This window comes from Sphingomonas faeni, assembly GCF_030817315.1.
In the GTDB taxonomy this organism is placed as follows: Bacteria; Pseudomonadota; Alphaproteobacteria; order Sphingomonadales; family Sphingomonadaceae; genus Sphingomonas; species Sphingomonas faeni_C.
The window spans coordinates 2,854,931-2,909,256 of sequence record NZ_JAUSZF010000001.1 but is presented as its reverse complement, the minus strand read 5'-3'; the positions used below and the strand labels follow the sequence as shown (position 1 = coordinate 2,909,256).

Here is a 54,326-nt window from a genome sequence, read left to right as displayed (position 1 = left end):
TCAAACCCGCCGACATCCGCACGCTCGAGAAATTCACCAAGGCCGCGTTCGACATCGACAAGATCGTCCAGGAGGCCGGCAGCCTCAAGACGCAGTCGCTGATCCGCCTCGAACTGGAGAAGGAGTTCGCCGAACCCTCCGACGAGTTCGTCCGGATGATGGCGCAACGCGTCCACGGCGGGCGCCTGACCCCCGCGATCAAGGACGGTTTCGCCAAGCTTCTCGCGCCCGCGATCGCCGCCCTGATCCGCGATTTCGTAAACGAGCGCCTGTCGTCCGCGCTGAAGGCTTCGAGCCCGGTCGAGGACCTGCCGCTAGGCGCCGACGACGACCCCTCCGACGGCGACGGCATCGTCACCACGCAGGAGGAGATTTCCGGCTTCCACATCATCCAGGCGATCGCTTCGCGGCTGGTCGACCCGAAACGGGTGATCGTCCGCGACGCGAAGTCCTATTGCGCGATCCTGCTCGACGACAACAACCGCAAGACCATCGCGCGGATGCACTTCAACGGCATCACCACCAAATATCTAGGCATGTTCGCCGGCAAGACGAGACGCGGCATCTGCTATCCGACCTGACGCACATCTACCAATATTCGGCGGCGATCGAGGCACGGTTGCGCGAACTGGACCCGTCGATCCCAGCGTAAGACCTTCTCCTGTTCCCTCGCGAACGCGGGGGTCCAGGGCCAAGCAGCGTATCGTCTGTGATTCCTGGACCCCCGCGTTCGCGAGGGAACACAAGGGTTCGGTAAGACAGGTGTTATGGACCGGAAATAGGACTGCAGAACTCAAGCAGACCGCCACCCCGGCGAAGGCCGGGGCCCAGTTGAGGGACGTCGATAACGAAAGGCAGCGCCCCGTTACTGTAACCTCTCCAACTGGGCCCCGGCCTTCGCCGGGGTGACGCAAGACAGTACGAACCCCGCGACCCTACTCCGCCGCCAACGCCCCATCATGATCCCCAGCCCGCTCCTGCGCCTGCCGGTTCCACATCTCCGCATACACGCCGCCCTGCCGCAACAAGTCGCCATGCGTGCCCTTCTCGACGATCCGCCCCGCCTCGAGCACGACGATCTGGTCCGCATGCACCACGGTCGAAAGCCGGTGCGCGATCACGATCGTCGTCCGCCCGCGCTCGATCGCCTCCAGCGTATCCAAGATCTCCGCCTCAGTCCGGCTATCCAGCGCCGAAGTAGCTTCGTCCAAAATTAGGATCGGCGGGTTTTTCAGCAACGTCCGCGCGATCGCCACGCGCTGTTTCTCGCCGCCCGACAACTTCAACCCACGCTCGCCCACGCGCGTCGCATACCCCAAAGGCTGGCGCTCGATGAACCCCGAGATCGCCGCCCCCTTCGCCGCCATCTCGACCTCGGGCATCTCGGCCCCCTCGCGCCCGTAAGCGATATTATACCCGATCGTGTCGTTGAACAGCACCGTATCCTGCGGCACGATCCCGATCGCAGCGCGCAACGAAGCCTGCCGCACCTGCGCGATATCCTGCCCATCGACGGTGATCCGGCCGCCCGTCAGGTCGTAAAACCGGTACAGCAACCGCGCGAGCGTCGACTTGCCCGCCCCCGACGGCCCGACCACAGCGAGCGTCGATCCCGCCGGTACGTCCAGCTCCAGGTCGCGCAAAATCGGCCGCCCCGCATCATAGCCGAACGACACCCCCTCGAACCGCACATGCCCCGCGCTCACCGCCAGCGCAGGCGCGTCCGGCGCATCGATAACGCTCGCGGGCGTATCGATCAGGTCGAACATTGCCGCCATGTCGAGCGCCCCCTGCCGGATCGTGCGATACACCATCCCCAGCAGGTCGAGCGGCCGGAACAGCTGCGCCAGCAGCGTCGACACGAACACCACGTCGCCTGCCGATGCCTCGGCCCGGCTCCACCGCCACACGACGAACCCCATGCCGCCCGCCAACATCACATTGGTGATCAGCGCCTGCCCAAGGTTCAGCCACGCGAGCGAATTCTCGCTCTTAACCGCCGCCTCCGAATACGCCGTAATTGCCTGGTCGTACCGCCGCGCCTCGCGCTCCTCCGCGCCGAAATACTTGACCGTCTCGAAGTTCAGTAGCGAATCCACCGCATGCGCGACCGCCCCGGTATCGAGGTCGTTCATCCGCGCGCGCAGAGCATTGCGCCAGTCGGTCACCATCCGCGTGAACGCGATATAACCGACCACCATCACCACCGTCGCAACGACCAGCGGCCAGCCGAATTTGGTCCAGAACAGCCCGAGCACCAGCACCAGTTCGAACACGGTGGGAGCGATGTTGAACAGCAGGAAATACAGCATCGTATCGATGCTCTTGGTACCGCGCTCGACCACCTTGGTGACCGCACCCGTGCGCCGTGACAGATGAAAATCGAGGCTCAGCGCATGCAGATGCCGAAACACCTGCGCCGCCAGCCGCCGCGACGCATCCTGCCCGACGCGCTCGAACACCGCGTTGCGCAGGTTGTCGAACAACGTCGTCCCGAATCGCGACGCAGCGTACCCGACCACCAGCAACACGACCAAGGTCAGTGCCCCACGATCGTTCCCCGCCATCCGGTCGACCGCGTATTTCAGCGTGAATGCCGCGCCGAACACCTGGATCAGCTTTGACGCGATCACGAGCAACATCGCGACGACGATCCGCGCCTTCAGCTTCGGCTGCCCCGCCGGCCACAGGAACGGCAGGAAGCGGCGGAGCGTCGGCAGCAAAGGCTGGTCCGCGCGGGTGGAGGTGTACGTGTCGGGTGGCATGGATCGATGCGATGTAGGCGCAGTCAAGCCCCGGCGAAAGCAGTTGGGGGAACAATCCTGCCACTTCGTCGCTTTAATTACCGTGTCCGACGCCGGGCGCAACGCCTGCCACCGCGATCCACTGGAGAATGAAATGGAACCGCTGTTCTACGTCATGGCTATCATGGGCTGCGGTGACGGCAATGCGAACTGCACCGAGGCGCGGGTCATCCCGGCACGCTACGAGACGATGGCGCAATGCCGTGCGGCGCTCCCCAACCAGTTGGCGCAGAACACCGATGTTCCGTACCCGATGATCGGCGCGAACTGCCGTGCTCAAGGCCAGTTGATGGCTAAGGCCGGAAAGGGAAAGCCGCAGGGCTGACCCTTACCGGTTCCTGCAACATGCAGGCAGCATACTCCCGTTCGTGCTGAGCGAAGTCGAAGCATCTGAGTCTCATGTCCTTCGACTTCGCTCAGGACGAACGGATAGGAGCGAATAATCAAACCCTAGGCCGTGTCCACAGTCGCGGATCCCTCGGAGCCCGCGGATACAGCGTCTCCCGCCGTGCCGCTTCCCGCGCTGCCGTCACGATAAACCCGAGCTTCTGCATCCCCGATGTCGTCACCCGGTGGTCCCAGGCATACTCCCCCCGAGCAGCAACGGTCCGCCCGATCGCGCCGTAAATCCCCGCCGCCGACAGCACCGCCCAGGCCGATCGGAACGACAACGCCGGCGTCCCCTCCCGCGCGCTGGCCTCGAACGCCGCAGCCCGATCCGCCATCCGCTTCGTCAACACCGCCAGCCGAGACCGGAATGGCGGCTTCATGTGCTGCCCCGGCGGAAAGTCCATCTCGACCAGCCATTCCTCGGGCAGATAGCACCGCCCGACCCGGTCATCCTCCTCGACATCGCGCGCGATATTGGCGAGCTGGAACGCCATCCCCAGGTCGCACGCTCGGTCGAGCGTGTCCTCGTCCTCGGGATCGACGCCCATCGCGATTGCCATCATGCACCCGACGACGCCCGCGACATGGTAGCAATATTTGTAGAGGTCGGCCTCAGATCGCGGCCGCCATTCACGCGCATCCAGCGCGAACCCCTCGATAAGATCGCGCGCAAACCGCTTCGGCAGCCGGGTCTCTGCCGCGAAGATCCGCAATGCATCGAACGCCGGCTCGCCGACGACTTCGCCCGCAAGTGCCTGCTCGGTCATCGCCGACAGCGCGACCAGTCGGGCAGGCGCGTCCTCGACCACGGTCATCCCGTGGCCGTGATCCTGCCCATCCGCGATATCGTCGCACCGCCGACACCACGCATACAGCAACCAAGCCCGCTCGCGTGTCGGCTTGTCGAACAACAGGCTCGCCGCCGCAAAACTCTTCGACCCGCGCGCGATCGACTCCTTCGCCGCCGCGACTGTTTCGGCTCGGGTAAGGGGAGTGGAACTCATCCCCTTAGCCCCACCCCGGCGAAGGCCGGGGCCCAATTGGCAAGGTTGGAGTAACGGCGCGCAACGCAAACCAATTCATGGTTCCCAATTGGGCCCCGGCCTCCGCCGGGGTGGAGCAGGGTGTCAGGTAGAGGTTCGAAGCTCACAAATCCGACGCGTTCATCCGCACGATCGGCTGCGTCGGCACATGTTCCCCCATCCGGTCGAGCAGCACGTCCAGCGTATCCGCCACGATCAGCAGATCGCGGTGCTGCGGCCGCAAAAACCCGACCTCGCCCATCTTCTCCCAGAACGCGATCAGGTGGTCGTAATAGCCCGCGGTATTCAGCAACCCGACCGGATCCGCATGATAGCCAAGCTGCGCCCAGCTCAACGCCTCCCACAGCTCGTCCATAGTCCCGGTCCCGCCCGGAATCGTCACGAACCCGTCGCTCAAGTCAGTAAACATCTGCTTCCGCTGATGCATGCCCTGCACGACGTGCAACTCGGTAAGCCCCCGATGCGCGACCTCCGCATCGACCAGCGCCTGCGGAATGACGCCGATAACCTCGCCGCCGCCCTCGAGCGCGCCATCCGCGATCGCGCCCATCAGCCCGGTCCGCCCGCCGCCATAAACGAGGCCAATCCCCCGCTCGGCAAAGGTAAGCCCCAGCGCCCGAGCGCCCTCGATATAGGTAGGATCAGCCGGCGTCGCCGACCCGCAATACACAGCAAGACGTTTCATGCCGCACCGCTACGAGATGCGGGCGCACGCCACAAGCCGTGGAAACGAGACCGACCGCGCGAACGCGATCGGTCCCGCGCTTCAATTGCTTAGCACTGATCGCGGCAGTAGCTGCCGGCCTCCTTCGCGATCGCGATGCATATGCTTCGGCCGAACGGAAGCTTCTTGCATTCGCTGATCGCAGCGGACTGCGCGACGTCGCAGGCGATCTCGCATACGCTTCCGACTTGTACGATCGCAGTGCCACCCTCGGCTGGCTCGATGGTCTGTCCCGCGAAATTCGTATCGATGATACCAGCGATCTGAGTTTGCTGTTCAGCACTCAGCGCCATCCATTCGTTCTTGCTCACCTTGATCGGCATATCGACATCCTTTTTCCGCCGAGCGGGTCGGATAGGCGAACCATTGGATGTCGCTCGATCCGTTGCTCGAAAAGGACGCTAACGGTTCGCGTAACGACGCATATCGGGGATCCGTCCGTTTCGGCGTCGTATCAGCCCATGGACCGAGTTTCCGTTCTACCGATACGGTCGATTGCCCCCATTTCGGACGCAGCACTCGCGCCTTTTACTCTCGTGCCGGAACATGACGGACTGCGACGCCTCGTGAGCCGCCGCAGTCCGCCCCTGCTCGAACAAACCTTACTTCTCGCCTTCCAACATCAACCGAGCGGTCGCCTTTGCACTTCCCACGACCCCCGGAATCCCCGCACCCGGATGAGTCCCAGCCCCCACGAAGTACAAATTCGGAATATGCTTGTCGCGATTGTGCACCCGGAAATACGCGCTCTGCGTCAACACCGGTTCCAGCGAGAACGCCGACCCCAGATGCGCATTCAGATCCTGCGCGAAATCCTTCGGCGCGTACGAGAATTTCGTCACGATCCGCTCATGGATGTCCGGGATCAACCGCCGCCCGATCTCGTCGAGGATGCGCTTCTCCAGGATCGGCGCGATCTCGTCCCAGTCGACCGGAAACTTCCCCATGTGCGGCACCGGCGCCAACGCATAGAACGTCGAATGCCCCTCCGGTGCCAGCGAAGGATCGGTCACTGTCGGATGGTGCAGATACAGCGAGAAATCTTCCGACAGGACGCCGTGATCGTAAATGTCCTCGAGCAACCCCTTATAGCGCGGCCCGAACAGGATCATGTGGTGCGGGATGCCCGGCCAGGTGCCCTTGATCCCGAAATGCACCACGAACAGCGACGGCGAATATTTCTTCCGCTCCAGCGAGCCCGTCTTGCGCTTCGCACTCCGCGACGTCGCCAACAGGTCGCGATACGTGTGCATGATGTCGCTGTTCGCCGCGATCGCGTCCGCCTGACCCGACCAGCCGCTCGCGCACGTAACCCCGGTTGCGCGATCGCCGAGAGTCTCGATCGACGTCACCGGATCGTCGAGCCGCAACACGCCGCCCAGCCGCTCGAACTGAGTCACCAGCGCCGCCACCAGACGGTTGGTCCCGCCGCGCGCGAACCACACCCCGCCGTCACGCTCCAGCTTGTGGATCAGCGCATAGATCGCGCTCGTCGTCATCGGATTGCCGCCGACCAGCAGCGTGTGGAACGACAACGCCTCGCGCAGCTTCTCCGATTTCACGAAGCTCGACACGATCGAATAGACCGACCGCCACGCCTGGTATTTCGCCAGCGCCGGCGCCGCCTTGATCATCGACCCGAAGTCGAGAAACGCGACATGGCCGAGCTTCTCATAGCCCTCGTGAAACACACCCGCCGAATATTGCAGGAACTTCTCGTATCCCGCCCAGTCGCCCGGATGCAGCTTCTCGATCTCGGCGCGCATCTGCACGTCGTCGTTGGTGTAATCGAAATTCGTCCCATCGGGCCAGTTCAGCCGATAGAACGGCAGCACCGGGTCGAGCGTCACGTCCTCGCTCATGTCGCGCCCGCTCAGCGCCCACAATTCGCGTAGGCAATCGGGATCGGTGATGACGGTCGGGCCCGCATCGAAGGTGAAGCCGTCGCGTTCCCAATAATAGCCGCGCCCACCCGGCTTGTCGCGGCTTTCGACGATCGTCGTCTGCACGCCCGCGGATTGCAGCCGGATCGCGAGCGCCAGCCCGCCGAAACCTGCGCCGATGACTATTGCGGTCTTCATGATGACATACTGCCTGCGATGGCGCGGACGGCGCGCACGATGGGAACGGGGGGCTTGCCGGTCAGGACCCGCGCCTTGTCGGTGAGGGTCGAGCGTCCGGCGTAGAAACGGCCTATCAGCGATGGTGACAGGCGGTAGAAGCGCTCGAGGATACGGTAGCGTTCCTCCGGCTCGGCCGCGCGGAACAACATCGTGTCGAGCATCCGGTAGAAGCCGCGGCTTTTCCACGTCGCCCGCGCCATGGCGTGGGTCGCATCGTGGAGTTTCGCGCCCGAGAAATCGTTCAAGTCCGCCAGCATCGACGCGGTTCGCACCGCATCGGGCAGCGAATAGCCGGTCGTCGGGTGGAACATCCCCGCGCGCATCCCGGCCTTGGCGACATGCGCGCCACCCGACCGCCAATAGGCCTCGAAATCACCGCCCATCGCGACCGGCAGTACCCCCGATTCCTCACGCTCGACGCTCGCCACGGACCAACCACGCCCGGCAACATATTCGTCGATCCGCGCGCCCAGCACGGGAATATCGAGATCGGGCGTGTCGCTATAATAGGTGTCCTCGACGAACATCCGCTCCGCGCCGAACGGCAGACAGTAGACGAACCGATACCCGTCGATCTGCGGAATGGTGGCATCCATCACCATCGGCCGCGGGCTTGCGTGCGGCACGCTCAACGCCAGCTCGCGCCCGAGAAACTTCTGCCACGCGAGATCGAGCAACGACAGGTCGCCGGGCCCGCGCGCGTCGATCACGCCGGTCGCCTCGATCCGGTCGCCATCCGCCAGCACCACCGCCGTCGCGCTCGCGCCAGACACCTTCCGCCCGAGCATCAGCGCATGCGGCGGCAGCACGCGGCGCACCTCGCGGTCGAGATTGCTGCTTTCGATCGAAAAATAGGTCGCGTCGATCGTCCGCTCATGCGCTGGAAAGCGCACGTCGTACCCCTGCCACGCATGCACCACGAGCGGCGCGACGATCCACCGATCGCCTTGCGCAACGTCGCTGCCGAAGAACGACCAGAGATGATTGCCGCCGACCACCGTCGCGGCGTCGATCAGCCGCACGTCCAGCGCCGGGTGCCTGGCCTTGAGCGCCAGCGCGATCATCCCGCCGGCCAAACCCGCGCCAACGATCGCAACGTCGCAGGAGATCGTCGATGCCATGCCTCGGACTAGCGCAAACCGAGAGCCTCGAAAACAACCTTTGCAAAGCAATCGCCTGAGAAGACAACCTGCGTTGCCGGGGAACGAGGGCAGGGCACGCCTACCGATCCTCCGTAAGGGAGAGGTGGCGGGTCCTCGCCCAACGGAGGGGGAGGAAAGCGGTAACGCCTGCTCTGTGTCCGCCTCTCCGTCACCGTCTGCAACACCTCTCCCTGATGGGTGGATTGCAACCTCAGCGTCTGCTCCGTCCGAAGGAGGAAGGTCGAACCTGCTCCCCTCCCTGGAAGGGAGGGGCTGGGGTGGGTCGGCTTCCGCACATTCGAACGCAAGTGGCTCAAGCTGGCCAACCCACCCCGACCCCTCCCTTCCAGGGAGGGGAGAAACTCCGCACCGGATACCCGTCCACCAGAATCGCCCGTAGACAGTGAGACTATGCCCCAGCCGACATCCGCCCCCACCCTGACCACCACACGCCTGACGCTCACCGGCCACGTCGCCACCGACCTCGACGACTGCGCGGCAATGTGGTCGGACCCGCGCGTCTACACGATGATCGGCGGCCAGCCGCGATCGCGCGAGGACGTGTGGATCCGCCTGCTGCGATCGATCGGCCAATGGACGCTGTTCGGCTATGGCAGCTGGATCGCGCGCGACACCGCCACCGGTCACCTGATCGGCGAACTCGGCCTGATTGAGGCTCGCAGAGCCATCATGCCATCGATCGACGCGACACCCGAAGTCGGCTGGACCCTGACCGGCGACTCGCAGGGCCACGGCTACGCCAGCGAAGCCCTCGCCACGATCCTCGCCTGGACCGATGCGCGGATTCCCAGGACGACTTGCATCATAGATCCTGCGAACGCCCCCTCGATCCGTCTCGCGGACCGACTCGGCTATCGCCTGCGCACCACGGGTACCTACCGCAACGCGCCGACTCTGATCTTCGACCGAGTCGCGGCCGTCGCTATTTCTGCGCGGTGACGACCGGTTTCTGCAACGACGCGGTCGGTCCGGGATCGCCCGCCCGGTCGTAGAACGCCATCAACAACAGTCCCACGGCCAGGATACCGCCGGTGATCGCGTAGATCAGCCCCTTATGGTCCCCGCTCGTACCAGTATTTCCGCGCGCGGCGCTGTGGTCAGCCATGCATCACTCTCCGAATGGCAGGTCATCCTGCTCTGGAAGGGAGGCTATCATGTTTCGCCGCACTGCATAGAGGGTATTGCAACCGCACGGAATTCGCCGCGAATACGCAGGTTGGCCGACCGGCTCAGGTCGAAGCCGGCGCGATCGGCCAGTATGTCGCATACCGCTCATGCGCGACCCGGAAATACGGCACCATCCGCACCGGCTGCCGGTCCGCCGCGAGGATCGTGAACTCCAGCGGACGGTCTCCCTTGCGCATCCCCTGCGCGATCGTCTCGGGGTCGCCCGCCAGCGTCGGCGGCGTGAACGGCGCTGCGTTATACTCGCCATATTTGCGCTCGTTGACGATGATGTCCGATCCCGGCGCCAGGCCGTCGCGCCCGAAGCTGCCCGCCATCACCAGCGGCCCATAGGTAAAGGCGACGATATCCGGCGCGGCCGGCGATCGCTCGACCCCGGCGCGCATATCCAGCCGCAGTTCCACCGCGTCGCCGTCGCGCCACCCGCGCACCAGCTCCAGATACCGCCCCGGATTGGTCGACCGCATCGTCTCGACCCCGTTCACCAGTACCACCGCGGTCCGGCTCCACCCCGGATGGCGCAGCTTCAGCGTCAGCTCGGTCGGCCGCTTCAACGTCCATCGCATCGTCGTCGTCGCGGTATCGGGAAACGCCGTCACCTGCGTGAGCACCGCATCCTTGTCCTTCCAGCGCACCGCCGAAGGCACGAACAGGTTCACGTACAACGCGCGGTCGTCATGGAAATAGATCGAGTCGCGATATTTGACGTGGTTCTCCATCCCCGTGCCGGTGCAGCACCAGAACGAGTTCTCCGGCGTGTGATACAGCTTCATGTATCCCGGCCGCGCACCCTGGAAGTACGTCGCCATCCCGCTGTCCGGGTCCTGCGACGCGAGGATCCCGTTATACAGCGTCCGCTCGTAGTAATCGGCATAGCCCGCCTCCGGATCGTGCAGGAACAGCGCGCGCGTCAGCTTCAGCATGTTGTGTTGGCAACACGTCTCCGATCCCTTCGGCGACAGGACGTGCTCGGCGAAATCGGCGACCGGAAAGAAATGCTCGTTGTCGCCGTGCCCGCCGGTCGCGAACGACCGCGTCAGCGCCACCGTCTTCCAGAAGAATTCGGACGCATCGCGGTATTCCGGCTTGCCCGTCACCTCCCAGACCCGCTGGAAGCCGATGATCTTCGGCACCTGCGTATTGGCATGCAGCCCGTCGAGATGGTCGCGGTTCTTGGCGAGCGGCGCGAGGATCGCCTTGTGCGAGAACCGCTCCGCCATCGTGCGATAGTCGGCGGTCCCAGTCATCGTATAGAGGTCGGCGAACACCTCGTTCATGCCGCCATGCTCGGTATCCAACATGGTCTCGAACTGCGCATCGCTCAGCGGCCGGCTCGCGACCACCGCCCAGTCGGCCAGCCGCAGCAGCACTGCGCGTGACGTGTCGCTGTCCGCCAGCAATGTCGCATCGCGCAGGCCAGCATACACCTTGTGCAACGTGTACCAGGGTACGCCGGTGATCTTGTCGCCGCGCAGATGCGCCGCCACCAGTGCCGGCCCGTTCGGGAACGCACAGACCAGCCCGCTCCCCGACGCTGCCTGGCACGCCGCCAGTTCGCGCGCGATATGATCGATCCGTGCCTTGAACCGCCGGTCCCCGGTCGATCGATACGCCAGCGCACACGCCGACAGGTAATGCCCCAGCGTATGGCCGTGGCAGTTGATGTCCGCCCACAAGGGATCTGATTCCCAGCCGCCGTAAGCCGGCGCCTTCGCAGGCAGTCCGGCATTGACGCGGAAATTGTGGAGCATCCGGTCGGGTTTCAGCGCGAGCAGATACGCCTCCGTCTTGCGCTGCGCGTGCAGGAATGGCCCCTCGCCCAGCGTGACGTCCGCCAGGTCGAACGCCCGCAACCTTGCGGTCGGCAAGCTCGTCGGCTGCGGCGCCTGCGGACCTTGCGGCACGAACGCAAATGCCGCGTGCGGGCCCATCGCGAACGAACTCGCAAGCAGCGCGCCGGTCCCCACGCCGGTCAGGAAACGCCTGCGGGAGGGGCAGGTGCAGCATGGTTCGGACATTGTGCATCCTCTACTTCATATTTTATTTGTCTGAGTAGCAGAAGGATTCAGCAGACGAAAGCGCCGCGACGAACGCCGTACCTAGTCGCGGCATTCTAGCCGCGGCATTATCGCCCCGTTCCCCATTACCCCGCGCTGCAAACGTCTGTATAAGCGCCTCTATGTGGCTCGCCATTCTACTCTCAGCCACCGCGATGACCGTGATCGTCGGGGTGCGCTATCTGATCGTCTCGGGGGCGTTCGCCGCTGCGACGCGCGCCCGCCATCCGGGCCTCTACACCGGTCTCGATACGCAGATGCGGCGCGAGATCCTGTGGAGCGTCGCATCGGCCGCGATCTACGGCGTCCCGGCGGGGATCGTCGCCTGGGGCTGGGACAATCGCGGCTGGACCCTGGTCTATACCGACGTCCACGCCTATCCGCTCTGGTACCTGCCCGTGTCGGTGCTGCTGTTCCTGTTCGCGCACGACACCTGGTTCTACTGGACGCATCGCTGGATGCATCGGCCCAAGCCGTTCAAGCTCGCGCACGCGCTCCATCACGCCAGCCGCCCGCCGACCGCATGGGCGGCGATGGCGTTTCATCCAATCGAGGCGATCACCGGCGCTGTGGTAATTCCGCTACTGGTGTTCCTGATTCCGATCCATGTCGGCGCACTGGGTTTGGTCCTGACGATCATGACGGTTATGGGAGTGACCAACCACATGGGGTGGGAGATTTTCCCTAGGTTCATGTGGCGGGGAGCATTGGGGGGATGGCTGATAACGGCCAGCCATCATCAACGTCATCATGAACAATACGGATGCAATTATGGGCTATATTTCCGCGTCTGGGATCGGCTCTGCGGCACCGACAACGGGCTTGGCGACTTCGCCAAGGCACACGCGAAAGCGCATGCCCGGCATGGCGCGAAAATCGCGTCTGGTGACGGCCGGCGTCATGGTATGGGCGATGCTGGCGGCGGCGGCGCCGGTCACGCGGCTTGACGTAGAGGTCGGCAACGTCCGGTCGGCAAAGGGCATGATCCGGATCTGCCTGACCGCGGATCCCGCCAACTTCCCCGCCTGCGTCGACGACGCCAACGCGCTCACCCGATCGATCCCCGCGAGCGTACGCACGACCAGCTTTCCCGGCCTGCCGCAGCGCGGCTATGCGCTCGCAATCATCCACGACGAGAACAGCAATGCAAAGCTCGATACGTTCGCGGGTATCCCGCGCGAGGGCTATGGCTTTTCGCGCGATGCGGCCGTCCGGTTCGGCCCGCCGCGCTTTTCGGCGGCCCGGTTCATGCTCGCCGGTGATGCCGAAATACAACAAGTGAAAATGCGTTACATCTTCTGACCAATCGTAACGGACCGAAAAGGGTCGTACTGCGTTGCGCGATGGAACCTTTTCTCCGGAGCATTTCCTTGCGCGCATTCACTCTCTTCACGTCTGCCGCAATCGCGGTGCTCGCGACCGCCACGCCCGCGATCGCCCAGACGGATCCGAACCCGTCGCCGCCGATCACCGATCCGCGTGACAACAACCGCGTCACGGTTGCGCTCGGCGTGGTGTCGATGCCCGATTACGAAGGCGCCGACAGCAATTCCTTCACCCCCGCCGGCGCCTTTGTCGGCACGGTCCGCGGCCACGACTTCTTCCTCCGCGGCACGCAGCTCTATTTCAACCTGATCCCGAACACGGGCGGAGTCGGCATCAACTACGAAGTTGGCGTCATCGGCGGCGTCCGTCGCGATCGCACCGGCGATATCGACAACCGCCAGGTCCGTGCGCTCGGCAAGATCGACACCGCGTTCGAACTCGGTGGCTATGTCGGCGTCGCCCGGACCGGCGTCATCACCAGCGACTACGACACGCTCACCGCGCGCGTCGCTTATGTCCATGACGTGTCGGGCACCTACGACAGCTACGTCGTCACGCCGCAGGTGAACTATACCACACCGCTGTCGGTCCGTACGCTCGTCTCGCTCGGCGTGTCGGCGGATTACGTCGGCAAGGGCTTCGGCCGCACCTATTCTGCGGTGACCCCGATCGGTACGCTCGCCAGCGGCCTGCGCACCTACGACGTCAACGACAGCGGTTTCCGCCGCGTCAACGCGTCGCTGTTCGTGGTGCAGAGCCTGTCCGGCGATCTCCGTCACGGCTTCGGCGTCGGCGCAGGCGTGCTCTACGGGCGCATGCTCGGCAAGTACAAGGACAGCCCGATCGTCGCCGACGTCGGCGATGCCGACCAGTGGCTCGGCGCGGTAGGCCTGACCTACACCTTCTGATCCAGGCCCGGCCTGTCCGGTCCGGGGGGAAACTAAGCCAAACCCCAGACCCATCGATCCTCCCCCGGAAGGGGGAGGATCATGAGGTCGAATTCCCGAGCATGGCGGCCCCAAGGCCTCCAACAGACGCAACCAAAAGTCCCTCCCCTTCAGGGGAGAGGTTGGGGTGGGGCAGTCCCACGAGAACGCGATCCGTGCGGCAAAGGCCTACCCGACGCCGCCGCCCCACCAGACCTTCCCCGCACCCCTAAAAATATATTTCGCACGCCCCCGTTAATCCTGCGTCCATCTCCCTATGACGTCCGTTACTCGCTTTGGACGGCAGGTTTCTGCCCGCAATAGAGCGCGTTACGAGCCGGGCCTTGGCGACAGGGTGTTGCTCTGATCGGTCCAGACTGTTCGATTGTTTCAATAACTCCGACGTCTGCAACAACAAGGGGAGGACCCTGATATGACCGAGAGCGTGCACCTGATCGAAGCCCTCGATGCGCGAGTGGAACGGCGCAGCGAACGACGTGAATTCTTCAAGACCGCGCTCGGCGCCGCTGCGATGACCGCAGCCGGTGCGACCGCATTGTCCCTGTCCACGTCGGCGTCGGCACAGACCATTACCGATGCGGACGTGCTGAACTTCGCGCTCAACCTCGAATATCTCGAGGCGCAGTTCTACTCCTACGCCGCCTATGGGACCGGCCTCGACAACAGCCTGCTCGGTGGCACCGGCACCCAGGGTGCTGTCCGCGGCGGTCGCCAGGTCAATTTCACCGACCCGATCGTGTCGCAATACGCCCGCGAGATCGCGCAGGACGAGATCGCCCACGTCAGGTTCCTCCGCACCGCGCTCGGCACCGCCGCCGTCGCGCAGCCGGTGATCGACGTCAGCGTCTCGCCGACCAGCGCGTTTTCGCTCGCCGCCCAGGCTGCCGGGCTCGTCCCCGCCGGTACCGCGTTCGACCCGTACGCAAACGACGAAGCGTTCCTCCTCGGCGCGTTCATCTTCGAAGACGTCGGCGTGACCGCGTACAAGGGCGCCGCGCCGTTGCTGACCAGCAAGGCGTATCTCGAAGCCGCCGCCGGCCTGCTCGCGGTCGAGGCGTATCACGCCGCGATCGTCCGCACGACGCTGTACGGCAAGGGCATCGACACGCCCTCGCTGCGTACCTCTGCCGATGCGATTTCACGTGCGCGAGACAGCCTCGACGGCGGTGGTGCCAACACGACGATCTTCGGTGCGAACGACATCGACCAGGGTATCTCGTCGTACAGCGCGACTCCGATCAACCTCGCCACCACGCAGGCCGCGGTGACCGTGTCGAACATCGTCCCGCTCGACAACAACGGCGTCGCGTACAGCCGCTCGGCCAGCCAAGTGCTCAACATCGTCTATCTCAACAGCGGTGCGGCATCGGCAGGCGGGTTCTACCCGAACGGCATGAACGGCAACATCAAGACGAGCACCGCGGCAGCCTGATCGATCGGCCGGATCACATCGGCCCGATCGCATCCTCGCCCAACGCTCATCTTCGCTTTTCAGGGATTACCCCAATGACCGATCTCAATACCAAGCTGGAACTCTTCGACGCAATCGCCGGCCGTCGCAACGAACGCCGCAACTTCCTCCGTTTCGCCGGTGGATCCGCGCTCGCCATCGGTGGCGCGACGTTGCTCTCGGCATGCGGCAGCGACGATTCCGATCTCGCGCCTGGACCTACCCCCACGCCGACGCCGGCCCCCGCCGCGACGTTAAACGATGCCGACATCCTGAACTTCGCGCTCAACCTCGAATATCTCGAAGCGCAGTTCTACGCGTTCGCGGCATTCGGCGTCGGCCTGAACGCCAGCCTGCTTACCGGTACCGGTACGCAGGGTGCGGTCACCGGCGGTGCGCAGGTCCCGTTCCAGGATACCGTCGTGCGTGAATACGCCCGTGAAATCGCGATCGACGAAGTCGCGCACGTCGCCTTCCTGCGCACCGCGCTCGGCACCGCCGCCGTCGCCCAGCCCGCGATCGACATCTCGGCCGGTACCGCTGCCGCTCCGGGTGCCTTCACGGCGGCCGCCCGCGCGGCCGGCGTCGTCGGCGCGACCGGCGTCTTCAACCCCTATGCCGACGACAACAGCTTCCTCCTCGGTGCGTATATCTTCGAGGACGTTGGCGTCTCGGCCTATAAGGGCGCAGCCGCGCTGATTGCCAACAAGACCTATCTCGAGGCGGCCGCCGGCATCCTCGCGGCAGAGGCGTATCACGCCGGCCTGATCCGCACGATCCTGTACCGCAAGGGTCTGCAGACGCCGAACCCGACCCCGTCGTTGATCACGGCGGCCAACCAGATCAGCGACGCGCGCGACAGCCTCGACGGCACCGTCACCAACAGCGCGACCGGCGTTATCGGCGACATCGACCAGGGCATCACCGGGACGGATCCGACGGTGTCGAACATCGTGCCGACCGATGCCAACGGTCTGGCCTACAGCCGGTCGGTCGCGCAGGTGCACAACATCGCCTACCTGACCAATACCGCAAAGATTGGCGGGGGCTTCTTCCCCAACGGGACCAACAACCGCACCGATTCACTTCGGACCAGCGGCGCCAACGCGTGATCGTCGTCACGGATTGAACAGAAACCTCGGAATCGCGGCGTATTCAGGAGCGCCGCGATCCTTGTTTGGGGAATGACCATGAAAAACCTAACGAAGCTCACCGCGCTCGCCGGCCTCGCCGTTGCGGGGCTTTCCGCCGTTCCAGCCCAGGCTCAGCTCATCTCGCAGGAAACCACCGCGGATCGTCCGTTCTCGGGCGTCTATATCGGTGCGGCCGGCGGTTACGACGTCCAGCCCAACGACGTCGGCTCGTCGATCCTGTTCGACCGCAACGGCGACGGCAATTTCAGCGACAGCGTCAACACGATCACCGGCGCCAACGCGTTCTCGCCGGGCTTCTGCAACGGCTCGGCCCGCACCGGTGCCGCTGCGTACGGTTGCCGCAACGATGACGACGGCTGGGCCTATTACGGCCGTGCAGGCTTCGACGTACAGCGCGGCAACATCGTCGTCGGCGTCGTCGGCGAATTCGGCAAGACCGAGATCACCGACAGCACCTCGGGCTTCTCGACCACCCCCGCCAGCTACACGATGGCGCGCAAGGTCGACTGGGAGGCCTCGGTCCGCGGCCGCGCCGGCTATGCCATCAACACCACGCTGTTCTACGGCACGTTCGGTGCGGGCTATGCGAAGATCGACAATCTGTTCTTCACCACCAACACCGCCAACGCGTTTTCGGCCAGCGGGTCGAAGAACCAGTGGGGCATCCTCGGCGGCGGCGGCATCGAGCAGAAGCTGACCAAAAACATCTCGATCGGCATGGAATACATGTTCCACCAATACCGCGACGACGACGCCCGCGTCCGCGTCACCGCCGGCACCACACTCGCCGGCAGCCCGGTCCTGCTCGCCAGCAACCCTTTCCTGATCGCGCCCAACACCAGCGGCACCGACTTCCGCCGCAGCGACGACAAAATGCGCTGGCACAGCCTGCGCGGGACCGTTTCTTTCCGCTTCTAAGGCAAAGGGCGGCCCGCGCGATGGTGTAGGCCGCCCAATTCCCCGACCCAAGCGCCTTCCTCTCCTCCATTCGCCCTGAGCGAAGTCGAAGGGCAAGCCCCAACCGCAGGTGCTTCGACTTCGCTCAGCACGAACGGGCAGTCACGGCGTAGTCGACGGGCGGGATCGAGGCGCACCCGCTCGCCTCAACCCCGTTCCGCTCGCCCACGTACCTCGCTCGCTCGACTGATGCCCTCTCCTCCGGTCGCCTCCTCTCCCGTTCGCCCTGAGCGAAGTCGAAGGGCAAGCCCCAAACGCAGGTGCCTCGCCCTCGCTCACCACGTCCGCCAAGTTTCCCATTGCACCCCACCCCAACCCCCCTATGCTCACCCCACCCCGGGGGAGCGCTTTATCCGCGCTTGAGAGGAAGGCAGGAGCCTTCGACCCGCTGAACCTGATCCGGTTGATACCGGCGGAGGGAGGGAGCGGTCGCCACAGAACCGCAATCCTTGCTCCGAGACCCTTAGGAGCAAGCGCATGGCCGATTACGAAGCAAGCACCCCGACAGCAGACATCGGCGTAACCACCGGCCCGATCCGAGGCTCGCGGAAAATCCACGTCGCGGTCCCATCCAGCCCCGACGTCCGCGTCGCCATGCGCGAAATCGTCCTCGACCCAAGCTGCAGCGAACCCCCGTTACGCGTCTACGACACCAGCGGCCCCTACACCGACCCCCGCGCGCAAATCGACATCAACGCCGGCCTCCCCCAACTCCGCCGCCAATGGATCGAAGCCCGAGGTGACGTAGAATCCTACGAAGCCCGCGAACTCCGCCCCGAGGACAACGGGCAGCTCGGCCCGGACCGCTCCGGCGGCGTCCCCCAATTCCCCGCCACCATCAAGCGCCCCCTCCGCGCGCGCGACGGCCACAACGTCAGCCAGATGCACTACGCCCGCCGCGGCATCATCACCCCCGAAATGGAATACGTCGCCACCCGGGAAAACCTCGGCCGCGCCATGCTGAAAGACTACGTTCGCGACGGTGAATCCTTCGGCGCCCAGATCCCCGACTACGTAACCCCCGAGTTCGTCCGCGACGAGATCGCCCGCGGCCGCGCGATCATCCCCAACAACATCAACCACCCCGAATCCGAACCGATGGCGATCGGCCGCAACTTTCTCGTCAAGATCAACGCCAACATCGGCAACTCCGCGGTCGCCAGCAACGTCGCCGCCGAAGTCGACAAGCTCGTCTGGTCGATCCGCTGGGGCGCGGACACGGTGATGGACCTCAGCACCGGCCGCAACATCCACGACACCCGCGAATGGATCCTCCGCAACTCGCCGGTCCCGATCGGCACCGTCCCCATCTACCAGGCGCTCGAAAAGGTCGGCGGCGTCGCCGAAGACCTAACCTGGGAAATCTTCCGCGACACGCTGATCGAGCAGGCCGAGCAGGGCGTCGATTACTTCACGATCCACGCCGGCGTGCGGCTGGCGTACATCCCGATGACCGCGAAACGCGTCACCGGCATCGTCTCGCGCGGCGGCTCGATCATGGCGAAATGGTGCCTCAGCCACCACAAGGAGAGCTTCCTCTACGAGCGCTTCGACGAGATCACCGAGATCATGAAGGCGTATGACATCGCCTACAGCCTCGGCGACGGCCTGCGCCCCGGCAGCATCGCCGACGCCAACGACGAAGCGCAGTTCAGCGAACTCTACACGCTAGGCGAACTCACCCACCGCGCGTGGAAGTCCGACGTCCAGGTCATGATCGAAGGCCCCGGCCACGTGCCCATGCACAAGATCAAGGAGAACATGGACAAGCAACTCGAAGTCTGCGGCGAAGCGCCCTTCTACACGCTAGGGCCGCTTACGACGGACATCGCCCCAGGCTACGACCACATCACCAGCGGCATCGGCGCCGCGATGATCGGCTGGTACGGCACCGCGATGCTCTGCTACGTCACGCCGAAGGAGCATCTAGGCCTCCCCGACCGCGATGACGTGAAGGTCGGCGTAGTAACCTACAAACTAGCCGCCCACGCCGCCGACCTCGCCAAAGGCCACCCCGCCGCCCAGATGCGCGACGACGCGCTCAGCCGTGCAAGGTTCGAATTCCGCTGGAGAGACCAGTTCAACCTCTCCCTCGACCCCGACACGGCGGAACAATACCATGATCAGACGCTCCCCGCAGAAGGCGCCAAGACCGCGCATTTCTGCTCGATGTGCGGCCCAAAATTCTGCTCGATGAAGATCACGCAGGAGGTGAGGGACTTCGCGGCGAAGCAGAACAGCCCGGCGGACGTGTTCCTAGCGGCCGACGTCGATCAAACCGACACCGACCGAGCGATCTTTGCCAAGGGCACGTCTCAAGCGGAAGCCGAGAGAGGAATGGCTGACATGAGCGAGAAATTCCGCGAAAAGGGCAGCGAGATTTATCTGCCGGCGGAGTAGGGATGCCTTTGAAGCCGCGTCTATAATCGCGGCTTCAAACCATGATTGGCAAAATTCGCTATTAGTCGCGCGGTTTCTTCATCTGCGTATTTTAAAACACGAACATTGATGTCATTTTTTTGAGCTTTCTGTTCATCTGTCAAATTGGTGCGTTTCCGCCAATAATCTAGATATTCAGATCGTTCATCGTTAGAAATCACGCCTCTACGCGCAAAGAGATCCAGAGCTGCCGGATTTAAAGATTTTTTTAAATCCCATCTAACTCTCTTTAGGACCGATAAAACGCGCTGAGACGCGAGTTTCATGAACCGATGAACACAGACGTTTCCTACTTCGGCCTCTTTGTTGTTATCCTTATTTTTTATAACGCATATTTGATTTATAGGTTGATGACCACATTCACAGGCTCGCTCCGCTGGATCGTCATATACAAGATGCAATTCCCATTCGGATTTTGCTTCGGCCCAAATTTTTGAGTTGCTGCGCAATATAATTGCAGCTTTGAATTTCTCTTCATTATGACCAGCGCCCATCCGATATAATACCGTATATAAACGTTAAGGTTGGTGAGCTTATGCATATTAAAATATCTAGCAACATTAATCATATCGGTTGGAAGGAAGCGGCAATTTAAATTAGGATCTGGTAATATGCTGCAGCGTCTTGGGGCAGTCAGCCGGCTGATCAGTATCGGGTCGCTTTGACGGGATATTCGTCACTCTGAACATACACAATTTATCGCCCTGTTCTAAAACGTTATAGTGTTCAGGATAAGCGTATCATATGCGCCGTGCCCCCCGGCGTCGGATCATGATCCGAGCAATTCACCGGTATTCGGGTTTGAAAATTTCGACTCGGTACTAAGGCTCAAGATATATTGAGCAAACAATGCGCGGTGAACAAGCGGATTATTTGGGAAGTAGTCCGAGCGGATCTTGTGCAGCATGTACAACCCGTACGATATCCACGCTGTTGCGCTCGACTCGATACAACACGAGATAATTTCCGACCGGGACGCTTCTTGCGCCAGCCCCGATCTCAGGCCGCGCCGGGCCACTTTCTGGATAGTCCGCCAACCGAGCCACACCCGAGACAAGTCGCTCGACCAGTCGCGTTGCCGCATCGGGATCGTGCCGTGCGATATACAGCCATATGTCGTCGACATCGCGTATCGCCTGCGGGAGGCGACGGATCTTCATCCGTGCTTGCGAACCGCCTCACCAGACCGGCCACCGCGGCGTGCTATATCTGCGGCATTGAAATTGCCGTCGACGGGAGTGCCACTGCCGATACCCTGAGCCCAGGACCGGCGCAGGGCACCAAGGGTATCGTCGTCGCGATCTCGGCGCGCAGTCACGTCCGCCATCGAATCGTCATTCGGTTCCGAAGCAAGACCTTCCTCGATCGCAGCATTCGACGCCGCTAGTTTCCCAGCATCCATGTCGCGCGCAACAAGATCAGCGACATAGGCGTCAAGACTATCATGGCGACCTTCGGCAACTTGATGTTCGGCCCAAGACATCAGGTCGTCAGGAAGAGATACGCTGATCTGTGCCATGTCCCGATCCTATGCCTTTGCCGGGCACGCGACAAGCGCATCAATAGTGATACCGGCACTGCGCAACCTGCACCGTCTGCGCGTCACCGCTTCCTCGTGGTTGATCCGGCGCGACCACCAGCCCGACAGATTGCCGCCGAGGGGGTCGGGTTTGCCAGTGCCCTTGAACGGATTGCGTCGGCATTCCTCGATCAGCGTGTCTGTCACTGGATTGTGGTGATGGAATACGGGATTCCCGGCGCCAACCTCAACGGTAAACCTCACGGCGATGCGCCACGCGCACCACCAGCACCGTAATCCGTTCGTCCTCGATCCGCGCAACCACCCGGTAATCCCCGATCCGCCAGCGCCAATATCCGGCATGCTCGCCGACCAACGCGCTACCGATCAGGCGCGGGTCGTCGAGCGGGGCTATCCGCTCCTCAAGCGTCCTGACGATCCGAGCTGCGACCTGCCGGTCCAGCTTGCGCAGTTCCTTTGCCGCTTCCGGCAGGAACTCAATCGCCCAAGCCAAGTTCGGCTTTCAGCGTGCTTAGCGGGATAGCGTCACCCTCGCGAAAATCGCGCAACCGGTCCTCGGCAAGATAGAAATCTTCAAGATCATCGAGATGTGCCTCGATCGCCGCCCGCGCATAGAAGGTCTTGGTCCGACCGGTGCGCGCTGCCAGCGCTTCCAGCCTGCCTTCGATCTGCTCGTCAAGTCGCACTGCCAACATATCGGCCTCCTCGATATACGCGTATAGCATGTTCGGCGGTGAGAGTCTTGCGCGCGGCCACTTTCAACGAAAACCGTGTTTCGTGGAAAGTGCTGCCGTCACTTTATACATCCGTGCAAAGTGGTCCTAGGTTGCTTCCAAAGATGGATGCCCAAGCAGCACACTAGCCGCGCGAAAAGTCCAACACAGCACGATATCGCTGTCCTACACGCCCGCGTCCTGATCCGTTTCGCGGATGAACATGACATCCGACCCGTGCGGCCGTCCGGCCGCCCTCGCCATACCCACCGCCACATCCACCACCGTCGTTGCCGATCGCGCGATCGACGCTCCTCAATTCCAGCCGATGCCGCAGCCGGAAACGGCGACGTCCGACCGCGCCGTCCCCGCGATCGCTACCCCCGCCGCCAAGGCCAATCTCCCGCAGACCTGCATCGTCGAGGAGGACGATCCCCGCGCGATCCTCGAAGGCTTCGATCCCGCCGATTACGTCTAGGTCCCCGTCCCATGCCAGCGCCGCCCCGACGGCTGGAGCCACGCCAAGCAGCGCATCTTCATCGAGCACCTCGCCGATACCGGCTCCGTCACCGCCGCCGCCACGCAGGTCGATATGTCGGTCAACAGTTGCTACGCGCTGCGCCGCGCGCCCGGTGCCGAACAGTTCGCCGCCGCCTGGACCGCGGCCGTGCAATCGGGCGTCACGCGGCTTGCCGATCTCGCGCTGGAGCGCGCGATGAACGGGGTAGAGGTGCCGGTGTTCGACAAGAACGGCCACCGGATCGCGTGTCGCTACAAATATAGCGACCGAATGATCATGTTCCTCCTGCGCGCGCACATGCCCGAACGCTACGGTCACGCGCACCGCACGACCTCCGCGCCGCATGACAGCGACCGCCCGATGGCGCCGCGTATCGCCTCCGTCGCGCAGGCCATCGCGCTGCTCGAACCGGCCACGCCCGATCATCCCGAGGCGCTGCTGACCGAACAGGCCCTATGCGACCGGCTACAGGACATTCAGGATCTGGGCGGTGCCGATTTCGTCCTGCCGCAGGACGCGTCCGGCCAGATCCTCCGCGACCGATCGCACCGCATCGAGGAGGAGCGCGTGGCCGAAATAGAGTTCGACCGCCGCCTCGAATGGGCAAAGATCGGCGTCGCCCCGCCACCGCCGACCGGCTATCCGCCGTCGCCTTACGGCAATCACGACGACGAGTACGACGATGAAGAGTGACCGCGTGTTGGCCTAACCCGGCCTAATCTTCTTTTCGATTAATCCCGCAGAATCAACGCGAAAGCCTCACCGCTTCCGGACAAACTCCGCCCGCAGCACCAGCCCCTTGATCCCCTCGTACCGGCAGTCGATCTCCTGCGCATCGCCGGTCAGCCGGATCGACTTGATCAGCGTGCCACGCTTCAAAGTCTGCCCCGCGCCCTTCACAGTCAGGTCCTTGATCAATGTCACCTGATCGCCGTCCGCGAGCACGTTCCCCACCGAATCCCGCACCACGACCGCGCCGTCATCCGTCGCCACAGCCGTCGCCGCGCCGCCAGCGACCCACTCACCAGTCGCTTCGTCATAGACATATTCGTCGCTCATCGGTCGGTCTCCGGCAGCGCCCAGTCGATCGGCGCGCGCCCATGGGTTTCGAGAAAGTCATTGGCCCGGCTGAACGGTCGCGATCCGAAGAACCCGGTCCGTGCCGCCAGCGGCGAAGGATGCGCGGACTGGATCACCAGATGCCGCCCGCCCGCCTTAACGTCATCGACGAACGCCGCCTTCTTCTGCGCATACGCCCCCCACAGCAGGAACACGACCGGTTTCGGCTGCGCGTTCACCGCGGCGATCACCGCATCGGTAAACCGCTCCCACCCGCGCTTCTGGTGCGACGCAGCCTCCCCCATCCGCACGCTCAGCACCGCGTTGAGCAGGAGCACGCCCTGCGCCGCCCAATGATCGAGCATGCCGTGGCGCGCCCGCGGAATGCCGAGATCCGCCTCGAGCTCCTTGTAGATGTTCACCAGGCTAGGCGGCGTCCGTACGCCTTGGCGTACCGAGAAGCTGAGCCCATGCGCCTGCCCCTCGCCATGATACGGATCCTGCCCCAGGATCACGACCCGCACCTGATCCAGCGGTGTCAGTTCCAACGCCCGAAACCGGTCCGCATCCTCCGGAAACACCCGAGTCCCCGCCACCCGCTCGGCTTCCAGAAACGCGTCGAGCGCCCGCATGTACGGCGCCTCGAACTCGGGGGCCAGCGCCTGCCAGCTCGGGGGAAGCTTGTGATCGATCATGACCGGCGCATGTCGGACAGGGCAGGGCAGTGTCAATCGCCGCCTTGTTCCCCCGCGAAGGCGGGGGCCCAGGATCACGCACGCTACCGCCCGAGACCCTGCACCCCCGCCTCCGCGGGGGAACAGCAAGAAGGCTCGCACTCCATGACACGTCACCTTATATGCGCCGCCATGACCGAGATCACCGTCGCCGCGCTGCAATTGGGCTTCACGCCCAACATCGACCGCAACATCGCCAACGTGTCGCGCCTCGTCCACGAGGCCGCCGCGAAAGGCGCGCAGGTCATCCTCCCGCCCGAACTCTTCGAAGGCGAGTATTTCTGCCGCGTCGAGAACGAGGGCCTCTTCGCCAACGCCGCGCCGGTCGGCGAGCACAAGGCGGTGCTCGCAATGCAGGCGCTCGCCGAAGCGCTCAAGGTCACCATCCCGACCAGCTTCTTCGAGGCGGACGGCCCGCATCATTACAACAGCCTCGCGATGATCGGCCCGGACGGCAACGTCCAGGGCGTCTACCGCAAGAGCCACATCCCCGACGGCCCCGGCTACGAGGAGAAGTTCTACTTCCGCCCCGGCAACACCGGCTTCAAGGTCTGGCCGCATCCCGCGGGCAAGCTCGGCGTCGGCGTCTGCTGGGACCAATGGTACCCAGAGACCGCCCGCGCAATGATGCTGATGGGCGCGGAAATCCTCTTCTACCCGACCGCGATCGGCAGCGAGCCGCATGACACCTCGCTCGACACCGCCCGTCTCTGGCGCCGCGCGATGGTCGGTCACGCCGTCTCGAACGTGGTCCCGATCGTCGCCGCCAACCGCGTCGGCGTCGAGCACGGCCAGACCTTCTACGGCACCAGCTTCATCGCCGACGAGCGCGGCGACATCCTCGCCGAGCTAGGCCGCGAGGACGAAGGCGTGATCACCGCGACGATCGACCTAGACATCGTCAAGCGCCACCGCGCCGCCTTCGGCTTCTTCCGCGATCGCCGCCCCGACCTGTACGGTCGCCTCGTTCAGGACATCTGACGCTGAGACTCGAGCCTACGAGCACGGCGCTAGTCAACGCCGTTGCGTCCCCCGTCATCCTGACTTTCGTTAGGATGACGGAAGAGCGCGTTCAAACCGTCTCGCGCAACGCCAACGCCCGCTTGAACACCGCGTCGAACATTTCCGCGGTCAGCACGCCGGTGTTCACGTTGTAGCGTGAGCAGTGGAAGCTATCGATCAGGATGCGACCGTCGGGCATGACATGCTCCGCGCCGTGCGCGAACCGCGCCTTGGGCAACCGCCCGCCGAGCATCTTGACCGCCGACTGGTGCGCGATATGCCCCAACGCGACGAACACGCGGGCGGTCGGCACGGCATCCGCCTGCGTCTCCAGGAACGGCCGGCAAGTGCGGATCTCTTCCGGCGTCGGCTTGTTCTCGGGCGGCAGGCATTTCACCGAGTTGAGGATGATCGCACCGTCGAGCGCGACGCCGTCCTCCACCTTCGCGCCATAGGTGCCGGTCGCCAGCCCGAACCGGCCGAGCGTCTCGAACAGGAACTGCCCCGAATAGTCGCCGGTGAACGCGCGGCCCGTGCGGTTCGCGCCGTGCTTGCCGGGCGCGAGGCCGATGATGCCGAGCCACGCGGCGGGATCGCCGAATGCGGGGACGGGCGCGTTCCACCACGTCGGGAACTCGGTCCGCAACTGTTCGCGCACCCCGACGAGGCGGGGGCAGAGCGGGCAATCGTGCGGCGGCTCGGTCTCGGGCAGCGCGGAAACCGGCGCGAAGACGGTCGTGACGTCGACCTCCTGGCCCTCGTCGACGTTTTCGGGAAGCTCGGTGGGGTAAGGTGTGGAATCCATGGGATTGCGCTAGGCGGACCAAATGTCGCCTGCAACCCCGCTCCCGCCGATCGCGCATGCTGCAACCCTCTACGCGGTGGCACTGGGCTCCAATCGACGTGGCCGCCATGGCAGCCCCGAATGCGAGATCGCGGCGGCTTTGGAGGCGCTCGGCAATATCATCGCCCGATCGCCGACCGCGGCCAGCGCGCCGTTAGGGCCCTCGAACCGCCGTTATGCCAATGCCGTCGCGCTGATCGAAACCGCGGAGGACCCGGCGACGCTGCTGGTCCGCCTCAAACGGATCGAACGCGCGTTCGGCCGTCGCCCCGGCCGCCGCTGGGGCAGCCGCGTGCTGGACCTCGACATCGTCCTCTGGTCCGGCGGCGCATGGTCGTCGCCCGGACTCACCGTGCCGCACGCAGCCTTCCGCACCCGCAGCTTCGTCCTCGCTCCCCTCGCGGGCCTCGTCCCGATATGGCGCGATCCGCTGACCGGCAGAACGATACGGCAATTGGCGCAATCGGTTGACCGAAAGCGGCCACGCGATTAGGTGCGCGGTCCACGATGGCGGGGGTCCGTAGCTCAGTTGGTAGAGCAAGCGACTTTTAATCGAGAGGTCCCGGGTTCGAGCCCCGGCGGACCCACCATCGACAGTGCGCGCCCCGAGGGCGCGCGGCGACGCCTGCCCGCGGTTCTCGCTGGTGCATCGGTCGCCGCGGTCGGCATCGTCTTCATCCTGCTCGTCGGTCTCGCGGTCGGCCATTGGCCGTTCGCTTTCGATCGCTCGATCATCCTCGGCCTGCGCGCCTGGGGTGGCCCGTCCTGGCTGCCGAAGGTCGCCGCCGACGTCACCGCGCTCGGCGGCGGCATCGTCCTGACGATCGTCGTGGTCGTCGTCACCGGGTTGCTGATCGTCCAGCGGCTATGGCTGACCGCACTCGCGACGCTGGCGGCCAGCATCACCGGTGGCCTCATCGTCGATTTCGTCAAGGCGCAGGTCAACCGCCCGCGCCCCGACATCGTCGAGCATCTCGTAACCGTCTCGAACATGAGCTTCCCGAGCGGGCATTCCGCGAACGGCGCGATCGTCTACCTCACGCTCGCGGGCCTCGCCTCGCAGGTGACCGAGCACCGCGCGGCGCGACGGTACCTGCTGGTCGTCGCGATCCTGCTGGTCGGCGCGATCGGGTGCAGCCGCGTGTATCTCGGCGTCCACTGGCCCAGCGACGTGCTGGCGGGCTGGAGCTTCGGCACGCTCTGGGCGCTCGCCTGGTGGCTCGCCACCGCCCGCGCCCGCCAGGCGATCGGCGGCGAGCGGCATGCGTTCGGCACCCCGCCCGCCGATCCGCCCGCCGACCTGCCCGCCGACCAGGCCTCTTAGCGGCCCTTCTCGGCCAGCGCCCGCTCCCACGCCAGCGCATCGCGGACGATACCGTCGAGGTCTGCGTGGCGCGGAGTCCAGTCGAGCCGCTCCAGGATCGCGCTGTTGTCGGAGATCAGCATCGCCGGATCGCCTGCGCGACGCCCCTCCAGCCGACGTTCGATCGTCATGTTCGTGACCTTGTCGACCGCGTCGAGAACCTCGAGCACCGAGAAGCCCTTGCCGTACCCCGCGTTGAGCGTGTGGCTCTTGGCAGGGTCGGCGACCAAAACCTCCAGCGCGGCGACATGCGCGGCGGCGAGGTCGGTGACGTGGATGTAATCGCGCACGCCGGTGCCGTCGGGGGTGTCGAAGTCGGTGCCATAGACGCCGACATGGCTACGCTTGCCGGTAGCCGCCTCGACCGCGATCTTGATCAGGTGAGTCGCGCCGACCGTCGACTGACCACTGCGACCCTTCGGATCCGCACCGGCCACGTTGAAGTAGCGCAGCGCCGCATAGTTCATCGGATGCGCCGCCGCGACGTCGCGCAGCATCGCCTCGGTCATCAGCTTGGACATGCCATACGGATTGATCGGCAAGGTCGGATCGCCCTCCGCGATCGGCACCTTGTCAGGCGTGCCATAGGTCGCAGCCGTCGAGGAGAAGATGAAGTGCGGCACGCCTTCGACCACCGCGCTCTCGATCAGCGCACGGCTGGCAGCGGTGTTGTTGCGGTAATATTTGAGCGGGTCGCTGACCGACTCGGGCACCACGACCGAGCCCGCGAAATGCATGATCGCCCTGACGTTATGCTCGCGGATCGCCGCGCGCACCTTCGCATCGTCGGCGACGTTCGCCTCGACCAGCGCGGCGCGGGAATCGACCGCCCAGTCGAATCCCGTGACGAGATTGTCGACCACGACGACCTCGTAACCCGCATCGAGCAACGCCAACACAGCGTGACTGCCGATATACCCGGCCCCGCCGGTGACCATAACCTTACCGTCGATCATACGTGTCTCCTCTTTGTTGCGCGGTAGCGACTTCCTACATTGGCGGAAAGGAGATCGTTATGACGGATTATGTAACGCTGGCGGGCGGTTGCTTCTGGTGCACCGAGGCCGTGTTCAAGGATGTGATCGGCGTCGAGAGCGCCGAGAGCGGCTATATCGGCGGCCATGTGCCCAATCCGACCTACAAGCAGGTCTGCGGCGGCGATACCGGTCACGCCGAGGCGATCCGCATCGGCTTCGACCCCGAACAGCTGAAGCTCGGCGACCTGCTCGACATCTTCTTCGCGACGCACGACGCGACGACGCTGAACCGCCAAGGCAACGACGTCGGCACGCAGTATCGCTCGGCGATGTTCCCGGCGGACGACGCGCAGAAGGCCGAGATGGAAGCGGCGCTGGAGCGGGCGCAGGCGGACTCGCCCAAGCCGATCGTCACGACGATCGAGCCGATGGACACGTGGTACGAGGCCGAGGGCTATCACCAGGATTACTGGGAAACGTCCGGCCGCTCGAACCCGTATTGCATGGCAGTGATCCCCCCCAAGCTGCAGAAGCTCCGCAAGAGCTTTGCGGCTCGGTCGAAGGCTGCCGTGAACGCGTAAGGCAGAATGGGTTCACGCGAAGGCGCAAAGATGTGGAGCGTGGGTAGCCCGTCCCGGCCTATCAAAACGCTTAAAACCTCTTCGCGCCTTTGCGCCTTCGCGTGAACCGATCTTCTTTCAACGATGAGCAGCACGGCGAAGACGGTCGTTGATCGCTTCGCCGATGCCGTCGAGCGGGATCGGCGCAACGGCGATTTTCCGGCTTTCGTTCGCGTCGGCGGCGTGGAGCAGATCGAACAGCTTGGCGGCGGCTTCGACGAGGTTTCCTGAAGCGGATAGGGTTATGTCGCCCGCGACGTCACCAAAACCGATCAGCCATTCGCCCGAATGTGCTTCGGTCGCATTCAACCGAAGCAACTTACTCGGCGCATAATGGCTCTCAAGCTGCCCCGGCGCCGTAACCGCACCCCCACTCCTCCCCGGCGAAGGCCGGGGCCCAATTGGGGGACGGTCATGATGGCCGCTATGCCCGGTTACATCCGACGTTCCAATTGGGCCCCGCCCTTCGCCGGGAAGGTGCTTTGTAATAAACTCCCCAGTAACCGGCCCTGGTCGCAGCACCGTCCGCCCCGCCACGATCGTCGACTCCAACCCAGCCTCGGTAGCCCCATCGTCGAGGATCAACGGCACGTTCCCCCCCAGACTCCCGGCAACATGCGCAGCCGTCGTCGGGCTGATCCCTCCACTCGCATTGGCCGATGGCGCTGCCAACGGCTTTCCAGAAGCCGCGATCAACCCCTGCATAGCCCGATGCCGCGGCACCCGCACAGCGATCGTCGCCAACCCCGCCGTCACCAGCGAAGCGATCCCCGAATCGCCCCTTACCGGCAGCACCAACGTCAACGGCCCCGGCCAGAACGCCGCCGCCAGCGCCCGAGCATCCGCATCGAACACGGCTATCCGCTCCGCCGCCGCCAGATCCGCCACATGCACGATCAGCGGATTGAAACTCGGGCGCCCCTTCGCCGCATAAATCCGCGCCACCGCCTCGGCATTCGTCGCGTCCGCCGCGAGTCCATACACCGTCTCGGTCGGCACCGCGACGATACCCCCGTCGCGAATCAGCGCGGCGGCCTCCGCGATCGCGGCCGTGCCGTAGGGTAAAATCCGAGGGTGTGGACGGGTCATTTCACAGGCGTATAGCGGGTCCAAACCGTAGCGATAAGAGGATGCGATGGCCTTCACTCCAGCAACCACCGAACAGCGTTTCTTGCTCGATCATGTCGTGCGGATCGGCGAGCTTGCCGACACCGAACGCTATGCCGCCGCCAGCGACGACGTGGTCGACGCGGTACTTGAAGGCGTAGGCCAACTCGCGGCGGGCGAATGGGCCCCGCTCAACCGCGCCGGCGACACGGTCGGTGCGAAATGGACCCCGGACGGCGTGGTCATGCCCGAAGGCTTCGCGCAGGCGTACAAGGATTATGTCGAGGGCGGTTGGGGCACGATCGGCGTCGAGGAGGAATGGGGCGGGCAGGGCCTCCCGTTCGCGATCCAGACCGCGGTGCTAGACACGCTCGGTTCGGCCAACATGGGCTTCGCGCTGTGCCCGACGCTGACCGTCGGCGCGATCGAGGCGCTCCAGCATCACGGCAGCCCCGAGCAGCAGGCGCTCTACCTCCCCCATCTCGCGACCGGCGAATGGACCGGCACGATGAACCTCACCGAGCCTCAGGCAGGCTCCGACGTTGGCGCCCTCCGCGCAACCGCGACGCCGCTGGGCGACGGCAAGTGGAGCATCAAGGGCACCAAGATCTACATCTCGTTCGGCGATCACGACATGGCGCCGAACATCGTCCACCTCGTCCTCGCCCGGACCCCCGGCGCGCCCGCGGGCACGAAGGGCATCTCGCTGTTCCTCGTTCCCAAATATCGCCTCAACGAAGACGGCACGCCGGGCGATTTCAACGACGTCCGCGTCGTCTCGATCGAGCACAAGATGGGCCTCCACGCGTCCCCCACCTGCGTGCTGAGCTTCGGCGACAACGACGACTGCATCGGCGAGCTGATCGGCGCCGAACTCGGCGGCATCCGCGCGATGTTCACGATGATGAACAACGCCCGCCTCAACGTTGGCCTTCAGGGCGTCCAGGTCGCCGAGGGCGCCACCCAAGGCGCGGTCGCCTATGCGCTCGACCGCGTGCAGTCGGCACGTGCCGGTTCGCCGAACAAGGAATCGGTCAAGATCGTCGAGCACCCCGACGTCCGCCGCATGCTGATGCGGATGAAGGCACAGACCCAGGCGGCCCGCGCGCTCGTCTACTACGCGGCCGGGCAGGTCGACCGCGCCAATCTCGGCGACCGTGCCGCGCGCAACCGCCTCGAACTCGTCACGCCGCTCGCCAAGGCGCACGGCACCGATCTCGGCAACGAGGTCGCATCGCTCGGCATCCAGGTCCACGGCGGAATGGGCTATGTCGAGGAGACGGGCGCCGCGCAGTATTTCCGCGATGCCCGCATCACGCCGATCTATGAAGGCACGAATGGCATCCAGGCGGCGGATCTCGTCGGGCGGAAACTCGGCCTCGACAACGGCGGTGCGTTCGCCGCGTTGATCGCCGACATCCGCGCGGAAGCGAAGGACGAGCGCCTGCTCGCCCTGGTCGACGCCTGCGAAGCGATCGGCCGCCGCCTCGCCACCGCGGATGCGGACGACAAGCTCGCCGCCAGCTATCCCTTCCTCACCATGCTGTCGGTCGCGACCTGCGGCTGGCTGATGGAGCGCCAGGGCGGCGTCGCCGGCACCGACGATTTCGGCCGGATGAAAGCGGCGGCGGTGCGCTTCTACCTCGACCAGATCGTCCCCGAAGCGATGGGCCTCAACGCGGCCGCGAACGCCAGCGCGGCGGTGCTGTATTCGATCGAAGCGGACTTGTTCGCGGCCTGATCGCGCGCCTCACTCCCCCCGTCATCCTGATGAAAGTCAGGATCCAGAGCCAAGCACGGCAACGCCTTTGGCTCTGGATCCTGGGTCGAGCTCAGGATGACGGGTAAGGTTGGGTGACGAACATTCCCCCGCCCGATCATGCCAAGGCGACACCTCTCGCGATCCTCCCCCGCAAGGGGGAGGTGGCACCGAAGGTGACGGAGGGGGAGGACGCGCAACGACGGTAAACCCTTACCGCCCCCTCCGTCTGGCAAGCGCCAGCCACCTCCCCCTGGCGGGGGAGGATCGCGTGGGGCGCCTCTGGTCGCTACAGTGCCAAACCACGCCGTCATGCCGGGCTCGTTCCGGCATCCACCGTTCCGCAGATCCGAGAGAAATGAGAACGCGGAACGGTGGTCCCCGGAACAAGCCGGGGTGACGGAGCGAGCAGGGATGGCGCCCCTTTTCCCGTTCGCCCTGAGCGTAGTCGAAGGGCATGCCCAACGCGCAGGTGCTTCGACTTCGCTCAGCACGAACGGGGGAGGAGGCGCTCACTCTAGCGGCACACCACTCGACGCCCCCGCCCAACGGACGGTATGGGGAAACAGAAAATCTCTGAAAGCCCGACCGATGTTCGACCTCGAAGCCTATCTCCTCCGTGTCGCCATGCCCGCACGCCCCACGCTCGACTCGATCGGCCTCGGCCGCCTCCAGCACGCTCACCGTCTCTCAATCCCGTTCGAGGATCTCGACGTCGTCCTCGGCCGCGGCATCGCGATCGACAGCGCCTCGGTCTTCGCCAAGCTCGTCACCGCACGCCGCGGCGGCTATTGCTTCGAGCATAACCGCCTCTTCCTGGATGCGCTCGAAGAACTCGGCTTCACCGCCCGCCCGGTGCTCGCCCGAGTCTGGATCGCCGCAACCGACGTGCCGCCGCTGACCCACACGTTCGCGCTGGTGACGATCGACGGCCAGGACTGGATCGCCGACACCGGTTTCGGCGGCAGCTACACGCCCGTCCTCCCGCTAGCCGACGGCGCCGAGGGCATGGCCCCGGACGGTGCACGCTTCCGCCTCGAAGCAACCGAACAAGGCTGGATGCTGTTCCGCGACGGTGACCCGATGACGACGGACGGACGGGGATCGGGCGACGGCTTCCAACCGCAATACAGCTTCACGCTCGCACCGGTGTTCGACGCGGACCTCGCAATGTCGAACCACTGGACCTCGACCGCCCCCGCCAGCCGCTTCACGCACACCGCGATCGCCAGCATCGTCCTCCCCAACGGCTTCGCCTCGCTGATCGGAAGAAACTATCGCCGGCGCTCCGGCACGGACACGACCGTCGGCGAGATCACCGATCCGCGCGTGTACCGCATCCGCATGAGCCTGTTGTTCGGCATCGACCTGAGCGTCGAGGATGTTGCGGCGCTGGGATTGTTCTGAAGCTTGGGTCCAGGCTCCGGGTCCCAAGCCCCAAGCCAAAGTCCGCCCCCCACTTCCGTTCGTGCTGAGTAGCGACCGAGTAGCTGCGCAAGCAGTGTATCGAGGGCGCGTATCGAAGCATGGGTTCCACGCGCCAACCTGTCCTTCGATACGTCCTCTCGATACGCGGCTTCGCCTCTACTCGATGACTACTCAGGACGAACGGGGGGAGGGTAGACGAGCAGAAAAGTAACCGAAGCAGCACCGGCGTAAATCAGACCCGCTCACGCTCCAGCAGATCGTGCGCATCCAGACCCAGTAAGTCGATATGCCCCAAAATCCTAGGCCACTGCGTCGTCACGAAATTCTCGCGCTCCGCCACCCGCAGCGCTTCCGCCGCGCCCGGCATCACGAACATCCCGACGCCGCGCCGGACCTCGACATAGCCGTCGTCCTGAAAGCTCTGATACGCCTTGGCGACCGTCAGCGGGTTCGCGCCCTGCTCTGCGGCGAACGCACGCACCGACGGCAACTGATCCCCCGCGCGATAGTCACCGCGAAGGATGCCCGCGGCGATTGTGCTGCGGAGGCGAATATATACGGGGCTGTCGTCGCTGCTGAGCGCTGTCATGCTGTTCTAATACAGCAATCGGGCGGAAAGTCGAGTGGTCAGGAACCCCAGTGGCTTACCAGCCGTGCCATATCCGGGCGAGGCCGTTCGTCGAGCGCGCGCGACGGCGTGCCGATGAACATGAACCCGGCGATCCGCTCCGACGCGGACCCGAACGCATCGCGCACAACGTCCGAATAGGCCGGCCACCCGGTCAGCCAGCCGCCCGCAAACCCTTCCGCATGGACCGCGTGAAGCAGGTTCATGCACGCCGCGCCCGCCGAAAGCTCCTGTTCCCACAGCGGAATCTTGCTCTCCTTCGGGGAGGACAGGACGACCACCAGGGTCGGCGCCTGATGCACGAACTGGTCGAGCGACTCGATTTCCGTCCGCGACGCCGTAGGCCGCTCCGCCAGATAGGCATCCGTAATCAGCGTCGACAGCGCCGCCCGGTGCTCCTCGCCGATCACCACGAACCGCCACGGCGCCAGCTTGCCGTGGTCGGGCGTGCGCGCCGCGATCTCCAGGATCGTCGCCAACTGATAGGAATCGGGGCCGGGCGCGATCAGGTCGCGCGGCTTTCCCGAGCGACGGGTGGCGAGCAGCGAGAGCGGCGTGGAGCGGTCGTTGAGCATGTGAGCTGAAATAGGCCTTGGCGTCTGATATTTACAGTCCGGGCTTTGTCGTTAAGTTGCGCGCGCATAACGGCCCCGGGTTCGACGGCGGCCAGTACGAGTTTCAGGGAGCGTAACAATGGTGGACACCCCGACCGCGGACACCCCGCGAGAGCCGGATATCACCCATATCAACCCGGCGTCCGGCGAAACCTGGTTCGGGCATCCCCGCCAGCTCGCGCGGCTGTTCACCACCGAGGCGTGGGAGCGGTTCGGCTATTACGGCATGCGCGCGCTGCTCACGCTGTATCTCACCAAGCATTTCGTGTTCGGCGACCGCGAGGCGACCGGGCTGTACGGTGGCTACACCGCGCTCGTGTACCTGACCCCGCTGATCGGCGGCTATCTCGCGGATCAGTATCTCGGCTCGAAGCGTGCGGTAAAGTTCGGCGCGATCATCATGGCGCTCGGCTATCTGCTCCTCTGCTTCGGCGGCGAGACCGCCAAGCCGTACGCGACGATCGCCAACCAGCGCTATGCGATCGAAGTCGTCGACCAGGCCGATAGCGAAGTCCGCTATCTCGTCGATGGCGCGAACAAGCTGAAGATCAAGGGTAACGACGACGGCACCGTCTCGCTGCTCGCACCCGACGGCTCGACCGCCCGCACGGTCGAGAAGGGCGGCTTCGAATCGGGCGCGGAACGCAGCAGCTTCTACGTCACGATCATGCTGCTCGCGCTCTGCATGATCTCGGTCGGCAACGGCTTCTTCAAGCCCAACATCTCGACGATGGTCGGCGAGCTCTACGCGCAGGGAGACAAGCGTCGCGATGCCGGGTTCACGATCTTCTACATGGGCATCAACCTGGGCTCGCTGTTCTCGCAGTTGCTCTGCCCGTTCCTCGCGGTCGCGGTCGGCTGGTGGGCGGGCTTCGGCCTCGCCGCGATCGGCATGTTGTTCTCGTGGGTGCTGATCCAGTTCGATGGCGGCAAGCTCAACGGTTACGGCGAGCCGCCCGTTCGCACCGGTCCCGATCGCGCACTCGGCATCTATGCGCTCGCGCTGCTCGGCATCCCGATCTTCTACCTGTTGTTCGTCAACCTCATGAACGCCGAGCCGCCGGTGCCGGGGTCGGGGATCGTCGGCTACATCGTCTCGCTGTCGCTGATGGGCAAGTTGCTGTTCGGCACGTTCCTGATCGCGGTCCCCGGCATCCTGATCTGGTCGTTCGTCAACGGCGAGCGTCGCGAGTTCCAGATGATGCTCGCGGCGATGGTGCTGATCGTGTTCAACGTCGTGTTCTGGACGTTGTTCGAGCAGGCCGGCTCGTCGCTGACCCTGTTCGCGGATCGCAACACCGATCTCAGCGTGTTTGGGCTGTTCAGCATCTCCGCCGGGCAGACGCAGTTCTTCAACGCGTTCTTCATCGTCGCATTGGCGCCGGTGATGTCGATCATATGGACCAAGCTCGCCGCGAAGGGCATCGAGCCGTCGATTCCGGTCAAGTTCGGCATCGCGCTGATCGGCGTCGGAATCGGCTTCCTGTTCCTCGTCTGGGGCGCGACCATGGTCGGGCCGACGTTCAAGGTCGCGATCTGGTGGCTCGCCGGGCTGTATTTCATCCACTCGTTCGCCGAGCTCTGCATTTCGCCGGTCGGTCTCAGCATGATCACCAAGCTGTCGATCGCGCGCGTCGTCGGGCTGATGATGGGCGTCTGGTTCCTGTCGATCTCGGTCGCACAGTATGTCGCCGGCGTCGTCGCGCAGGTCGCGAGCGTCGAGACGGTCGGCGGCCAGGTGACGAACCTGAAGGTCAGCCTCGATACCTATGCCGGCGTGTTCTGGACCATCGGCCTGATTTCGGCGGGCATCGGCGTGGTGCTGCTGCTGATCTCGCCGCTGATCAAGAAGTGGATGCACGGAGTCCAGTAACTCAGCAGATTCCCCTCCCGCTTGCGGGAGGGGCTAGGGGAGGGCGCGACGTACGTACCGGCGTCCGGCCTTTGAGGCGCACCCCTCCCCCGACCCCTCCCGCTAAGCGGAAGGGGAGCAGTCAGATCCGCGTCATCGATAACGCCTTCTCGCCGTAACGCGGCCCGGCAGTCCCGCCCCGAGGCGCCGCCGCATCCAGCTTCGCCAGATCGTCCGCAGTCAGCGCCACATCCGCCGCCTTCATGCTGTCCTCCAGCGTAACCCGCCGCTTCGACCCAGGGATCGGCACGATGTCGTCCCCCTGCGCCAACAACCAGGCAAGAGCCACCTGCGCAGGACTCGCCCCATGCGCGTCGGCGATAGACTTCACCACCGCCACCATCTCCATGTTCTTGGCGAAGTTCTCCTCCGAATACCGCGGATCGTTCCGCCGATAGTCGCCCTCCGGCAGATCCGAACGAGCCGCAATCTGCCCCGTTAGAAACCCCCGACCCAGCGGCGAATACGGCACGAACCCGATCCCGAGTTCGCGGCACAACGGCAGGATCGCCTCCTCCACGCCGCGCTCCCACAACGAATACTCGCTCTGCAACGCGGCGATAGGATGCGTCGCGGCAGCCCGCCGGATCGTGTCGAGCCCAGCCTCCGACAGCCCCAGATGCCGCACCTTCCCCTCGCGCACCAGCTCCGCCATCGCGCCGACCGTATCCTCGATCGGCACGCCCGGATCGACGCGGTGCTGGTACAGCAGGTCGATCGTCTCGACCCCGAGCCGCTTCAGCGATCCCTCGCAAGCGCGCCGCACATTGGCCGGCGTCGAGTCCACCCCGGTCATCCCGTTCTCATCATACCGGAACCCGAACTTGGTCGCGATCACGACGCCGTCGCGCTTGCCGCGGATCGCCTGGCCGATCAGTTCCTCGTTGACCAGCGGGCCATAGATCTCGGCGGTATCGAACAGCGTCACGCCCAGCTCGATCGCGCGGTGGATCGTGGCGATGCTCTCGTAGGCGTTGGCCTCGCCGTACATCCCCTTGCCAATACCGGCCATCGGCATGCAGCCGAGACCCAGCGCGGAAACCTCGAAATCAGGGCCGAGCGTGCGATACTTCATGCGGAATCTCCTGAGCGCCGTTCCCGTGATCGGACCGCGCTGCAACGGAGATGGTAACGGCGGTGTCCATCGTCACGTTCCCGACGGTGCGAAACAGGTCGGGTATGGTCTCCACCGCGATGAGCAGACCCAGCACCTCCAGGGGGATGCCCATCGCCAGCGCCACCGGCGCGACCGAGGCGACGAAGCTGATCGTGCCGGGCAGCGAGATCGACCCCATCGTCGTGATCGCCGCAGTCGCCACGCCAGCCGCCATCTGCCCAGGCCCGATCCGCAGCCCCAGCCAGTGCGCGACGTACAGCGCGACCGCGAGGTTCATCGCCGGGCTGGTCGCGCGGAACACCGCGACCGACAGCGGCAGGACGATCCCGGCGGTGGCGGGCGACGCGCCGAGATCGGTCGAGGCCTTCAGCATCGCCGGCAGCGAGGCGAGCGACGACTGCGTGCTGATCGCCACCGCCTGCGCCGGTGCGACCGCGCGCGCGAACCGGCCGAAGCCGACCCGGCCGCCGATCATCCCGATCGGATAGGCGGACAGCAGGACGACGAAGCCGATCGCCGAGACGCAGACGATATAGTGCAGCAACGCGCCGAACGCAGCCGTCCCGGTGCGCGCCCCGACGCCGTAGGCAAGCGCGAAGATGCCGATCGGTGCGAGCTTCAGCACCCATTTGATGATGATCAGCAACGCATCGACGACCGCCTGGAAGAAACCGGTCAGCACGCGGCGGCGATCGTCGGGCAGCTTCGTCACGGCAAAGGCGAACGCCAGCGCAAAGACTGTGAGCGGCAGGAACGAGTCGCTGGATGCCGCGGCAACGATGTTGGTCGGCACGATCGTGTCGAAGAATGCGCCGATCCCCGGCACCGGCCCGACCGGCGCGGCGCCCGTCAGCGCGGCGCGCAGTGCTGATCCGAGCGCATGCGGCAGTGGAAAGGCTTCCAGGATCAACGGCATGACCAGTGCCGACATGATCGTCGTGCTCCACAGGATGACGACGATCATCACCATCGCGCGTACGGTGATCCGCCCGGCGCGCGCCGCCTCGGTGGTCGCGCCGATCCCGGTCACGAGCAGCCCGACGACGAGCGGCACGATCACCATCTGCAATCCGTGCAGCCACGCCGACCCGATCGGCTGCGTCACCGCGGTCGCCGCGATCGCGTTCGCGGGCGACCAGGCGGCGGCGGCGATGCCGATCGCGATGCCGCCGATCAGGGCTGCGAGAATCCGTGTAGTCTGCGACATGCTCGCCCTTCGTGTTCGACCGCGCTATCAACGCGTCGAACACCGATACGGGACGGAAAGCGGACGCGATGGCAAGGAAATATTTCGGCACCGATGGCATTCGTGGCGCCACCAATACCTCGCCGATGACGGCAGAGATGGCAATGAAGGTTGGCATGGCCGCCGGAGCATACTTCCTGCGTGGTGATCACCGCCACCGCGTGGTGATCGGCAAGGACACGCGGTTGTCGGGCTATATGCTGGAATCGGCGCTGGTTGCAGGCTTTACCAGCGTCGGCATGGATGTGGTGATGGTGGGGCCGATGCCGACACCCGCGGTCGCGATGCTGACCCATTCGATGCGCGCCGATATCGGTGTAATGATCTCTGCTAGCCATAATGCTTACGCGGACAACGGCATCAAGCTGTTCGGTCCCGACGGCTACAAGCTGTCGGACGAAGCGGAGGAAGCGATCGAGGCGCTGATCGACGGTGACATTCCGCTCGTGCCGTCGAGCCAGATCGGCCGCGCACGGCGCATCGATGACGCACAGGGCCGTTACATCCACTTCGCCAAGTCGACCTTCCCCGAGAACCTCCGCCTCGACGGCATGCGGATCGTCATCGATTGCGCGAACGGCGCCGCCTACAAGGTCGCACCCGCAGCCCTGTGGGAACTGGGTGCGGACATCGTCGCGATCGGCGTGACGCCCAACGGCACCAACATCAACGACGGCGTCGGCTCGACCGCCCCGCAGGCGCTCGCCGAGGCCGTAGTCGCGAACGGCGCCGACATCGGCATCGCGCTCGACGGCGATGCGGACCGTCTGATCGTGGTCGACCAGACCGGCACGATCGTCGACGGCGACCAGCTCATGGCGACGATCGCGGCAAGCTGGGCGCGGCAGGGCCGGCTTGCCGGCGGTGGGCTGGTTGCAACGGTCATGTCGAACCTCGGACTGGAGCGGCATCTCGCGGCACAGGGCCTGGGGCTGGTCCGGACCAAGGTCGGCGACCGTCATGTCCTCGAGAAGATGCGCGCGAGCGGCTATAATGTCGGCGGCGAACAGTCGGGCCACATCATCCTCACCGATTATGCCACCACCGGCGACGGCCTGGTCGCGGCGTTGCAGATCCTGGCCGAGGTCAAGCGCTCGGGCGCCCCTGCGAGCGAGGTGCTCCACCGCTTCGAACCGTTGCCGCAGCTCCTGAAGAACGTCCGGTTCGCCGGCGGCAAACCGCTCGACGACGATGCCGTAAAAGCAGTAATCGCCGATGCCGAAGCCGAACTTGCCGGCACGGGACGCCTCGTGATCCGCCCGTCCGGCACCGAACCCGTGATCCGCGTGATGGCCGAAGGCGACGACCCCGGCCAGGTCGAACGCGTCGTCGACCGGATCTGCGACGCCGTGCGAAAGGCCGCTGCCTGATGCTCGAAATGCGCCCCGTGTGCGAACGCTGCACCACAGACCTCCCCGCGGACTCGCCGGGCGCGTTCATCTGCTCGTTCGAATGCACCTTCTGCGCGGAATGCGCCGACGCGCTCGACGAACGCTGCCCGAACTGCGGCGGCGAATTGCTGGACCGTCCGACCCGGCTGGGCGAAGCGCCGCCGCAGAAGCCGGCGGGCGGGCGGCACTAGGGGGCGGTTTCGCAAACGTCCACCAGAGTGCGGGCACCACCCCGCCGAAGGGGGGTGAACCTCTGTCCTACACACCAACGATTATGCCATAGCGATCTCCATGACCGCCAACCTCGCCAAACCCCGCTCGGCAGCCTCAAACAGCCACCCGACGAAACCACGCGAGCGTCTATACTTCCTATACTTCACTTTTCCCGGCGCTCCCCGATGACCGCCAGAATCCTCATAATAGCCGGCTCGGACTCGGGCGGCGGCGCGGGCATCCAGGCCGATATCAAGACCGTGACGATGCTCGGCGGCCACGCAATGACCGCCATCACGGCGATCACCGCACAGAACACGCTAGGCGTGCAGGCGGTCCACCAGATCCCGACCGACATGGTCCTCGCGCAGATGGACTCAGTCGTCTCGGACATCGGCGTAGACGCAGTAAAGATCGGCATGATCGGCTCGGCCGAAACCGCCCACGCCGTAGCCGCATATCTAGAACGTCTTTCCCCCCTCCCTGAAAGGGAGGGGCCGGGGGTGGGTCGGCCGATGGGCGAGCGCGACACCAGCCCCAAACCAACCCACCCCCAACCCCTCTCTTCCGTGGAGGGGCGCAGGCTCCCCATAATTTTCGACCCGGTGATGATCGCCACCAGCGGCTCGGTCCTCGCGGACAGCGACACGATAGCCGCCTTCACCCGCCTCATGCGGATCGCCACGCTCGTAACCCCCAACCTCCCCGAACTAGCAGCCCTCGGCGGCGAGACTGCCATCCGCGCACTATGCCCAGCCGTCCTCATAAAAGGCGGCCACGCCGAAGGCCCCTCCGTCACCGACCGTCTCGTCACCGACGCCGGCGAAATGCGGTGGACCAACACCCGCATTGAAACCCGCCACGCCCACGGCACGGGCTGTACCCTAGCCAGCGGGATCGCGACGGGGCTTGCCCAGGGCATGACGCTCGACGACGCAATAGATCGAGCCATCGCGTTCGTCCGCGCCGCACTTGCAGCCGCTCCAGGTATCGGCCAAGGGCACGGCCCGATGGGCCACGGGCTCGACACTATCCCCTTTTCCCACCTGCTTGCGGCAATGGACCCCGATGGCTGGGATGCGCAGGCTTTCGCCGCGCGATGGAGCTAAAATGCCCGGCATGAAACACGAAAAGCTCTGCGTCGGCCCCGTCGCCGGCGTCGACGAAGCCGGCCGCGGCCCCCTCGCCGGACCGGTCGTAGCCGCCGCCGTGATCCTGCCCGCAAAAGGCGTCCCCCGCGGCATAGACGATTCGAAGAAGCTATCCGCTTCCGAACGCGAACGGCTCTGCGCGCGCCTGAAGGGCTGCGCGATCGTAGGCATCGGCATCGTCCAGCCGGAAGAGATCGACACGCTCAACATCTACTGGGCGACGATGAAGGCGATGACGCTCGCGGTCGACGCGCTGGCGATCGAACTCGGCCAGGCACCCGGTCACGTCCTCGTCGACGGCAACCGCTTGCCCCGCTGGACCTACCCCGCCACGCCCCTCGTCGGCGGCGATGCGAAATCACTGTCGATCGCCGCCGCATCGATCGTCGCCAAGCACACGCGCGACCTCATCATGATCGCCGCCGCCGACGTGCACCCCGAATATAACTGGCATTCGAACAAGGGCTATGGCTGCGCGCACCACATGAAAGCGCTTCGCGACCATGGCCCCACACCGATTCATCGCCGCAGTTTCGCCCCCGTCGCCGCCGCCTATCTCGCCCGTGAGGGACTTTTCGCAAAGGAAACGACGAGCTGAGTCTTTCGCGCCACACCCCAAGGGCTTGAGCCGCGAGTCTCCTACGACTCAACATCTGGACGACGGCGACTCGATTGGCCGCAACGTAAGAATCCGGCCGAAACGCCGTTAACGAAAGTTTGCTTGACGGAGTCGGACAATTCCGCAGCTATGGGCGCGACAAGGGGCGGAAAACATGGGTTTGATCGACACGATCGCACGGCCGCGTGCGAAGAAGACAGTGGAGCCGGCGGTTCAGGCCGTCCTTCCACTCGACCAGATCCTTCGCGGCGACTGCATCGAGCATATGAAGGCGCTCCCGTCGAACTCCATCGACATGATCTTCGCCGACCCGCCGTATAACCTCCAGCTCGGCGGCGAACTCTATCGCCCCGACGGCAGCCATGTCGACGCAGTCACCGACGACTGGGACAAGTTCGACACATTCGCCGCGTACGACCGCTTTACCCGCGCCTGGCTCAAGGAAGCGCGCCGCATCCTCAAGGACGACGGCGCGCTCTGGGTCATCGGCAGCTACCACAACATCTTCCGCGTCGGCGCGGCGGTGCAGGATCTCGGTTACTGGATCCTCAACGACATCGTCTGGCGCAAAACCAACCCGATGCCCAACTTCCGCGGCACCCGCTTCACCAACGCGCACGAGACGCTGATCTGGGCGTCGAAGGGGGAGAAGGCAAAGTACCACTTCAACTACCGCGCGATGAAGACGCTCAACGACGAGCTCCAGATGCGCAGCGACTGGGAATTCCCGACCTGCGGCGGCGCCGAGCGGTTGAAGAAGAACGGCACCAAGGTGCATCCTACGCAGAAGCCCGAGGCGCTGCTCTACCGCATCCTGCTGGCGTGCACGAAGCCCGGCGACGTGGTGCTCGACCCGTTCTTCGGCACCGGCACCACCGGCGCGGTGGCCAAGCGCCTCGGCCGCAGCTGGATCGGCATCGACCGCGAAGGCGATTACATCGAAGCCGCGCAGGAGCGGATCGAGGCGGCGCTCCCCCTGGACGAGTCCGCGCTGGCAACGATGATGAGCCCCCGTACCCAACCCAAGGTCGCGTTCGGCGTGCTCGTCGAGAACGCGTATCTCGCCCCCGGCGCGGTGCTGACCGACTCGAAGCGGCGGTGGCGCGCGACGATCCGCGCGGACGGCTCGCTGCTCAGCGACTGCGGCACGATCGGCTCGATTCATAAGCTCGGCTCGACTCTCCAGAACGCCCCGGCCTGCAATGGCTGGAGCTTCTGGCATTACGAGAGCGACAAGGGCCTGAAACCGATCGACGACCTCCGCCAGACGTACCTGCTGGCAACGACGGTCTGACGTCTTGCTCCCCTCCCTGGAAGGGAGGGGCTGGGGGTGGGTTGGCTGCGTATCAGGCAATACGTAAACCAACCGGCCGACCCACCCCACCCCCTCCCTTTCAGGGAGGGGAGCAGGAGAACGATCATCCACCTCCGCCCCGTCCAGTTCGTCGACACCCCGATCGGCCACCCAGACGGCAGCGTCGCGCGTCTCGCTGGCGGCCTGCAATGGTTCGCCGCATACGAGATAATCGAAGGCCGCGCCCGCCGCACCATTCCCGTCGCCCAAGTCGCCACGCTAGGTGACCGTGCCCAGCACCTCCACGCCGCCATCACCGCGCCCCGTGCCGCACTTCAACTCGGCGAACGCACGCTCCGCTTCGACCAGCCGATCGTCGCCGGCATCCTCAACGTCACCCCCGACAGCTTCTCGGACGGCGGCGAGCATGTCGACGATCCCGCCGCAGCGGCCGCAGCCGGCATCGAGATGGCCGCCGCCGGCGCGACGATGATCGACGTCGGCGGCGAATCCACCCGCCCCGGCGCTGCCGCGGTATGGGAAGGCGACGAGATCGCCCGTCTCGTCCCCGTCGTCGAACGCCTTGCCCAAGCTGGCGCAATTATCTCGGTCGACACGCGCAAGGCCGCCGTTATGGAGGCGACGCTCGCCGCCGGCGCGCACATCGTCAACGACGTCGCCGCGCTCCTGTGGGACGACCGCGCGCTCGACGTCGTGGCGGAAAACGGCTGTCCCGTCGTCCTCATGCATTCGCCCGACCCCAAGAAAGGCGGCCACGGCGACGGCGGCTATACGAATGTGCTTACCGACGTGTTCGACTGGCTCGAAACCCGTATCGCCGCGGTTGTCGCCAGCGGCGTCGACCGGTCGCGAATCATGGTTGATCCCGGCATCGGCTTCGGCAAGGCGCTGGCCGAGAACCTCGCGCTGCTCAACGGCCTCGCAATCTTCCACGGGCTCGGCTGCCCGATCATGCTCGGGGCCAGCCGCAAACGCCTGATAGGCGCGCTTTCGAACGAGGCCCCGGTCGACCAGCGTCTCGCCGGTTCGCTTGCGCTGGCGCTCAAGGGCGCAGAGGCTGGCGTCCAGATCCTGCGCGTCCACGATGTCGGCGAGACGGTGCAGGCCTTGAAGATCTGGCGCGGCCTGCGCGATCAGTCGCTTGTAGCCGGCTGATCATCGCTGCATTGCAGCGCAACGCCTCTTCGCGCATTAAAAGCTTTGATAACAAGGGAGCTTTGGTTTGATCGTCACCGCAACACCGCGCCTCAGCCAAATTTTGAGCGAGGTCTGGCGCCCGCTGCTGGGCCTGTTCGTCTGGGACGTGGTCGTCACGATCACCTATTATGTCCTGCCGTTCCATGCGCCGGCGCTGCCCCTCACGTTGTTCGGCACGGCCCTCGCGCTGTTCCTCGGCTTCCGCGACAATTCGGCGTATCAACGCTGGTGGGAAAGCCGTGGCCTCTGGGGGCTGATGATCAACGCATCGCGCAGCTTGGCGCGTATGGCCCGCAACATGCTGCCCGAGCCCGAGGGCCACGACATGAAGCGGACCATCGTTCTCCGCCAGATCGCCTATGTGAACGCGCTGCGGTGCCAGTTGCGCAAGCAACCGGCGGCACCCGAGGTGCTGCGCTTCTTGTCGAAGGAAGAGGCTTCGTTCGCGCTCGATCGTACCAACATCGCCAACGGCCTGCTCGACGGCACCGGCCGTCGGATCGATATCGCACGGCGCAACGGCTGGATCGACACCATCCAGCAGACCCAGTTCGAGGCGATTCTGGTCGATATCGCCAACGCACAGGGTGGCATGGAGCGAATCAAGAACACGCCGTTGCCCAATCAGTACCGGTTTTTCCCGAGCTTGTTCACGCGCCTGTTCTGCATTCTGTTGCCGATCGGCCTAGTCGAAACGCTGGGGTTCGCGACGCCGATCGGTTCGACGATCGCCGGCCTGATGTTCCTGGCGGTATTGCAGATCGGCGACGATCTGGTCGATCCGTTCGCGGACACGATCCACGACGTGCCGCTGAACGCGATGTGCCGGACCGTCGAGATCGACTTGCTGCAAGCAATCGGCGATCCTGCTCCCGAGCCGTTGCAACCGGTGCACGGCGTGCTGTGGTAGAGTTGGCAGCTGACGCAGTGGCGTCGTCGGACGTCGGCGATCGTACCTCGATAGTTTCGTCGAGCGGCGCAAAGGGGTTTAAGTTGGGTTACGCCAAGTACGTTGTCACAAACGTCAGGACTTTATAGGCAGCGTGTGTCGCCGCGGGACGGTCTTTGTATCAGTGAAGTCGAGGGTCTCGAACCCTTGGTCGGCTACCCGACGGTTGATCAGGCTCCCTTTAGGCGTGACGTACTTCGACCGACGAGTGACGCGCTCGACCCGGTAAAGACCGCTCACCAATGGCGTGGGACCATCTGCCGCCCCGGCGAAACGTGCATATCGACGGCTTTTGATCTGCGCCAGGATCTGATGCGCCCAGAGATGGCTTTTCGAGCCGCGAAGAATTTCGACCTCGTCCACGTCGCAAGCATCGCGGCCTTGCCTTCTCCCGCCGCCAGTGCGCTACGCTCGGTTGCCCGATAGGCGCCGTCAGCCTGCCGATAGTTGCCGAGCTTGATCCACATGTCGCCCAGTGCGGCGACGCGGTCACCACAGCCGGGTCACTCGCGGGCAGGTTATCACGCAACGTCCGAACCTGCCTCCCGTACGAATCTTAATCACCCTCGTAAAGCGCCACCGTGGCATAAGCTTCGTACAGGGCAGCGACCGGTTTGGGTGCGGTCTTCGCATAGGTGCGGTTCCGTGCCACGGCTGCCGACAGAGTATGCTTTGCATCGAGGTAACGACCTTCACGAAATTGAAGCTCGGCAAACGCGATCGACACCTGCGCATCACGTAACGGTGTGCACGAACCACGGTGGCAGGTGGCATACTCTTCCGCCAGGCGCTTTCCCGACACGATGATATCTGGCGAGGGCAGTTGAAGAAGCATCAACAACACGAGCATCACCGACTCCAATCGACAGCGACCTGAAATAAACAGTCTGCGAGAGTTGAATGCTGGAGGCAAGAACGCTTACACCCAAACGCTTAGTCGAGCGATCCAGGCTTCCGAGAACAGTCATTCGTTGAGCGCGATCATTCTCATTTCTCCATCGCCCAACGATAATTCGGGAACGGATAATCGGGGAAAGATTCTGCGAACGCGGCTATCGCAAACGGCCGTCCCATAGCTCCGCCAAACCAAGCTTCGTCGATTTTGGTGAGTGCGGTTCGAAGCCAAGTTTGGCACCGTTTTTCACACGGCAAGAGTCAATTGCAGCGACTGGGGAATTGCGAGCAGCACGACGAGTATAATCACGACGATTGGCGGCGCTCTCCAGACCGTTAGTAAAATGAAGCTGGCAGCGACGATGGCAAAGTCATAAGGGCTGACCACTGCGCTGACCCACACCGGGTTGTAGAGTGCGGCGCCGAGGATACCGACGACGGCGGCGTTGACGCCGTGTAGCGCGGCTTGTGCCGCAGGGCGAGCACGGAGCGTTTCCCAAAACGGTAGCGCCCCCACCAGGATCAGGAGGCCGGGAAGGAAAATCCCGACGAGAGCCACACCGGCACCGATCATCCCGCGTGGAATGGGAGCGACCAATGCGCCCAGATAGGCGGCGAAGGTGAACAACGGCCCCGGCAAGGCCTGCGCTACGCCATAGCCCGCGAGGAACGTTGTATCGTCGGTCCAGCCGGGTTCGACTACGGCGGCTTGTAGCAGCGGCAACACGACATGGCCGCCCCCGAACACCAGCGCGCCTGATCGATAGAAGGCGTCGAACAGCGTTAATTCCTGCGACCCCAGAGCCTCGGCGAGCAGCGGCAACCCGACGAGTAGAAGCATGAAGACGGCGAGACATGTTACGCCGACTTTACGAGGCACCGCAAACCGCACCCGCCCACCCGGGGCGAGTGCGACGGCACGGCAGAGCAAGAGACCGCCCATCGCGCCGACTCCAATCGCCGCAACCTGTCCCCACGCTCCATTGAGCAACGTCACCACGGCGAGCGCGGCAAGCGCCAGCCCTGCACGGGATCGATCGGGCGTGAGCGTGCGCCCCATGCCCCAGACAGCTTGCGCGACGATCGCAACCGCTACGAGTTTGAACCCGTGAATAGCGGCTGAGCCAATCGGCCCTTCAAAGCTTGACGCTCCATAGGCGAACAGGAGCATCAGGAACGCCGAGGGCAGCGTGAATGCCGCCCAGGCTGCAAGCGCGCCAAGTGGCCCCGCCCGCATCAGTCCGAGTGCGAACCCGACCTGGCTTGAGGCCGGGCCCGGTAGAAACTGGCAGAGCGCTACCAGATCCGCGTAGCCCGCTTCGTCGATCCAGCGACGCCGCACCACGAACGATTCACGGAAATAGCCGAGATGCGCGATTGGCCCTCCGAATGAGGTGAGGCCGAGCTTGAGGAACGCGACGAACACTTCGCCCACGTTACCACGACCGCCGGCAAGGATCCTTTGCTCGCTCATCATCGGATGCTGTATAGCCGCGCCATGTTCCAGCGCATCATCGATAGCACCGCCAGTCCATGGACCATCCTTATCCGGTTGGCGGTTGGGCTGGTCGTATTTTTCCCGGAGGGTATCCAGAAGCTGGTCTTTCCCGACATTCTGGGAGCCGGCCGTTTCGCAAAGATTGGCATTCCATACCCCGAGTTGATGGGACCGTTTATCGGCGGAGTGGAACTCGTCTGCGGTGTACTCATCATCGTCGGCTTGTTCACGCGGCTTGCGTCAATTCCGTTGATCGTGACCATGATCGTGGCGCTGATCGCGACCAAGCTTCCTATCCTGCTGGGGCACGGGTTCGGGCCATTCAGTCTCCCCGACTTCAAGCGTTACGGGTTTTGGAGCGCACAGCACGAGAGCCGAGCCGACCTCACCATGCTGCTCGGATGCCTGTATCTACTCGTTGTTGGAAGCGGGCGCTGGTCGATCGATAGGCTTCTCGACCGAAACGCCACCGATCGGACCGGAACCGAACGGATTTGACCCCAAACCAGCCATTAAATCATGCCGCGTTGTCGATCCCGAGTTCGCCGAGCTTGCGGTACAGCGTCGAGCGGCCGATGCCGAGACGGCGGGCGACTTCGGTCATGCGACCACGGTAATGGCCGATCGCAAGGCGGATGACATCGGCTTCGATTTCGTCGAGCGCGCGAAGGTTGCCGTCGGGATGGAACAGCGTGACGCCACCGCCGCCAATTGCAGACGTCGCAGGTCCGCGCTCGCGTGTGCCGAGCGCGGCGATCTCCGGGAAATCCTCTTCGGTCAGCGCGGTGTCCTCGCACAGCACAGCGGCGCGAAAGAGCGCGTTCTGCAACTGGCGGACGTTGCCGGGCCAGTCGTACCGGACCAGCAGGGCGAGCGCGGAATCGGTGATACCTAACGGTCGCAGTCCCGGTTGCTCGGCGATCCGCGAGAGCAGGTGGCGGGCGAGCGCAGGGATGTCGCCGGTGCGTTCGCGCAACGGCGGGATCGTCACCTGAACCGCGTTAAGGCGGTAGTATAAATCCTCGCGGAACCGCCCCGCCTCGACCTCGTCCAGCAGCCGCGAATTGGTGGCGGCGATCACGCGGACGTCGACTTCGCGCGGATGGCGAGCACCGATCGCGAGGACTTCGCCGGTTTGTAGGACCTGCAGCAGCTTCGCCTGCGCCTCGAGCGGCATCTCTCCGATCTCGTCGAGGAACAGCGTGCCGCCATCGGCATCGTGAAACCGTCCGATCTTGCGTTCGAACGCGCCGGTGAACGCGCCCTTCTCATGGCCGAAGACTTCCGACTCGATCAGGTTCGCGGGAATCGCGCCGCAATTGACGCTGATCATCGGTTTTTTCGCGCGCGGGGAGGCGGCATGGATCGCCTCGGCGATGACGTCCTTGCCGACGCCGATCTCGCCTTCGAGCAGGATCGCGACGCGCGCGCGCGCGGCCTTTGCAGCGATCGCCAGTGCGGCGCGGAAGTCGGGGGAAGAGCCGACGATCTCGTCGAAGGCGAGAAGCGCGGGGATCTTCTCGGTCAGCGGGCGGAGTTCGCCGGACGACTTGCCGACCACCGCCGCGTCCAGCGCTGCTAGCAGGCGATCAGGCGCGAGCGGCTTTACCAGGAAATCGGTGGCGCCGGCGCGCATCGCACTGACCGCATGCGCGACCGATCCGTTCGCCGTGATGACCAGGATGGGCAGCGCCGGGCGCCGTTCGCGCAAGGTAGCGATCAGGGTGGTCGCATCCTCGTCGGGTGCCCAGTGATCGATTACGATCGCGTCGAGCAGCATGCCGTCCGGCGTGCCGAGCGTGGCGATCGCGGTCTCGTCGTCCGCCGCGAAGATCGCGCGCCAGCCGCCTCGCGCGGCGAGTGCAGCCACCAGCCGCCGCTGCGCGGGCTCGTCATCGATCAGCAATAATAGGCGCTGGCCATTGCGCGTCATGACAAATCCTGTCCCGTTCCGGCACGTGCAATAGGTAGCGCAAGTAAAGGGAGACTTAAACGTCCTGCTTGGCGATCCAGGATGTGCGCGATAAGGTCTCGGTTATAGAGGATTGCACTGACAGGATTGGGGCACGAACCATGGCCGGCAACGGAGACATGAAGGCGCACGTCGCGACCTATTCGAGCGTGACGGGGATGATGAAATGGGGCTCCGTCGGGTGCGCGCTGGTCGTCGCGCTCGTCATCTGGCTGATCTCGTAGCATCATGAAGATCGCCGTCCTGAGAGAGCAAGCGGACGGCGAGCGGCGGGTAGCCGCGACGCCGGAAACGGTGAAGAAGTTCATCGCGCTGGGTGCGACGCTGGCGGTGGAGGCGGCGGCGGGCGAGGCTGCTTCGATCGCCGATGCCGCCTATTCCGATGCGGGCGCGACCGTTGGCGACCGCGTGGCGACGTCGGCAGGGGCGGATATCCTGCTCGGCGTGCAGGGGCCTGACCCCGCATCGCTCGCCGGTGTCGCGCCGGGCGCGTGGATCGTCGCGAGCCTCAATCCTTTTGCAGAACGTGCGCGGATCGAGGCCTATGCCGCGGCCGGCTACGAAGCGCTGGCGATGGAGTTCATGCCGCGCATCACCCGCGCGCAGTCGATGGACATCCTGTCGTCGCAGTCGAACCTGTCGGGCTACAAGGCGGTGCTCGACGCGGCGGCCGAATATGGCCGCGCGTTTCCGATGATGATGACCGCGGCGGGCACGATTTCCGCGGCGAAGGCGTTCGTGATGGGCGTCGGCGTGGCCGGGCTCCAGGCGATCGCGACCGCGCGCCGCCTGGGGGCGCAGGTGTCGGCGACCGACGTGCGCGCCGCGACCCGCGAGCAGATCCAGTCGCTCGGCGCGAAGCCGATCTTCGTCGAGAACGTCGCCGGGATCGAGGGCGAGGGGACGGGCGGGTACGCCGGCGAGATGTCGCCCGAATACCAGGCCGCGCAGGCTGAGCTCGTGTCCGGACACATCGCCAAGCAGGACATCGTCATCACTACAGCGCTGATTCCGGGCCGACCAGCGCCGCGGTTGATCTCGGCGGCGCAGGTGGCGAGCATGAAGCCGGGCTCGGTGATCGTCGATCTCGCGGTCGAGCAGGGCGGCAATGTCGAGGGTTCGGTCGCGGGCGAAGTGGTCGTGGTGAACGGCGTCAAGATCGTCGGCCACCGCAACGTGCCCTCGCGCCTCGCGGCAGACGCCAGCGCGCTGTTCTCGCGCAACCTGTTCAACTTCCTCAACGCCTTCTGGGACAAGGAGGCGGGCAAGCCCGTGCTCGACGCGGAAATCGGCGACGCGATCCGCCTGACGCAGGGCGGCAAGATCGTGAACCCAAGGCTGCTGTCTTGATAATCCTCCCCGGCACGGGGAGGGGGACCGGCGCAGCCGGTGGAGGGGGCGTTCCGCACATGCTACGCCCCGAAGTATCGCTGGCGCGCAAATTACGCCGGGACATGAGCCTCCCGGAAGTGCTGCTATGGGAGCATCTCCGAGGACAGAAGACCGGCTTAAAGTTCCGCCACCAGCATCCCATCGGGCCGTACGTCTGTGACTTCTACTGCGCCGCCGCCAAGCCCGCGGTCGAGGTAGATGGTGAATTCCATGGCCGCGGCGACCGCCCCCAGCGTGACGCCGAGCGCGACCAATTTTTCGAGCAGAATGGCTACCGGGTGCTGCGAGTGGCAGCAGGCGACGTGCTGAGGGATATCGAGGCCGTTGTGACGATGATCGTATCGTCCGCGGCCAGCCCCCTCCACCAGCCTGCGGCCGGTCCCCCTCCCCGTGCCGTGGAGGAATGAAATGGACTTCATCGCGATCCTGTCGATCTTCGTGCTGGCCTGTTTCGTCGGGTATTTCGTGGTGTGGGCGGTCACGCCGGCGCTGCACACGCCGCTGATGGCGGTGACCAATGCGATCTCGTCGGTGATCATCGTCGGCGCGCTGATCGCCGCCGCGGCGCCGACGGTCCTGGGGGCGATCGGTGCCGGATCGGGCGTGGCCAAGGCACTCGGGCTACTCGCGGTGGTGCTGGCGAGCATCAACATCTTCGGCGGCTTTGCAGTCACCGCGCGGATGCTGGCGATGTACAAGAAGAAGGAACGGCCCGTTGCGAAGGGCTGAGTCGGCGGTCGACATACGATCCTCCCCTGCAAGGGGAGGTGGCAGGCGCCAGCCTGACGGAGGGGTATCGCGCTATCGAGAGCGCGTCACCCCTCCGTCGCTGCGCGACACCTCCCCTTGCAAGGGAGGATTAGGGGGAATGGACTATGCATGAACTGACGGTCAGCCCCTGGGCATCGCTCGCCTATCTGGTCGCGGGGGTGTGTTTCATCCTCGCGTTGCGCGGCCTGTCGAGCCCGGCGTCGAGCCAGCGCGGCAACCGCTTCGGCATCATCGGCATGACGATCGCAGTCGTGACGACGCTGGTGACGCATGTGCCCGTCGTTCAGCATCTTCTCGTTTCGGACGCCGGGCCTACGATAGCCGTGCGCACCATCGATTGGGTCACCGTCGTCGAAATCCTCGCGGCGATCGGCGTAGGCGCCGCGATCGGCCTCGTGACCGCACGCCGGATCGCGATGACCGCGATGCCGCAACTCGTCGCCGCCTTCCACAGCCTCGTCGGCCTCGCCGCGGTACTGGTCGGCGTAGCCGCGTATCTCAACCCGCAGGCGTTCGGGATTTCCGACCTCGTCGTGCCGATGATCGGCCAACCGTTTGCGGTCATCCACCCGGTCAGCCGGATCGAGCTCGGGCTCGGCGTCGCGATCGGTGCGATCACTTTCTCGGGCTCGGTCATCGCGTTCCTGAAATTGAACGGCAACATGGGCGGCAAGCCGATCATGCTGCCCGGTCGCCACGTCATCAACATTGCGCTGCTCGCCGGCATCCTCGGCCTGATCGCGTATTTCGTCACCGATCAGTCGGCGTGGATCTTCTGGACGATCGCCATATTGAGCTTCGTCATCGGATTCCTCCTGATCGTCCCGATCGGCGGCGCGGACATGCCGGTGGTGGTCAGCATGCTGAACTCCTATTCGGGTTGGGCGGCGGCAGCGATGGGCTTCACGCTGCACAACAGCGCGATGACCATCACTGGGGCGCTGGTCGGGAGCTCGGGCGCAATCCTCAGTTACATCATGTGCCGGGCGATGAACCGGAGCTTCATCAGCGTGATCGCAGGCGGCTTCGGCCAGTCCTCTGACGCCGGCGGACCCGCGGCAGCCAGCGATCGCCCGTGGAAGCGCGGCTCCGCGGAAGACGCCGCGTTCCTGATGAGCCAGGCCGAACAGGTCATCATCGTCCCCGGCTACGGCATGGCGGTCGCGCAGGCGCAGCACGTCCTGCGCGAGATGGGCGACAAGCTGAAGGCCGAGGGCGTGCGCGTGAAATACGCGATCCACCCGGTCGCGGGCCGCATGCCGGGGCACATGAACGTGCTGCTGGCCGAGGCGAACGTGCCCTATGACGACGTGTTCGAGCTGGAGGACATCAACAGCGAGTTCGCGCAGACCGACGTCGCGTTCGTGATCGGCGCCAACGACGTCACCAACCCCGCCGCCAAGACCGACAAGTCCTCGCCGATCTACGGCATGCCGGTGCTCGACGTCGAGAAGGCCAAGACCGTGCTGTTCATCAAGCGCTCGATGGGCGGCGTCGGCTATGCCGGCGTCGATAACGACCTGTTCTACCGCGACAATACGATGATGTTGCTGGCCGACGCGAAGAAGATGGTCGAGAATATCGTCAAGGCGCTTGACTAGATTTGCGGACAAGGTTCCCAACTGCAACGAAAGCCGATCCAGTTCGGGTGTAACTCCTCGCCTGACGCAGGTTAGTCTCCGCATCACAGCGGAGACCTTGATGACCCGACCAGACGGCCCGCTTGACGCGGCGAATTACGATACGGGGATCGACGTGGTCCTCATCGCTGCTCCCGGCGCACCGGACCGACTGACCGTCACCCTCACCGCGCTAAACGGTCGGATCGTTGCCTGTCTCGATTGGCGGGGAACGTTCGGCGATCACGCGGCGCCGCAAGTGATCGTCGTCGAGGCCGCCGGGGTCGATCCCACGTTGCTCGCCGAACGCCTGCCCGGAATCGTTGATCGGGCGGCCGCGTTGCAAGCCGGTCTGGTGGTCGCCCTTGGCGTCGACGAAATCGACGTTGTCGCTGCGGCT

At 64.8% G+C, this 54,326-nt stretch carries 60 protein-coding genes, 1 tRNA gene and 1 riboswitch (2 of these 62 running past the window's edge); of the genes, 34 read left to right on the top strand and 27 right to left on the bottom strand.

The window, feature by feature from the left end; all coding sequences use genetic code 11:
• Positions 1-581 carry the 3' portion of a type I restriction endonuclease gene (locus tag QFZ54_RS13575; protein WP_307087900.1) on the top strand. 421 nt of this gene lie to the left of the window's left edge, so the window shows 581 of its 1,002 coding nt (coding positions 422-1,002); its start codon lies off the left edge, out of view; its stop codon occupies positions 579-581.
• A gap of 354 nt (positions 582-935) precedes the next feature.
• Here QFZ54_RS13575 and QFZ54_RS13570 read toward each other — a convergent pair whose 3' ends face one another.
• Complete coding sequence (locus QFZ54_RS13570; protein WP_307087898.1) at positions 936-2,765, bottom strand: ABCB family ABC transporter ATP-binding protein/permease; 1,830 nt, start codon at positions 2,763-2,765, stop codon at positions 936-938.
• 133 nt (positions 2,766-2,898) lie between these two features.
• Here QFZ54_RS13570 and QFZ54_RS13565 point away from each other — a divergent pair, with 133 nt between their 5' ends.
• On the top strand, positions 2,899-3,129 hold the full coding sequence (locus tag QFZ54_RS13565; RefSeq protein ID WP_307087896.1) for a hypothetical protein: 231 nt from the start codon (positions 2,899-2,901) through the stop codon (positions 3,127-3,129).
• A gap of 118 nt (positions 3,130-3,247) precedes the next feature.
• Here QFZ54_RS13565 and QFZ54_RS13560 read toward each other — a convergent pair whose 3' ends face one another.
• The 5 genes from QFZ54_RS13560 to crtY form a co-directional block, all read right to left on the bottom strand.
• The gene (locus tag QFZ54_RS13560) at positions 3,248-4,198 is read right to left on the bottom strand and encodes a phytoene/squalene synthase family protein (RefSeq protein ID WP_307087894.1); all 951 of its coding nucleotides are present in this window, start codon (positions 4,196-4,198) and stop codon (positions 3,248-3,250) included.
• Between the two features lie 142 nt (positions 4,199-4,340).
• Positions 4,341-4,922 (bottom strand): LOG family protein, encoded by a 582-nt coding sequence (locus QFZ54_RS13555; protein ID WP_307087891.1) that lies wholly within the window; start codon positions 4,920-4,922, stop codon positions 4,341-4,343.
• Positions 4,923-5,011: 89 nt separating this feature from the next.
• Entirely contained in the window at positions 5,012-5,284 is a 273-nt protein-coding gene (locus QFZ54_RS13550; protein ID WP_307087889.1) for a hypothetical protein, read from the bottom strand.
• A gap of 279 nt (positions 5,285-5,563) precedes the next feature.
• Entirely contained in the window at positions 5,564-7,042 is a 1,479-nt protein-coding gene (locus QFZ54_RS13545) for a phytoene desaturase (protein ID WP_307087887.1), read from the bottom strand.
• Entirely contained in the window at positions 7,039-8,205 is a 1,167-nt protein-coding gene (crtY, locus tag QFZ54_RS13540) for a lycopene beta-cyclase CrtY (protein ID WP_307087885.1), read from the bottom strand. The genes QFZ54_RS13545 and crtY overlap by 4 nt, the downstream gene beginning before the upstream one ends.
• Positions 8,206-8,637: 432 nt before the next feature.
• Here crtY and QFZ54_RS13535 point away from each other — a divergent pair, with 432 nt between their 5' ends.
• Positions 8,638-9,186 (top strand): GNAT family N-acetyltransferase, encoded by a 549-nt coding sequence (locus tag QFZ54_RS13535; protein WP_307087881.1) that lies wholly within the window; start codon positions 8,638-8,640, stop codon positions 9,184-9,186.
• Here QFZ54_RS13535 and QFZ54_RS13530 read toward each other — a convergent pair.
• The gene (locus QFZ54_RS13530) at positions 9,170-9,352 is read right to left on the bottom strand and encodes a hypothetical protein (protein ID WP_307087879.1); all 183 of its coding nucleotides are present in this window, start codon (positions 9,350-9,352) and stop codon (positions 9,170-9,172) included. The two genes, QFZ54_RS13535 and QFZ54_RS13530, sit on opposite strands and share 17 nt — an antisense overlap.
• Before the next feature lie 124 nt (positions 9,353-9,476).
• Positions 9,477-11,450: a glycoside hydrolase family 127 protein gene (locus QFZ54_RS13525; RefSeq protein WP_307087877.1), complete on the bottom strand. Its 1,974-nt coding sequence runs from the start codon at positions 11,448-11,450 to the stop codon at positions 9,477-9,479.
• A 161-nt stretch (positions 11,451-11,611) separates the two neighbouring features.
• On the opposite strand from QFZ54_RS13525, the gene QFZ54_RS13520 reads away from it, so the two are divergent.
• The 7 genes from QFZ54_RS13520 to thiC all read left to right on the top strand — a co-directional run bounded on the left by QFZ54_RS13520 (position 11,612) and on the right by thiC (position 19,723).
• Positions 11,612-12,436: a sterol desaturase family protein gene (locus QFZ54_RS13520; RefSeq protein ID WP_307087875.1), complete on the top strand. Its 825-nt coding sequence runs from the start codon at positions 11,612-11,614 to the stop codon at positions 12,434-12,436.
• On the top strand, positions 12,390-12,791 hold the full coding sequence (locus tag QFZ54_RS13515; protein WP_307087872.1) for a DUF2141 domain-containing protein: 402 nt from the start codon (positions 12,390-12,392) through the stop codon (positions 12,789-12,791). The genes QFZ54_RS13520 and QFZ54_RS13515 overlap by 47 nt, the downstream gene beginning before the upstream one ends.
• Positions 12,792-12,859: 68 nt before the next feature.
• A complete protein-coding gene (locus QFZ54_RS13510; protein ID WP_307087870.1) occupies positions 12,860-13,723 on the top strand; it encodes a MipA/OmpV family protein in 864 nt (287 codons plus the stop codon).
• Positions 13,724-14,174: 451 nt separating this feature from the next.
• Entirely contained in the window at positions 14,175-15,194 is a 1,020-nt protein-coding gene (locus QFZ54_RS13505) for a ferritin-like domain-containing protein (protein WP_307087868.1), read from the top strand.
• A 74-nt stretch (positions 15,195-15,268) separates the two neighbouring features.
• Positions 15,269-16,324, top strand: a complete 1,056-nt coding sequence (locus tag QFZ54_RS13500) for a ferritin-like domain-containing protein (protein WP_307087866.1) — start codon at positions 15,269-15,271, stop codon at positions 16,322-16,324.
• 78 nt (positions 16,325-16,402) lie between these two features.
• Positions 16,403-17,284 carry an outer membrane protein gene (locus QFZ54_RS13495; protein WP_307087864.1) on the top strand — a complete coding sequence of 294 codons (882 nt, stop codon included), beginning with the start codon at positions 16,403-16,405 and terminating at the stop codon, positions 17,282-17,284.
• A gap of 366 nt (positions 17,285-17,650) precedes the next feature.
• A riboswitch (TPP riboswitch) is annotated at positions 17,651-17,761 on the top strand.
• A gap of 39 nt (positions 17,762-17,800) precedes the next feature.
• Positions 17,801-19,723 (top strand): phosphomethylpyrimidine synthase ThiC, encoded by a 1,923-nt coding sequence (gene thiC, locus QFZ54_RS13490; RefSeq protein ID WP_307087862.1) that lies wholly within the window; start codon positions 17,801-17,803, stop codon positions 19,721-19,723.
• A gap of 20 nt (positions 19,724-19,743) precedes the next feature.
• Here the strand turns inward: thiC and QFZ54_RS13485 are convergent, their stop codons facing one another.
• From QFZ54_RS13485 to relB, 6 genes are all read right to left on the bottom strand, one after another.
• The gene (locus QFZ54_RS13485) at positions 19,744-20,256 is read right to left on the bottom strand and encodes a hypothetical protein (protein ID WP_307087860.1); all 513 of its coding nucleotides are present in this window, start codon (positions 20,254-20,256) and stop codon (positions 19,744-19,746) included.
• 375 nt (positions 20,257-20,631) lie between these two features.
• Positions 20,632-20,922, bottom strand: coding sequence for a type II toxin-antitoxin system RelE/ParE family toxin (locus QFZ54_RS13480; protein ID WP_307087858.1), 291 nt, complete (start codon positions 20,920-20,922; stop codon positions 20,632-20,634).
• Positions 20,919-21,281: a ribbon-helix-helix domain-containing protein gene (locus QFZ54_RS13475; protein WP_307087856.1), complete on the bottom strand. Its 363-nt coding sequence runs from the start codon at positions 21,279-21,281 to the stop codon at positions 20,919-20,921. The genes QFZ54_RS13480 and QFZ54_RS13475 overlap by 4 nt, the downstream gene beginning before the upstream one ends.
• Before the next feature lie 9 nt (positions 21,282-21,290).
• Entirely contained in the window at positions 21,291-21,488 is a 198-nt protein-coding gene (locus QFZ54_RS13470) for a type II toxin-antitoxin system YoeB family toxin (protein WP_307087854.1), read from the bottom strand.
• Positions 21,489-21,528: 40 nt separating this feature from the next.
• On the bottom strand, positions 21,529-21,795 hold the full coding sequence (locus tag QFZ54_RS13465) for a type II toxin-antitoxin system RelE family toxin (RefSeq protein ID WP_307087852.1): 267 nt from the start codon (positions 21,793-21,795) through the stop codon (positions 21,529-21,531).
• A complete protein-coding gene (gene relB, locus QFZ54_RS13460; RefSeq protein WP_131587046.1) occupies positions 21,779-21,997 on the bottom strand; it encodes a type II toxin-antitoxin system RelB family antitoxin in 219 nt (72 codons plus the stop codon). Before relB ends, QFZ54_RS13465 begins: the two co-directional genes overlap by 17 nt.
• A gap of 241 nt (positions 21,998-22,238) precedes the next feature.
• Between relB and QFZ54_RS13455 the strand changes: the two genes are divergently transcribed.
• Together QFZ54_RS13455 and QFZ54_RS13450 are read left to right on the top strand one after the other, a co-directional pair.
• A complete protein-coding gene (locus QFZ54_RS13455; protein ID WP_307087849.1) occupies positions 22,239-22,493 on the top strand; it encodes a hypothetical protein in 255 nt (84 codons plus the stop codon).
• 114 nt (positions 22,494-22,607) lie between these two features.
• Positions 22,608-23,228, top strand: coding sequence for a hypothetical protein (locus QFZ54_RS13450; protein WP_307087847.1), 621 nt, complete (start codon positions 22,608-22,610; stop codon positions 23,226-23,228).
• Between the two features lie 66 nt (positions 23,229-23,294).
• Here QFZ54_RS13450 and QFZ54_RS13445 read toward each other — a convergent pair whose 3' ends face one another.
• Positions 23,295-23,594: an alkylphosphonate utilization protein gene (locus tag QFZ54_RS13445; RefSeq protein ID WP_307087846.1), complete on the bottom strand. Its 300-nt coding sequence runs from the start codon at positions 23,592-23,594 to the stop codon at positions 23,295-23,297.
• Positions 23,591-24,289 carry a uracil-DNA glycosylase gene (ung, locus tag QFZ54_RS13440; RefSeq protein ID WP_307087844.1) on the bottom strand — a complete coding sequence of 233 codons (699 nt, stop codon included), beginning with the start codon at positions 24,287-24,289 and terminating at the stop codon, positions 23,591-23,593. The genes QFZ54_RS13445 and ung overlap by 4 nt, the downstream gene beginning before the upstream one ends.
• 171 nt (positions 24,290-24,460) lie before the next feature.
• On the opposite strand from ung, the gene aguB reads away from it, so the two are divergent.
• Positions 24,461-25,309, top strand: coding sequence for an N-carbamoylputrescine amidase (aguB, locus tag QFZ54_RS13435; RefSeq protein ID WP_307089456.1), 849 nt, complete (start codon positions 24,461-24,463; stop codon positions 25,307-25,309).
• A gap of 91 nt (positions 25,310-25,400) precedes the next feature.
• Here aguB and QFZ54_RS13430 read toward each other — a convergent pair whose 3' ends face one another.
• Complete coding sequence (locus QFZ54_RS13430) at positions 25,401-26,135, bottom strand: uracil-DNA glycosylase (RefSeq protein WP_307087842.1); 735 nt, start codon at positions 26,133-26,135, stop codon at positions 25,401-25,403.
• A 22-nt stretch (positions 26,136-26,157) separates the two neighbouring features.
• Between QFZ54_RS13430 and folK the strand changes: the two genes are divergently transcribed.
• From folK to QFZ54_RS13415, 3 genes are all read left to right on the top strand, one after another.
• Entirely contained in the window at positions 26,158-26,667 is a 510-nt protein-coding gene (gene folK, locus QFZ54_RS13425) for a 2-amino-4-hydroxy-6-hydroxymethyldihydropteridine diphosphokinase (RefSeq protein ID WP_307087839.1), read from the top strand.
• 21 nt (positions 26,668-26,688) lie between these two features.
• Positions 26,689-26,764: transfer RNA gene (locus QFZ54_RS13420), tRNA-Lys, on the top strand.
• Between the two features lie 239 nt (positions 26,765-27,003).
• Entirely contained in the window at positions 27,004-27,498 is a 495-nt protein-coding gene (locus QFZ54_RS13415; protein ID WP_307087837.1) for a phosphatase PAP2 family protein, read from the top strand.
• Here the strand turns inward: QFZ54_RS13415 and galE are convergent.
• On the bottom strand, positions 27,495-28,493 hold the full coding sequence (gene galE / locus QFZ54_RS13410) for a UDP-glucose 4-epimerase GalE (RefSeq protein ID WP_307087835.1): 999 nt from the start codon (positions 28,491-28,493) through the stop codon (positions 27,495-27,497). The genes QFZ54_RS13415 and galE overlap by 4 nt on opposite strands.
• Before the next feature lie 59 nt (positions 28,494-28,552).
• Here galE and msrA point away from each other — a divergent pair, with 59 nt between their 5' ends.
• Positions 28,553-29,095: a peptide-methionine (S)-S-oxide reductase MsrA gene (gene msrA, locus QFZ54_RS13405; RefSeq protein ID WP_307087833.1), complete on the top strand. Its 543-nt coding sequence runs from the start codon at positions 28,553-28,555 to the stop codon at positions 29,093-29,095.
• A gap of 117 nt (positions 29,096-29,212) precedes the next feature.
• Here the strand turns inward: msrA and QFZ54_RS13400 are convergent, their stop codons facing one another.
• Positions 29,213-30,223, bottom strand: coding sequence for an L-threonylcarbamoyladenylate synthase (locus QFZ54_RS13400; protein ID WP_307087831.1), 1,011 nt, complete (start codon positions 30,221-30,223; stop codon positions 29,213-29,215).
• A 46-nt stretch (positions 30,224-30,269) separates the two neighbouring features.
• On the opposite strand from QFZ54_RS13400, the gene QFZ54_RS13395 reads away from it, so the two are divergent.
• Both QFZ54_RS13395 and QFZ54_RS13390 read left to right on the top strand, forming a co-directional pair.
• Positions 30,270-31,982 carry an acyl-CoA dehydrogenase gene (locus tag QFZ54_RS13395; protein ID WP_307087829.1) on the top strand — a complete coding sequence of 571 codons (1,713 nt, stop codon included), beginning with the start codon at positions 30,270-30,272 and terminating at the stop codon, positions 31,980-31,982.
• 609 nt (positions 31,983-32,591) lie between these two features.
• Entirely contained in the window at positions 32,592-33,407 is an 816-nt protein-coding gene (locus tag QFZ54_RS13390; RefSeq protein WP_307087827.1) for an arylamine N-acetyltransferase family protein, read from the top strand.
• A gap of 253 nt (positions 33,408-33,660) precedes the next feature.
• Here QFZ54_RS13390 and QFZ54_RS13385 read toward each other — a convergent pair whose 3' ends face one another.
• Both QFZ54_RS13385 and QFZ54_RS13380 read right to left on the bottom strand, forming a co-directional pair.
• Positions 33,661-34,017: a GntR family transcriptional regulator gene (locus QFZ54_RS13385; protein ID WP_307087825.1), complete on the bottom strand. Its 357-nt coding sequence runs from the start codon at positions 34,015-34,017 to the stop codon at positions 33,661-33,663.
• Positions 34,018-34,055: 38 nt separating this feature from the next.
• A complete protein-coding gene (locus QFZ54_RS13380) occupies positions 34,056-34,631 on the bottom strand; it encodes a nitroreductase family protein (protein WP_307087823.1) in 576 nt (191 codons plus the stop codon).
• A gap of 118 nt (positions 34,632-34,749) precedes the next feature.
• Between QFZ54_RS13380 and QFZ54_RS13375 the strand changes: the two genes are divergently transcribed.
• A complete protein-coding gene (locus tag QFZ54_RS13375; RefSeq protein ID WP_307087821.1) occupies positions 34,750-36,543 on the top strand; it encodes a peptide MFS transporter in 1,794 nt (597 codons plus the stop codon).
• Between the two features lie 121 nt (positions 36,544-36,664).
• On the opposite strand, the gene QFZ54_RS13370 is transcribed toward QFZ54_RS13375, so the two are convergent.
• Complete coding sequence (locus QFZ54_RS13370; protein ID WP_307087820.1) at positions 36,665-37,657, bottom strand: aldo/keto reductase; 993 nt, start codon at positions 37,655-37,657, stop codon at positions 36,665-36,667.
• Positions 37,632-38,906 carry a dicarboxylate/amino acid:cation symporter gene (locus QFZ54_RS13365; protein WP_307087818.1) on the bottom strand — a complete coding sequence of 425 codons (1,275 nt, stop codon included), beginning with the start codon at positions 38,904-38,906 and terminating at the stop codon, positions 37,632-37,634. Before QFZ54_RS13365 ends, QFZ54_RS13370 begins: the two co-directional genes overlap by 26 nt.
• Before the next feature lie 68 nt (positions 38,907-38,974).
• Here QFZ54_RS13365 and glmM point away from each other — a divergent pair, with 68 nt between their 5' ends.
• The 7 genes from glmM (at position 38,975) to QFZ54_RS13330 (ending at position 45,741) form a co-directional block, all read left to right on the top strand.
• Positions 38,975-40,315, top strand: a complete 1,341-nt coding sequence (glmM, locus tag QFZ54_RS13360; protein ID WP_307089454.1) for a phosphoglucosamine mutase — start codon at positions 38,975-38,977, stop codon at positions 40,313-40,315.
• Positions 40,315-40,527: a DUF1272 domain-containing protein gene (locus QFZ54_RS13355; RefSeq protein ID WP_307087816.1), complete on the top strand. Its 213-nt coding sequence runs from the start codon at positions 40,315-40,317 to the stop codon at positions 40,525-40,527. The genes glmM and QFZ54_RS13355 overlap by 1 nt, the downstream gene beginning before the upstream one ends.
• A gap of 207 nt (positions 40,528-40,734) precedes the next feature.
• Positions 40,735-41,658, top strand: a complete 924-nt coding sequence (gene thiD / locus QFZ54_RS13350) for a bifunctional hydroxymethylpyrimidine kinase/phosphomethylpyrimidine kinase (protein ID WP_307087815.1) — start codon at positions 40,735-40,737, stop codon at positions 41,656-41,658.
• A gap of 1 nt (position 41,659) precedes the next feature.
• Entirely contained in the window at positions 41,660-42,298 is a 639-nt protein-coding gene (locus tag QFZ54_RS13345; RefSeq protein WP_307087813.1) for a ribonuclease HII, read from the top strand.
• A gap of 175 nt (positions 42,299-42,473) precedes the next feature.
• A complete protein-coding gene (locus tag QFZ54_RS13340; protein WP_307087811.1) occupies positions 42,474-43,613 on the top strand; it encodes a site-specific DNA-methyltransferase in 1,140 nt (379 codons plus the stop codon).
• Positions 43,614-43,739: 126 nt separating this feature from the next.
• A complete protein-coding gene (gene folP, locus QFZ54_RS13335; RefSeq protein ID WP_307089452.1) occupies positions 43,740-44,789 on the top strand; it encodes a dihydropteroate synthase in 1,050 nt (349 codons plus the stop codon).
• 67 nt (positions 44,790-44,856) lie between these two features.
• Positions 44,857-45,741, top strand: a complete 885-nt coding sequence (locus QFZ54_RS13330; RefSeq protein WP_307087809.1) for a bestrophin family protein — start codon at positions 44,857-44,859, stop codon at positions 45,739-45,741.
• Positions 45,742-45,855: 114 nt separating this feature from the next.
• On the opposite strand, the gene QFZ54_RS13325 is transcribed toward QFZ54_RS13330, so the two are convergent.
• The 3 genes from QFZ54_RS13325 to chrA all read right to left on the bottom strand — a co-directional run bounded on the left by QFZ54_RS13325 (position 45,856) and on the right by chrA (position 48,148).
• The gene (locus tag QFZ54_RS13325; protein WP_307087806.1) at positions 45,856-46,143 is read right to left on the bottom strand and encodes a hypothetical protein; all 288 of its coding nucleotides are present in this window, start codon (positions 46,141-46,143) and stop codon (positions 45,856-45,858) included.
• Positions 46,144-46,336: 193 nt separating this feature from the next.
• Positions 46,337-46,630 (bottom strand): hypothetical protein, encoded by a 294-nt coding sequence (locus QFZ54_RS13320; RefSeq protein WP_307087804.1) that lies wholly within the window; start codon positions 46,628-46,630, stop codon positions 46,337-46,339.
• A gap of 291 nt (positions 46,631-46,921) precedes the next feature.
• Complete coding sequence (chrA, locus tag QFZ54_RS13315; RefSeq protein ID WP_307087802.1) at positions 46,922-48,148, bottom strand: chromate efflux transporter; 1,227 nt, start codon at positions 48,146-48,148, stop codon at positions 46,922-46,924.
• 24 nt (positions 48,149-48,172) lie between these two features.
• Between chrA and QFZ54_RS13310 the strand changes: the two genes are divergently transcribed.
• Positions 48,173-48,670: a DoxX family protein gene (locus QFZ54_RS13310; RefSeq protein ID WP_307087799.1), complete on the top strand. Its 498-nt coding sequence runs from the start codon at positions 48,173-48,175 to the stop codon at positions 48,668-48,670.
• 19 nt (positions 48,671-48,689) lie between these two features.
• Here the strand turns inward: QFZ54_RS13310 and QFZ54_RS13305 are convergent, their stop codons facing one another.
• A complete protein-coding gene (locus tag QFZ54_RS13305; protein ID WP_307087796.1) occupies positions 48,690-50,105 on the bottom strand; it encodes a sigma-54-dependent transcriptional regulator in 1,416 nt (471 codons plus the stop codon).
• A 140-nt stretch (positions 50,106-50,245) separates the two neighbouring features.
• Between QFZ54_RS13305 and QFZ54_RS13300 the strand changes: the two genes are divergently transcribed.
• The 6 genes from QFZ54_RS13300 to QFZ54_RS13275 all read left to right on the top strand — a co-directional run.
• A complete protein-coding gene (locus QFZ54_RS13300; RefSeq protein WP_132742388.1) occupies positions 50,246-50,368 on the top strand; it encodes an aa3-type cytochrome c oxidase subunit IV in 123 nt (40 codons plus the stop codon).
• Between the two features lie 4 nt (positions 50,369-50,372).
• On the top strand, positions 50,373-51,494 hold the full coding sequence (locus QFZ54_RS13295; RefSeq protein ID WP_307087793.1) for an NAD(P) transhydrogenase subunit alpha: 1,122 nt from the start codon (positions 50,373-50,375) through the stop codon (positions 51,492-51,494).
• Between the two features lie 59 nt (positions 51,495-51,553).
• Entirely contained in the window at positions 51,554-51,943 is a 390-nt protein-coding gene (locus tag QFZ54_RS13290; RefSeq protein WP_307087790.1) for an endonuclease domain-containing protein, read from the top strand.
• 1 nt (position 51,944) lies between these two features.
• Positions 51,945-52,265 (top strand): proton-translocating transhydrogenase family protein, encoded by a 321-nt coding sequence (locus QFZ54_RS13285; RefSeq protein WP_187503849.1) that lies wholly within the window; start codon positions 51,945-51,947, stop codon positions 52,263-52,265.
• Between the two features lie 146 nt (positions 52,266-52,411).
• Complete coding sequence (locus QFZ54_RS13280) at positions 52,412-53,908, top strand: NAD(P)(+) transhydrogenase (Re/Si-specific) subunit beta (protein ID WP_307087787.1); 1,497 nt, start codon at positions 52,412-52,414, stop codon at positions 53,906-53,908.
• Positions 53,909-54,008: 100 nt separating this feature from the next.
• A protein-coding gene (locus tag QFZ54_RS13275) for a MarR family winged helix-turn-helix transcriptional regulator (RefSeq protein WP_307087785.1) crosses the window boundary here: on the top strand, positions 54,009-54,326 show its start. 624 nt of this gene lie beyond the right edge of the window; 318 of the gene's 942 nt are visible here — the first part of the coding sequence; its start codon is at positions 54,009-54,011; its stop codon lies beyond the right edge, outside the window.

Excerpts from the sequence above, each read along its gene's own strand:
- QFZ54_RS13300 (WP_132742388.1), top strand. The coding sequence starts at position 50,246 with ATGGCCGGCAACGGAGACATGAAGGCGCACGTCGCGACCTATTCGAGC.
- QFZ54_RS13280 (WP_307087787.1), top strand. The coding sequence starts at position 52,412 with ATGCATGAACTGACGGTCAGCCCCTGGGCATCGCTCGCCTATCTGGTC.
- QFZ54_RS13355 (WP_307087816.1), top strand. The coding sequence starts at position 40,315 with ATGCTCGAAATGCGCCCCGTGTGCGAACGCTGCACCACAGACCTCCCC.
- QFZ54_RS13500 (WP_307087866.1), top strand. The coding sequence starts at position 15,269 with ATGACCGATCTCAATACCAAGCTGGAACTCTTCGACGCAATCGCCGGC.
- QFZ54_RS13485 (WP_307087860.1), bottom strand. The coding sequence starts at position 20,256 with ATGGGCGCTGGTCATAATGAAGAGAAATTCAAAGCTGCAATTATATTG.
- QFZ54_RS13375 (WP_307087821.1), top strand. The coding sequence starts at position 34,750 with ATGGTGGACACCCCGACCGCGGACACCCCGCGAGAGCCGGATATCACC.
- QFZ54_RS13400 (WP_307087831.1), bottom strand. The coding sequence starts at position 30,223 with ATGACCCGTCCACACCCTCGGATTTTACCCTACGGCACGGCCGCGATC.
- QFZ54_RS13445 (WP_307087846.1), bottom strand. The coding sequence starts at position 23,594 with ATGAGCGACGAATATGTCTATGACGAAGCGACTGGTGAGTGGGTCGCT.
- QFZ54_RS13285 (WP_187503849.1), top strand. The coding sequence starts at position 51,945 with ATGGACTTCATCGCGATCCTGTCGATCTTCGTGCTGGCCTGTTTCGTC.
- relB (WP_131587046.1), bottom strand. The coding sequence starts at position 21,997 with ATGTTGGCAGTGCGACTTGACGAGCAGATCGAAGGCAGGCTGGAAGCG.
- msrA (WP_307087833.1), top strand. The coding sequence starts at position 28,553 with ATGACGGATTATGTAACGCTGGCGGGCGGTTGCTTCTGGTGCACCGAG.
- QFZ54_RS13340 (WP_307087811.1), top strand. The coding sequence starts at position 42,474 with ATGGGTTTGATCGACACGATCGCACGGCCGCGTGCGAAGAAGACAGTG.
- QFZ54_RS13570 (WP_307087898.1), bottom strand. The coding sequence starts at position 2,765 with ATGCCACCCGACACGTACACCTCCACCCGCGCGGACCAGCCTTTGCTG.
- QFZ54_RS13295 (WP_307087793.1), top strand. The coding sequence starts at position 50,373 with ATGAAGATCGCCGTCCTGAGAGAGCAAGCGGACGGCGAGCGGCGGGTA.
- QFZ54_RS13520 (WP_307087875.1), top strand. The coding sequence starts at position 11,612 with ATGTGGCTCGCCATTCTACTCTCAGCCACCGCGATGACCGTGATCGTC.
- QFZ54_RS13480 (WP_307087858.1), bottom strand. The coding sequence starts at position 20,922 with ATGAAGATCCGTCGCCTCCCGCAGGCGATACGCGATGTCGACGACATA.
- thiD (WP_307087815.1), top strand. The coding sequence starts at position 40,735 with ATGACCGCCAGAATCCTCATAATAGCCGGCTCGGACTCGGGCGGCGGC.
- ung (WP_307087844.1), bottom strand. The coding sequence starts at position 24,289 with ATGATCGATCACAAGCTTCCCCCGAGCTGGCAGGCGCTGGCCCCCGAG.
- galE (WP_307087835.1), bottom strand. The coding sequence starts at position 28,493 with ATGATCGACGGTAAGGTTATGGTCACCGGCGGGGCCGGGTATATCGGC.
- QFZ54_RS13525 (WP_307087877.1), bottom strand. The coding sequence starts at position 11,450 with ATGTCCGAACCATGCTGCACCTGCCCCTCCCGCAGGCGTTTCCTGACC.
- thiC (WP_307087862.1), top strand. The coding sequence starts at position 17,801 with ATGGCCGATTACGAAGCAAGCACCCCGACAGCAGACATCGGCGTAACC.
- QFZ54_RS13530 (WP_307087879.1), bottom strand. The coding sequence starts at position 9,352 with ATGGCTGACCACAGCGCCGCGCGCGGAAATACTGGTACGAGCGGGGAC.
- QFZ54_RS13565 (WP_307087896.1), top strand. The coding sequence starts at position 2,899 with ATGGAACCGCTGTTCTACGTCATGGCTATCATGGGCTGCGGTGACGGC.
- QFZ54_RS13395 (WP_307087829.1), top strand. The coding sequence starts at position 30,270 with ATGGCCTTCACTCCAGCAACCACCGAACAGCGTTTCTTGCTCGATCAT.
- QFZ54_RS13455 (WP_307087849.1), top strand. The coding sequence starts at position 22,239 with ATGACATCCGACCCGTGCGGCCGTCCGGCCGCCCTCGCCATACCCACC.
- QFZ54_RS13345 (WP_307087813.1), top strand. The coding sequence starts at position 41,660 with ATGCCCGGCATGAAACACGAAAAGCTCTGCGTCGGCCCCGTCGCCGGC.
- QFZ54_RS13430 (WP_307087842.1), bottom strand. The coding sequence starts at position 26,135 with ATGGATTCCACACCTTACCCCACCGAGCTTCCCGAAAACGTCGACGAG.
- QFZ54_RS13550 (WP_307087889.1), bottom strand. The coding sequence starts at position 5,284 with ATGCCGATCAAGGTGAGCAAGAACGAATGGATGGCGCTGAGTGCTGAA.
- crtY (WP_307087885.1), bottom strand. The coding sequence starts at position 8,205 with ATGGCATCGACGATCTCCTGCGACGTTGCGATCGTTGGCGCGGGTTTG.
- QFZ54_RS13475 (WP_307087856.1), bottom strand. The coding sequence starts at position 21,281 with ATGGCACAGATCAGCGTATCTCTTCCTGACGACCTGATGTCTTGGGCC.
- QFZ54_RS13555 (WP_307087891.1), bottom strand. The coding sequence starts at position 4,922 with ATGAAACGTCTTGCTGTGTATTGCGGGTCGGCGACGCCGGCTGATCCT.
- QFZ54_RS13305 (WP_307087796.1), bottom strand. The coding sequence starts at position 50,105 with ATGACGCGCAATGGCCAGCGCCTATTATTGCTGATCGATGACGAGCCC.
- chrA (WP_307087802.1), bottom strand. The coding sequence starts at position 48,148 with ATGAGCGAGCAAAGGATCCTTGCCGGCGGTCGTGGTAACGTGGGCGAA.
- QFZ54_RS13515 (WP_307087872.1), top strand. The coding sequence starts at position 12,390 with ATGGTATGGGCGATGCTGGCGGCGGCGGCGCCGGTCACGCGGCTTGAC.
- QFZ54_RS13450 (WP_307087847.1), top strand. The coding sequence starts at position 22,608 with ATGTCGGTCAACAGTTGCTACGCGCTGCGCCGCGCGCCCGGTGCCGAA.
- QFZ54_RS13390 (WP_307087827.1), top strand. The coding sequence starts at position 32,592 with ATGTTCGACCTCGAAGCCTATCTCCTCCGTGTCGCCATGCCCGCACGC.
- QFZ54_RS13385 (WP_307087825.1), bottom strand. The coding sequence starts at position 34,017 with ATGACAGCGCTCAGCAGCGACGACAGCCCCGTATATATTCGCCTCCGC.
- QFZ54_RS13310 (WP_307087799.1), top strand. The coding sequence starts at position 48,173 with ATGTTCCAGCGCATCATCGATAGCACCGCCAGTCCATGGACCATCCTT.
- QFZ54_RS13320 (WP_307087804.1), bottom strand. The coding sequence starts at position 46,630 with ATGCTCGTGTTGTTGATGCTTCTTCAACTGCCCTCGCCAGATATCATC.
- QFZ54_RS13365 (WP_307087818.1), bottom strand. The coding sequence starts at position 38,906 with ATGTCGCAGACTACACGGATTCTCGCAGCCCTGATCGGCGGCATCGCG.
- QFZ54_RS13535 (WP_307087881.1), top strand. The coding sequence starts at position 8,638 with ATGCCCCAGCCGACATCCGCCCCCACCCTGACCACCACACGCCTGACG.
- QFZ54_RS13495 (WP_307087864.1), top strand. The coding sequence starts at position 16,403 with ATGAAAAACCTAACGAAGCTCACCGCGCTCGCCGGCCTCGCCGTTGCG.
- glmM (WP_307089454.1), top strand. The coding sequence starts at position 38,975 with ATGGCAAGGAAATATTTCGGCACCGATGGCATTCGTGGCGCCACCAAT.
- QFZ54_RS13370 (WP_307087820.1), bottom strand. The coding sequence starts at position 37,657 with ATGAAGTATCGCACGCTCGGCCCTGATTTCGAGGTTTCCGCGCTGGGT.
- aguB (WP_307089456.1), top strand. The coding sequence starts at position 24,461 with ATGACCGAGATCACCGTCGCCGCGCTGCAATTGGGCTTCACGCCCAAC.
- QFZ54_RS13545 (WP_307087887.1), bottom strand. The coding sequence starts at position 7,042 with ATGAAGACCGCAATAGTCATCGGCGCAGGTTTCGGCGGGCTGGCGCTC.
- QFZ54_RS13505 (WP_307087868.1), top strand. The coding sequence starts at position 14,175 with ATGACCGAGAGCGTGCACCTGATCGAAGCCCTCGATGCGCGAGTGGAA.
- QFZ54_RS13560 (WP_307087894.1), bottom strand. The coding sequence starts at position 4,198 with ATGAGTTCCACTCCCCTTACCCGAGCCGAAACAGTCGCGGCGGCGAAG.
- QFZ54_RS13380 (WP_307087823.1), bottom strand. The coding sequence starts at position 34,631 with ATGCTCAACGACCGCTCCACGCCGCTCTCGCTGCTCGCCACCCGTCGC.
- folK (WP_307087839.1), top strand. The coding sequence starts at position 26,158 with ATGTCGCCTGCAACCCCGCTCCCGCCGATCGCGCATGCTGCAACCCTC.
- QFZ54_RS13290 (WP_307087790.1), top strand. The coding sequence starts at position 51,554 with ATGCTACGCCCCGAAGTATCGCTGGCGCGCAAATTACGCCGGGACATG.